The 57,671-nt window shown below is 48.9% G+C and carries 55 protein-coding genes (1 of these 55 only partly in view); 30 read left to right on the top strand and 25 right to left on the bottom strand.

From position 1 onward, the window contains the following. The 4 genes from B153_RS0102235 to B153_RS0102220 all read right to left on the bottom strand — a co-directional run. Window positions 1–250 carry the beginning of a SusC/RagA family TonB-linked outer membrane protein gene (locus B153_RS0102235; protein WP_020595032.1) on the bottom strand. It extends 3,026 nt beyond the left edge of the window, so only the first 250 of its 3,276 coding nucleotides appear in the window; its start codon is at window positions 248–250; the stop codon falls past the left edge of the window. A 512-nt stretch (window positions 251–762) separates the two neighbouring features. Then, window positions 763–1,533, bottom strand: coding sequence for a patatin-like phospholipase family protein (locus B153_RS0102230; RefSeq protein ID WP_020595031.1), 771 nt, complete (start codon window positions 1,531–1,533; stop codon window positions 763–765). Window positions 1,534–1,612: 79 nt separating this feature from the next. Beyond that, window positions 1,613–2,449, bottom strand: a complete 837-nt coding sequence (locus B153_RS0102225) for an MBL fold metallo-hydrolase (RefSeq protein WP_020595030.1) — start codon at window positions 2,447–2,449, stop codon at window positions 1,613–1,615. A gap of 111 nt (window positions 2,450–2,560) precedes the next feature. After that, entirely contained in the window at window positions 2,561–3,256 is a 696-nt protein-coding gene (locus B153_RS0102220) for an START domain-containing protein (RefSeq protein WP_020595029.1), read from the bottom strand. 274 nt (window positions 3,257–3,530) lie between these two features. On the opposite strand from B153_RS0102220, the gene B153_RS0102215 reads away from it, so the two are divergent. The 3 genes from B153_RS0102215 (at window position 3,531) to B153_RS0102205 (ending at window position 5,914) form a co-directional block, all read left to right on the top strand. Next, the gene (locus tag B153_RS0102215; protein ID WP_020595028.1) at window positions 3,531–4,292 is read left to right on the top strand and encodes a cytochrome b/b6 domain-containing protein; all 762 of its coding nucleotides are present in this window, start codon (window positions 3,531–3,533) and stop codon (window positions 4,290–4,292) included. After that, window positions 4,289–5,083 carry a molybdopterin-dependent oxidoreductase gene (locus B153_RS0102210; RefSeq protein WP_020595027.1) on the top strand — a complete coding sequence of 265 codons (795 nt, stop codon included), beginning with the start codon at window positions 4,289–4,291 and terminating at the stop codon, window positions 5,081–5,083. Before B153_RS0102215 ends, B153_RS0102210 begins: the two co-directional genes overlap by 4 nt. Before the next feature lie 99 nt (window positions 5,084–5,182). Continuing rightward, window positions 5,183–5,914 (top strand): DUF1223 domain-containing protein, encoded by a 732-nt coding sequence (locus tag B153_RS0102205; RefSeq protein WP_020595026.1) that lies wholly within the window; start codon window positions 5,183–5,185, stop codon window positions 5,912–5,914. A gap of 32 nt (window positions 5,915–5,946) precedes the next feature. On the opposite strand, the gene B153_RS0102200 is transcribed toward B153_RS0102205, so the two are convergent. Both B153_RS0102200 and B153_RS0102195 read right to left on the bottom strand, forming a co-directional pair. Continuing rightward, window positions 5,947–6,306: a hypothetical protein gene (locus B153_RS0102200; protein ID WP_020595025.1), complete on the bottom strand. Its 360-nt coding sequence runs from the start codon at window positions 6,304–6,306 to the stop codon at window positions 5,947–5,949. Window positions 6,307–6,419: 113 nt separating this feature from the next. Then, window positions 6,420–8,804, bottom strand: a complete 2,385-nt coding sequence (locus B153_RS0102195) for a family 78 glycoside hydrolase catalytic domain (RefSeq protein ID WP_020595024.1) — start codon at window positions 8,802–8,804, stop codon at window positions 6,420–6,422. Window positions 8,805–9,028: 224 nt separating this feature from the next. On the opposite strand from B153_RS0102195, the gene B153_RS0102190 reads away from it, so the two are divergent. The 5 genes from B153_RS0102190 to B153_RS0102170 all read left to right on the top strand — a co-directional run bounded on the left by B153_RS0102190 (window position 9,029) and on the right by B153_RS0102170 (window position 12,565). Further along, window positions 9,029–10,507 (top strand): xylulokinase, encoded by a 1,479-nt coding sequence (locus tag B153_RS0102190; RefSeq protein WP_020595023.1) that lies wholly within the window; start codon window positions 9,029–9,031, stop codon window positions 10,505–10,507. A 48-nt stretch (window positions 10,508–10,555) separates the two neighbouring features. Then, window positions 10,556–11,311, top strand: a complete 756-nt coding sequence (locus B153_RS0102185) for a hypothetical protein (protein ID WP_026261848.1) — start codon at window positions 10,556–10,558, stop codon at window positions 11,309–11,311. 18 nt (window positions 11,312–11,329) lie between these two features. Next, a complete protein-coding gene (locus tag B153_RS0102180; RefSeq protein ID WP_020595021.1) occupies window positions 11,330–11,794 on the top strand; it encodes a hypothetical protein in 465 nt (154 codons plus the stop codon). A gap of 100 nt (window positions 11,795–11,894) precedes the next feature. Next, window positions 11,895–12,101, top strand: a complete 207-nt coding sequence (locus B153_RS0102175) for a PLDc N-terminal domain-containing protein (RefSeq protein ID WP_020595020.1) — start codon at window positions 11,895–11,897, stop codon at window positions 12,099–12,101. Then, window positions 12,098–12,565 (top strand): nuclear transport factor 2 family protein, encoded by a 468-nt coding sequence (locus B153_RS0102170; RefSeq protein ID WP_026261847.1) that lies wholly within the window; start codon window positions 12,098–12,100, stop codon window positions 12,563–12,565. The genes B153_RS0102175 and B153_RS0102170 overlap by 4 nt, the downstream gene beginning before the upstream one ends. An 8-nt stretch (window positions 12,566–12,573) precedes the next feature. On the opposite strand, the gene B153_RS0102165 is transcribed toward B153_RS0102170, so the two are convergent. Then, window positions 12,574–13,389 carry an enoyl-CoA hydratase/isomerase family protein gene (locus B153_RS0102165; protein WP_020595018.1) on the bottom strand — a complete coding sequence of 272 codons (816 nt, stop codon included), beginning with the start codon at window positions 13,387–13,389 and terminating at the stop codon, window positions 12,574–12,576. 109 nt (window positions 13,390–13,498) lie between these two features. Here B153_RS0102165 and B153_RS0102160 point away from each other — a divergent pair, with 109 nt between their 5' ends. Beyond that, a complete protein-coding gene (locus B153_RS0102160; RefSeq protein WP_026261846.1) occupies window positions 13,499–14,614 on the top strand; it encodes a T9SS type A sorting domain-containing protein in 1,116 nt (371 codons plus the stop codon). A gap of 39 nt (window positions 14,615–14,653) precedes the next feature. On the opposite strand, the gene B153_RS0102155 is transcribed toward B153_RS0102160, so the two are convergent. Together B153_RS0102155 and accD are read right to left on the bottom strand one after the other, a co-directional pair. Next, window positions 14,654–15,631 carry a radical SAM protein gene (locus B153_RS0102155; protein ID WP_020595016.1) on the bottom strand — a complete coding sequence of 326 codons (978 nt, stop codon included), beginning with the start codon at window positions 15,629–15,631 and terminating at the stop codon, window positions 14,654–14,656. A 70-nt stretch (window positions 15,632–15,701) separates the two neighbouring features. Then, window positions 15,702–16,544 (bottom strand): acetyl-CoA carboxylase, carboxyltransferase subunit beta, encoded by an 843-nt coding sequence (accD, locus tag B153_RS0102150; protein ID WP_020595015.1) that lies wholly within the window; start codon window positions 16,542–16,544, stop codon window positions 15,702–15,704. A 193-nt stretch (window positions 16,545–16,737) separates the two neighbouring features. On the opposite strand from accD, the gene B153_RS0102145 reads away from it, so the two are divergent. Both B153_RS0102145 and B153_RS0102140 read left to right on the top strand, forming a co-directional pair. After that, window positions 16,738–17,193: a hypothetical protein gene (locus tag B153_RS0102145; RefSeq protein ID WP_020595014.1), complete on the top strand. Its 456-nt coding sequence runs from the start codon at window positions 16,738–16,740 to the stop codon at window positions 17,191–17,193. Window positions 17,194–17,273: 80 nt separating this feature from the next. Next, window positions 17,274–18,257, top strand: coding sequence for a glycoside hydrolase family 43 protein (locus B153_RS0102140; RefSeq protein ID WP_020595013.1), 984 nt, complete (start codon window positions 17,274–17,276; stop codon window positions 18,255–18,257). A 93-nt stretch (window positions 18,258–18,350) separates the two neighbouring features. Here the strand turns inward: B153_RS0102140 and B153_RS0102135 are convergent, their stop codons facing one another. Further along, window positions 18,351–20,081 (bottom strand): S41 family peptidase, encoded by a 1,731-nt coding sequence (locus tag B153_RS0102135; RefSeq protein WP_020595012.1) that lies wholly within the window; start codon window positions 20,079–20,081, stop codon window positions 18,351–18,353. A gap of 166 nt (window positions 20,082–20,247) precedes the next feature. Beyond that, window positions 20,248–21,327, bottom strand: a complete 1,080-nt coding sequence (locus B153_RS0102130; protein ID WP_020595011.1) for a DUF5694 domain-containing protein — start codon at window positions 21,325–21,327, stop codon at window positions 20,248–20,250. 230 nt (window positions 21,328–21,557) lie between these two features. On the opposite strand from B153_RS0102130, the gene B153_RS0102125 reads away from it, so the two are divergent. Together B153_RS0102125 and B153_RS0102120 are read left to right on the top strand one after the other, a co-directional pair. Continuing rightward, on the top strand, window positions 21,558–22,604 hold the full coding sequence (locus B153_RS0102125; protein WP_020595010.1) for a sensor histidine kinase: 1,047 nt from the start codon (window positions 21,558–21,560) through the stop codon (window positions 22,602–22,604). Between the two features lie 19 nt (window positions 22,605–22,623). Next, window positions 22,624–23,379, top strand: a complete 756-nt coding sequence (locus B153_RS0102120; RefSeq protein WP_020595009.1) for a LytR/AlgR family response regulator transcription factor — start codon at window positions 22,624–22,626, stop codon at window positions 23,377–23,379. On the opposite strand, the gene B153_RS0102115 is transcribed toward B153_RS0102120, so the two are convergent. The 5 genes from B153_RS0102115 to B153_RS0102095 form a co-directional block, all read right to left on the bottom strand. Continuing rightward, window positions 23,380–25,620 (bottom strand): peptidase domain-containing ABC transporter, encoded by a 2,241-nt coding sequence (locus B153_RS0102115; RefSeq protein WP_020595008.1) that lies wholly within the window; start codon window positions 25,618–25,620, stop codon window positions 23,380–23,382. Then, window positions 25,617–26,804 carry an HlyD family secretion protein gene (locus B153_RS0102110; protein ID WP_020595007.1) on the bottom strand — a complete coding sequence of 396 codons (1,188 nt, stop codon included), beginning with the start codon at window positions 26,802–26,804 and terminating at the stop codon, window positions 25,617–25,619. The genes B153_RS0102115 and B153_RS0102110 overlap by 4 nt, the downstream gene beginning before the upstream one ends. A gap of 185 nt (window positions 26,805–26,989) precedes the next feature. Beyond that, on the bottom strand, window positions 26,990–27,232 hold the full coding sequence (locus tag B153_RS0102105; protein WP_020595006.1) for a hypothetical protein: 243 nt from the start codon (window positions 27,230–27,232) through the stop codon (window positions 26,990–26,992). Between the two features lie 70 nt (window positions 27,233–27,302). After that, a complete protein-coding gene (locus tag B153_RS0102100) occupies window positions 27,303–27,545 on the bottom strand; it encodes a hypothetical protein (protein ID WP_020595005.1) in 243 nt (80 codons plus the stop codon). Window positions 27,546–27,627: 82 nt separating this feature from the next. Beyond that, window positions 27,628–27,870 (bottom strand): hypothetical protein, encoded by a 243-nt coding sequence (locus B153_RS0102095; protein ID WP_020595004.1) that lies wholly within the window; start codon window positions 27,868–27,870, stop codon window positions 27,628–27,630. Window positions 27,871–28,210: 340 nt separating this feature from the next. On the opposite strand from B153_RS0102095, the gene B153_RS0102090 reads away from it, so the two are divergent. Continuing rightward, on the top strand, window positions 28,211–28,486 hold the full coding sequence (locus B153_RS0102090) for a helix-turn-helix domain-containing protein (RefSeq protein WP_020595003.1): 276 nt from the start codon (window positions 28,211–28,213) through the stop codon (window positions 28,484–28,486). An 81-nt stretch (window positions 28,487–28,567) separates the two neighbouring features. After that, window positions 28,568–28,867: a Dabb family protein gene (locus tag B153_RS0102085; RefSeq protein WP_020595002.1), complete on the top strand. Its 300-nt coding sequence runs from the start codon at window positions 28,568–28,570 to the stop codon at window positions 28,865–28,867. 83 nt (window positions 28,868–28,950) lie between these two features. On the opposite strand, the gene B153_RS0102080 is transcribed toward B153_RS0102085, so the two are convergent. Continuing rightward, window positions 28,951–29,364, bottom strand: a complete 414-nt coding sequence (locus B153_RS0102080) for an Ohr family peroxiredoxin (protein ID WP_020595001.1) — start codon at window positions 29,362–29,364, stop codon at window positions 28,951–28,953. A gap of 338 nt (window positions 29,365–29,702) precedes the next feature. On the opposite strand from B153_RS0102080, the gene B153_RS0102075 reads away from it, so the two are divergent. From B153_RS0102075 to B153_RS0102055, 5 genes are all read left to right on the top strand, one after another. Continuing rightward, entirely contained in the window at window positions 29,703–31,475 is a 1,773-nt protein-coding gene (locus tag B153_RS0102075; protein WP_026261844.1) for a tetratricopeptide repeat protein, read from the top strand. Window positions 31,476–31,572: 97 nt separating this feature from the next. After that, the gene (lolB1, locus tag B153_RS0102070) at window positions 31,573–32,457 is read left to right on the top strand and encodes a lipoprotein insertase outer membrane protein LolB1 (protein WP_026261843.1); all 885 of its coding nucleotides are present in this window, start codon (window positions 31,573–31,575) and stop codon (window positions 32,455–32,457) included. Window positions 32,458–32,487: 30 nt separating this feature from the next. Further along, window positions 32,488–33,915 (top strand): murein hydrolase activator EnvC family protein, encoded by a 1,428-nt coding sequence (locus B153_RS0102065; protein WP_020594998.1) that lies wholly within the window; start codon window positions 32,488–32,490, stop codon window positions 33,913–33,915. A 94-nt stretch (window positions 33,916–34,009) separates the two neighbouring features. After that, a complete protein-coding gene (gene panB / locus B153_RS0102060; protein WP_020594997.1) occupies window positions 34,010–34,828 on the top strand; it encodes a 3-methyl-2-oxobutanoate hydroxymethyltransferase in 819 nt (272 codons plus the stop codon). Between the two features lie 112 nt (window positions 34,829–34,940). Beyond that, window positions 34,941–35,672: an RluA family pseudouridine synthase gene (locus B153_RS0102055; protein WP_020594996.1), complete on the top strand. Its 732-nt coding sequence runs from the start codon at window positions 34,941–34,943 to the stop codon at window positions 35,670–35,672. Between the two features lie 125 nt (window positions 35,673–35,797). Here the strand turns inward: B153_RS0102055 and B153_RS37530 are convergent, their stop codons facing one another. Both B153_RS37530 and B153_RS0102045 read right to left on the bottom strand, forming a co-directional pair. Further along, window positions 35,798–35,983 (bottom strand): hypothetical protein, encoded by a 186-nt coding sequence (locus B153_RS37530; RefSeq protein ID WP_026261842.1) that lies wholly within the window; start codon window positions 35,981–35,983, stop codon window positions 35,798–35,800. A 474-nt stretch (window positions 35,984–36,457) separates the two neighbouring features. Next, the gene (locus B153_RS0102045; protein WP_020594994.1) at window positions 36,458–37,675 is read right to left on the bottom strand and encodes a pyridoxal phosphate-dependent aminotransferase; all 1,218 of its coding nucleotides are present in this window, start codon (window positions 37,673–37,675) and stop codon (window positions 36,458–36,460) included. Between the two features lie 249 nt (window positions 37,676–37,924). Between B153_RS0102045 and B153_RS0102040 the strand changes: the two genes are divergently transcribed. Further along, window positions 37,925–38,233: a type II toxin-antitoxin system HigB family toxin gene (locus B153_RS0102040; RefSeq protein ID WP_020594993.1), complete on the top strand. Its 309-nt coding sequence runs from the start codon at window positions 37,925–37,927 to the stop codon at window positions 38,231–38,233. Next, complete coding sequence (locus B153_RS0102035; RefSeq protein ID WP_020594992.1) at window positions 38,233–38,589, top strand: helix-turn-helix domain-containing protein; 357 nt, start codon at window positions 38,233–38,235, stop codon at window positions 38,587–38,589. The genes B153_RS0102040 and B153_RS0102035 overlap by 1 nt, the downstream gene beginning before the upstream one ends. Window positions 38,590–38,597: 8 nt before the next feature. Here the strand turns inward: B153_RS0102035 and folK are convergent, their stop codons facing one another. Together folK and B153_RS0102025 are read right to left on the bottom strand one after the other, a co-directional pair. Beyond that, window positions 38,598–39,164: a 2-amino-4-hydroxy-6-hydroxymethyldihydropteridine diphosphokinase gene (gene folK / locus B153_RS0102030; protein WP_020594991.1), complete on the bottom strand. Its 567-nt coding sequence runs from the start codon at window positions 39,162–39,164 to the stop codon at window positions 38,598–38,600. After that, window positions 39,164–40,168, bottom strand: a complete 1,005-nt coding sequence (locus B153_RS0102025; RefSeq protein ID WP_020594990.1) for a formylglycine-generating enzyme family protein — start codon at window positions 40,166–40,168, stop codon at window positions 39,164–39,166. Before B153_RS0102025 ends, folK begins: the two co-directional genes overlap by 1 nt. Before the next feature lie 118 nt (window positions 40,169–40,286). On the opposite strand from B153_RS0102025, the gene B153_RS0102020 reads away from it, so the two are divergent. Next, window positions 40,287–42,182: an ABC-F family ATP-binding cassette domain-containing protein gene (locus B153_RS0102020; protein WP_026261841.1), complete on the top strand. Its 1,896-nt coding sequence runs from the start codon at window positions 40,287–40,289 to the stop codon at window positions 42,180–42,182. An 80-nt stretch (window positions 42,183–42,262) separates the two neighbouring features. After that, window positions 42,263–42,910, top strand: a complete 648-nt coding sequence (locus B153_RS0102015; protein ID WP_020594988.1) for a DedA family protein — start codon at window positions 42,263–42,265, stop codon at window positions 42,908–42,910. A 2-nt stretch (window positions 42,911–42,912) separates the two neighbouring features. Here the strand turns inward: B153_RS0102015 and B153_RS0102010 are convergent, their stop codons facing one another. Next, window positions 42,913–44,145, bottom strand: a complete 1,233-nt coding sequence (locus B153_RS0102010; protein WP_342664784.1) for an NAD-dependent succinate-semialdehyde dehydrogenase — start codon at window positions 44,143–44,145, stop codon at window positions 42,913–42,915. A gap of 232 nt (window positions 44,146–44,377) precedes the next feature. Continuing rightward, entirely contained in the window at window positions 44,378–44,863 is a 486-nt protein-coding gene (locus B153_RS0102005) for a MarR family winged helix-turn-helix transcriptional regulator (protein WP_020594986.1), read from the bottom strand. A 187-nt stretch (window positions 44,864–45,050) separates the two neighbouring features. Here B153_RS0102005 and B153_RS0102000 point away from each other — a divergent pair, with 187 nt between their 5' ends. From B153_RS0102000 to acpP, 4 genes are all read left to right on the top strand, one after another. Beyond that, the gene (locus B153_RS0102000) at window positions 45,051–46,163 is read left to right on the top strand and encodes an HlyD family secretion protein (RefSeq protein WP_020594985.1); all 1,113 of its coding nucleotides are present in this window, start codon (window positions 45,051–45,053) and stop codon (window positions 46,161–46,163) included. A 109-nt stretch (window positions 46,164–46,272) separates the two neighbouring features. Further along, entirely contained in the window at window positions 46,273–47,853 is a 1,581-nt protein-coding gene (locus B153_RS0101995; protein ID WP_020594984.1) for a DHA2 family efflux MFS transporter permease subunit, read from the top strand. Window positions 47,854–47,937: 84 nt separating this feature from the next. Beyond that, complete coding sequence (locus B153_RS0101990) at window positions 47,938–49,266, top strand: TolC family protein (protein WP_020594983.1); 1,329 nt, start codon at window positions 47,938–47,940, stop codon at window positions 49,264–49,266. A gap of 102 nt (window positions 49,267–49,368) precedes the next feature. Next, window positions 49,369–49,599 (top strand): acyl carrier protein, encoded by a 231-nt coding sequence (gene acpP, locus B153_RS0101985; RefSeq protein WP_020594982.1) that lies wholly within the window; start codon window positions 49,369–49,371, stop codon window positions 49,597–49,599. Window positions 49,600–49,719: 120 nt separating this feature from the next. Here the strand turns inward: acpP and ggt are convergent, their stop codons facing one another. After that, a complete protein-coding gene (gene ggt, locus B153_RS0101980) occupies window positions 49,720–51,525 on the bottom strand; it encodes a gamma-glutamyltransferase (RefSeq protein ID WP_020594981.1) in 1,806 nt (601 codons plus the stop codon). Between the two features lie 212 nt (window positions 51,526–51,737). Between ggt and B153_RS0101975 the strand changes: the two genes are divergently transcribed. Beyond that, window positions 51,738–52,979 carry an ABC transporter permease gene (locus tag B153_RS0101975; RefSeq protein ID WP_020594980.1) on the top strand — a complete coding sequence of 414 codons (1,242 nt, stop codon included), beginning with the start codon at window positions 51,738–51,740 and terminating at the stop codon, window positions 52,977–52,979. A gap of 30 nt (window positions 52,980–53,009) precedes the next feature. Here the strand turns inward: B153_RS0101975 and B153_RS0101970 are convergent, their stop codons facing one another. After that, the gene (locus B153_RS0101970) at window positions 53,010–54,674 is read right to left on the bottom strand and encodes an NFACT RNA binding domain-containing protein (protein WP_020594979.1); all 1,665 of its coding nucleotides are present in this window, start codon (window positions 54,672–54,674) and stop codon (window positions 53,010–53,012) included. Between the two features lie 289 nt (window positions 54,675–54,963). Between B153_RS0101970 and B153_RS0101965 the strand changes: the two genes are divergently transcribed. Beyond that, window positions 54,964–57,671, top strand: a 2,708-nt coding sequence (locus B153_RS0101965) for a SusC/RagA family TonB-linked outer membrane protein (protein ID WP_026261840.1), incomplete at its 3' end; no start/stop codon positions are given.

Below are 57,671 nucleotides of genomic sequence, written 5' to 3'. Positions count from 1 at the left end.
CCTGTGTTGTTGTACCGACGAAGCTAAATATCAGAGTAGCTCCTTTCACTGAGGGCACCATGAGGTCAAACACCCCTCCGCCATCCGTTGTCGTTCCTTTTGAAGTGCCTTTTACAAGAATAGATACTCCCGGTAAAGGTGACCCATCTTCGGCCGATGTCACCTTACCAATTACTCGTCGATCCTGTGCCCATACGGTGGAGCAAAGTAAGCACAGTAGAAATATGCTTACAGCTAAACGTTTTACCATTCTGTCAATTAGTGTTAAGTTAAGAAATAATACTCCGCTTAACAAATCTATAAATTAGAGAAAACCCTTCCAAATTGTCTACCTATTTACATATTAACCAATGGTTGTTGTATTAATTTTATTTAATACCGAATAATATTTTGATATAAGCCAGAAAGATGGCAAACTAGCAAATAGAACTTTTTCAATTCTGACTATTTGCCGGAATAATTTATGGACTAAGCAATTTTACGGAGTATTTGCTATCGTGAAATAATTCTATTTTAAGTAGTTTTTATATACGAATCACGCGGCTAGATTACTTATTCACAGCCAATTTTAATCCCTTTTTAATCTAAATTCAACTTTACAAATATTCACTAATTAAAATTTGGTAACAAAAAAATATACACCAATCCATTCATATGAATGAAGCAGGTTTCTTTTTTCCTAAAAATGAGAAAAAGCCAGCCGTCAATATTCTTCCTGTGTCTTTATACAGGCTTCCTATTAAGTACGTATGGAAGCGGTTCTTAATCGGCGATTCGGTTAAGACACCGTTCGATTTCAGCCGCCATCGACTTTGTGTACTGATACCCTATACGAAACAGTTCCCGCGACTTACTCAGGTCAGTAGTGCTGTACTGAGCCAGTTGAGGAGGCTCTATCAGAACATTGCAGCGGGCAAAGCGGTCTTTTGTTTTACTCTGAACGGCCAGTACCAGACTCCGTTCAATCACTCCCCGCATGGAGCGAATCGGTTTGCGAGGCCCTAATACATTGCAGTGGGAGCCGATCAAAAAATCCACTTTCGATTCAATGACATCGACTGGCAGGTTGTTCAGAACCCCCCCATCGACATACTGGCGTTTGTTGATCAGCATCGGTTCGAAAATTCCCGGCAAACAGCAGGAGGCCAGAACCGGCCGAATCAGTTCGCCCTGTTCGAACACAACCTGCTCACCTTCGTTCAGGTCAACGGCTAATACATGCAAAGGAATCTGTAAACCCTCAAATGAATCGTGAGGAATGTATTTTTTATATAAGTCGGCTACCGTATCGAGCCGAAGTAGGCCCATACGGTTCCAGGCCGGGCGTAGATGCCGCACAAATGACGACGACTCAATTATTTTGAGGCTCTCATCGGGCGAAAATCCTTGTGAGAACAAAGCCCCTGTGATAGCCCCAGCACTGGTACCGGCAATGTGATGGAAGGGAATATCCATTTCACGAAGCGCCTTCATGACACCCAGGTGAGCAATTCCCCGTGCTCCCCCTCCTGATAAGACTAACCCAATTTTCATGTTATTGTCGTTTTGCAAAACGAAACTCTGGTCTTCATAGTCATGTACACTTTATAACCATGCCGACTGGAAGGCCGCCTTACAATAACTCCGATAAACGGCCTTTGTCCTTAATCCGAACTCCTTTTTCGGTTAATTCGACCGTAGCGGCTTCGGTAACCGGATCGTGTTCAAACACCAGAATCCAGTTTTCGGCTGCTGCTTTTTTCAGTATCTGCGTCTTTTCTTCCATCGTCAGTAAGGGTCGAACATCATAACTCATTACATAAGGCAAGGGGATATGACCCGACGAAGGGATCAGGTCAGCCATATAGGCCACCGTTCGTCCGTTGATTTGGAAAACAGGCAGGGTCATTTTTTCAGTATGCCCATCCACATACAGTAATTGTATATCCGTATACGGAAATCGCTGCTCTGTCAGAAAAGTCAATTGACCACTCTCTTGCAAAGGCATAATATTTTCCGATAGAAACGACGCTTTTTCGCGGGGGTTGGGGTGTACAGCCCAGTTCCAGTGCGACGGATGTACCCAGTAGGTTGCCTTTTCGAATACAGGGTTCAGGTGCTCACCATCCCGCTTAACAGCGCCCCCTACGTGGTCGAAGTGCAGATGCGTAAGCAGTACGTCGGTGATGTCGGCTGGCGAATAGCCCGCTTTGGCAATTGATCCAAGCAGGGTGGCATCGCCATGTAAATCGTAATGCCCGAAGAACTTAGCATCCTGTTTGTTGCCAATACCCGTATCGACCAGCAGAAGTTGCTTACCTTGTTCGTACAGCAAACAACGCATGGCCCAGGTGCAGCGATTGAGTTCGTCGGCGGGGTTTAGCTTTTGCCAAAGGGGCTTGGGCACAACGCCAAACATAGCGCCCCCATCCAGTTTAAAAAGTCCAGTATCGAGCGTTTGAAGAGCCATAGCAAGTTTTTGGCAAATTAAGAGGAATCCGTTCACATTTGACGTTTTCAATGACCACAGTACCCGTTGGTACAGGCACGGGCGTGTCCAGATTATTGCTTGTAAAGAGTCCTAGTCAGTTGATGCCAGAAAATGAAACGAGCGTTTCTGATAGCGTGGCAATTGGATTTTCTCCCGCAGATTCAAAAACGACTGATAAGGCCCGATAGCTGCTGTCGCGTTAATTAACCAGGACGGCAGTGTTCCACCTGGATCAACCTGAAAAGTATAGTTGATGTGCATTTTATTATCGGCCAATGAACGTACATTCCAGGCAGCCTGCCAAAATGCTACCCGTACCAACCCATCTTTGGGAGGCACCATGTCAGGCACCGAACTTGTATGGATCTGCAACATTTTGGAAGCCGGATCATAGGCAAACCGAAGGTGAATCACTAAGTCCCGATTGGTCGCTGGCCAAGGCATTTCACTCTCCGAATAATAATAAAATTCCGTTTCGCTCACTCGTCGAAGTAACCTGGCCGATTTGTTTTTGTACACGACCTGGCTATACTGATCTACATCTGACAAAAAAGCAACCAGTTGCGACAGCGATGCGGTCAGTTCACAATCTACCCGAATTTCTTTCAACCGACTCCCATCCAGATGGCGGGAATATACTCGAATACCATTTTTGTCCTTCTCCAGACGCCAATCATCTCGCCCTTGTCCAACGGCATTCATACTTAGCACAAAAAATACTATGCTCCATACTACATGCACCTTAGATTTAGTCAATAGGCTACTCAGATTCTGAATAATTGTCATTGATTACGTTGGAGTTTTGGCTGAAAAATAAGAATATATTATGGCACCTAATTCCCAAAATTAGTTGTTTCGAGGCCATAATGATCATATTCCTGGCAAGGTTAAAAACGCATTTTACTCAACATGCAGTAATCTCTCTGCTGCCGTTTAGTTATCAAAACTTTTCAACAATATTAGGCGTATATTTTACACGTGTAAGCGATTTCTCCACGTCTGCATATGTCATAACCCGCTACAAGTAACTGTCTAACCCCATATACTACCGTTTTTCTTTATGCAACGAATTGTTCACAAACACCCACTGGCTATCCGCTGGTTTCACTGGATTAACTTCCCGGTGCTGTCGGTTATGATCTGGAGTGGTCTGCTCATCTATTGGGCTTATGATCCCTACAAAATTCAGATTGGCGACTATACGCTTGTTTCGTTCTTTCCGGATGGCTTTTACAAATTCCTGGGCGTATCCCGTCGATTGGCTGAAGGCATGGCCTGGCATTTTGTATTTATGTGGCTGTTTATTCTGAACGGCATTTTGTACGTAGGGTATACCTTTATTTCGGGCGAATGGCGGCATCTGGTCCCCAACAAAAACTCGTTTCGCGAAGCCATTCAGGTAACGCTGTACGATATTGGACTACGTAAAACTCAGCCGCCGTTTATCAAATACAATGGCGCACAGAAAATCGCTTATTTCGCGATCATGCTCATGGGCATTGGTTCGGTACTGACGGGCTACGCGATCTATAAGCCCACCCAGTTTTCGTGGTTAACCTCTCTATTAGGTGGTTATAAAGCGGCCCGACTCGAACACTTCCTGCTGACCCTGGGTTACGTCTTTTTCTTCGTTATTCACATCGGTCAGGTAATCCGGGCGGGCTGGAACAACTTCCAGTCGATGGTGACGGGTTTTGAACTTGTAAAGCCCAACGATCCTGACCGACCCGTTCAGAATAAGCCTGTCAGCAGCGAACCCGATGCCCCCACCGATACGCCACAGGAACCGATTGAGCCAACCCATACTCCTGCTTTATCATGAGCCAAGAACCACAACTTCCCGAAGATACACTTCCTGAATCGACCGCACGTCGGCGGATGCTCAAGGCGTTTGGCTGGTTTGCGCTGGCGTCGGCAGTCCCTGTGGGTGTTTATGAATGGATCAAAAACAGTCCGGGAGCACAAGGCGTAAAACGACCGTTGCGGAATATACTGAATGCCAACGAAACCATTGCCCGGACGTATTTTAGCAATACCCATCTGGTTCCGACTTATTCGGTTGCTGAAGCGGCTAAAAAAGCCCGTACAAACGGATATGACGGCATTAAAACCCCTGTTCCCGACGACTGGAAATTGCAAATCGAGACCCCGAATCGGGCACCGCTTCTGCTTACCATCGAGGATGTGAAAGCCCTTCCCAAACAGGAGATGGTCTACGAATTCAAATGTGTGGAAGGTTGGAGTCAGATTCAGCACTGGGGCGGTGTACGGCTGTCCGATTTTCTGGAAAAATACAAACTCGGCACCCATAGCGGCAATGCCCCCGACCCCGACAATACCGACGATCTGTTCAGGTATATTGGTCTGGAAACACCCGACAAGGGGTATTATGTCGGTATCGACATCGAAAGTGCCATGCACCCGCAAACTCTATTGGCTTATGAGCTTAATGGAGAACCCATTTCGGCAGGACATGGCGCTCCTCTCCGGCTGATTATTCCGGTCAAATATGGGGTTAAAAACCTGAAACGTATTGGCCGAATGTTCTTTGCGGATGAGCGTCCCCGCGATTTCTGGGCCGAACGCGGCTACGATTACTATGTAGGCTTGTAGACGGAATGGAACACGGATTAGTATGATCGGTATACGATTTCGTTCTGACGCCATCCTAATAGGTATTCATCATAAAAATCATAACAATCTGTGTTCTATATGATCCATCTACTGATTTTTTTCATTAGCCTAGTAGGGGGCTTTTCTACAGATACCCTCACCAAACCAGCTCCGCAGCCCATTGTCGTACTGGAATTATTTACTTCGCAGGGGTGTTCGAGCTGCCCACCCGCCGACAAACTACTGCAGGAGATAACCCAACAGGCTACCCAGTCGGGCCAGGCAGTTTATGGTCTGTCGTTTCATGTCGATTACTGGAACCGACTGGGCTGGAACGATCAGTTCAGTGCGAAAGCCTACACCGACCGCCAGCGCCAGTATGACCGACTCCTGAAATCGCAAACCTATACCCCTCAGTTGGTTATCAACGGGAGTCAGGATGTGATTGGTGGGCAACGGGGTCGTATTGAGCAGGCCATTCAGGCTATTCAGAAACAGCCTGCTTCTTCGTTTGTGAATGTAGAGGCCAGCCTGAAAAAACAGGCCGGTCAGGTCACGGTCAGCTATAACTTATCCAATACAGGCCCTTACCGGGTCAATGTTGCGTTAGTTCAGAAAGAAGCACGGACGGCGGTAAAAAATGGCGAAAATGGCGGCCGGACGTTAGTAAATACCAATGTGGTTCGCCAGTTCAAAACGCTGGACAATCCTGCTCAATCAGGCACAACAACCCTTACCATCCCCAGCGATTTACCAACCGATCAGGCGGCTGTACTGGTATACATCCAGCGAACTGATACGCAACAGATCGTAGGTGCTAAACGGCTGTAGTACCCGCAGACTGATCCAACAGAAATAGCTATTTATTTGTCCTGAATAATTTGCTTCACCCCCTCGCACATCGCTTTGACCCGATGGTAAGAAGCCTCTGAATTAGCGCCCTTATCCAGTTTTATCCGCACTTTACCTTCATACTCTTCCAGTTCAAATTCTGTATTGTCGTTTAGTTTGGTGGTTATGTCAATGTGGTCACCTTTGACGGATTTAGCAGGTGCCATTTTGACGTTAATAAAATCCTGAACACGCTGGGTTTTGGCCTTATCGTATTTGGCAACAAACTCATATTCGTCGTCTGAGTCAGTTACCGAAATAGACATATCTCCATTTCCCGAACAGGCGGATAAAGAACCAATAAAAAAGAGTCCATACAGTATATTGTTCATAGCGATCATTGTTTTACAAGGAACTATGCAATATACAGTACCGACTCTTCTTTAAAACGATCAACTACATCAACGGCTATTTTACAGGATGAATGATTTGAGAATCAATCACCTTACAAACTTACCGTTTGTTTTCCCGCTTTAAGGGGTATCGTTTTCCCTTTCCAGCGTAACGTGCCCGATAGGTTGGCGGGTAAGGTTACATTACCCGTCAACCCACCCGTAGGTGTTTTCTGAAATTGAACGGCAATTTCGCCCGATGGGTGCGGCATTTTACCGTCCACGGTTGCCAGATCGCCAAGGAACGGTTCGATTCGTACGGCCCGGAAACCAGGTTCGCCTGGTCGGATGCCGCAGGTCATGGACAGGAACTCGTACAGAGGAGAGGCACTCCAGGCATGACAATCGGAGCGGGTTGGTTCGGGGTTTTCGGCAAAGGTGGTCAGCCCCATCGCCAGCATGTCACGCCAGGGTTTTAGCTGTGCTATGAACTGATCGCCCATGCCCGTTTTTTTCAGGGCTTCGAACAGATAAAACTTGAAGTAAAACGTAGCCTGCGTCAGCGAGGTATCTGTCATGGTTTTCTGCAACAGTACCTTTTGCTGCTCGGCAGAAACGGCATTGGTCAGTACGGCCAGAATGTTGGCATGTTGGCTGAACGAGTTTTTGTCCGGCGTATCGGCAAACAGACTACGACTCGCATCCCAGCATTGCTCATAAACCGCTTTATTAAGTCGTCGGGCCAGTTCGCGGTAGTGTTCGGCCCGTTCGTTCTGGCCGTAATGCGCCAGCAAATCACCCGCCCGGGTGTAGGTGTAGGCCTGTTGCAGCGACAGAATACTCGATCCGCCTTTCCGCGCTCCATTCGGAACCCCGCCCGCAATTTCATCCTTCGCATTTTTCCACTTCGACCAGTCAACGAAATTCCACCATTCCAATGGCCCGTTCAATCCTGTTTTGGCAATCCGTTGTTCGTGCCAGTCCAGCACGCTCAACACACCCGGCAGCAACGATTTTATGAATGCATCATCCTGCCGATGCATCCAGTAATCATGAATCATGCAAACCCAGAACAGCGAAAACGTTGGGATTACCTGCAAATCGGCCGATGGATAGCGGCTTTGCGTCAGACCATCGCTGAACCGACTATGATCGTAATCCATGATCGCCTTACGCATGAGCCGATCATCGCCCGATACGTACAGCGAAATGAGGGACTGGATGCGTGTATCCCCCGTGTACTGCAACTGCTCATAATAGGGGCAATCGAAGTAGGTTTCACCTGCACACAGCCGGGCTGTTCGCCAGCCTACATTCCAGAGAGGTTTCAACGTCGTATCGCTGGCGGTAAACTGTGCTTTTTCGTCGAACGGATAACCTGTAAATTGACCGATTAGGCTTTCCAGAACAAGCGGCTCATCTTTCGTTTCGACCGTCAGTTGCAGGTAGCGGTAGGTTCGGAACCACAAGGGCCGAAAGGTTCGTTTATCGCTTCCATCGGCTACCAACTGATCGTCAAACCCGCGTAAGCTACGGCCTTCTACTTCATTCCGGTTTCCTTTCTGCCCCTTGGCATCAATCAAGGCTTCGGCATACGAGAGTGTAACCACGGCCCCTTTTCCTTTGCTGACCGTCAATTCAGGATAGGCATTGGTCAAATGGCCCTGATCGAGCAGAAACACGGCTTTTGTATTCTTCGAAACCGTAACAGGCGAGTTACCCTGCAAAAAAGCATTATCCATTTTACCATTTTCGACCCGTCGAACACTAGCCAGCCTGATGGGTTTCTCCTCCATCATCGGAATCGTGCGAGGCACCAGCCCCCAGTTGCCATCCGTACCCAGGCCACGCGGTTTTGCCGGAAAACCAAACGGCCTGGCAGCCACCCAGGCTTTATCGTCGAATGCGGTCAACTCCCAACCCCACGGATACTGCGCGGCATCGACCCGGTCGCCATCACCCATGACAATGTATGTACGGAGTTTCGGAATGTCGTTCTTGATGAGCGTATAAGCCAGGTTGTGAAACACCTTCCAACTGGCATCTGTATTGGCCATTTTTTCGGCATCGGTATCACCCTGAACAATAAAACCAAGCTGGTAACTCATCTGGGCAAAGGGGGCTCCCTCGCCCATATACCAGACCTGCGCAGCAAGCACGTTTCGCCCTGCCTGCAAATACGGAGCTAAATCCAGCGTTTCGTAGTTCCAGTTCAGTAAATCGCTACGAGCCGGACCGAGGGCTACAGCTTTTCCATTCACGAAAAAACGATAGCGGTTATCGGCCGATACGTGCACGACGAACCGGGCCGGTTTTTGGGCCAGATCGATCGCTTTGCGAAAATGATAAATGCCATATTGGCGAGCCGACGTGGCTGGATGAACAATCCATCGGGCTGGCCAGTATTGTGAGGTCCAGGGAGAGGGCATCGGCGGTGTTTGGGCAACCGCAACAGCCGAAACCAGAAAGAGCAGAACCAATACGAATCGGTAGTTCATAGAAAAGGCTTATAGAGTCGCAAAATAACGACATCCAAACCGTTTTCTATGCTTTGCTGTCATGCGCTCATTCAGGTCAGCACTTTTTGCCCTTCGTCACCAGGTTGACGAGTATCCTGAACAGCACGAGAAACAGAGCAAATTTTCTGTGGCTACTGCCCAAGTCAGTAAACTATGCCCTTCCCTTTGTACTTTCGTGCAGGAACTCCTAAAGCAATAACCGAATGTATTTCCTTGGATTCGACCTCGGCAGTTCGTCTGTCAAAGCCTGTTTGATTGAAGCCGAAAGCGGCAAAGCAATTGCCTCAGCCTTTTTTCCACAGCCCGAAATGGTGATTGAAGCCCCACAGCCGGGCTTTGCCGAACAGCAGCCCGATATCTGGTGGCAAAATGCCTGTTTGGCGAGCAAAGCCGTTATGCAACAGGCCGCCATTCAGCCCAGCGACGTAAAGGCCATTGGCATTTCGTACCAAATGCACGGACTAGTTGTTGTCGACAAAGAGTTTAACGTTTTGCGTCCTTCCATCATCTGGTGCGACAGCCGGGCCGTTCCCTACGGCAATGCGGCCTTTGATGCCCTGGGGCATGAACGGACTTTACGCCATCTGCTCAACTCACCGGGCAATTTTACAGCCGCCAAACTGGCCTGGGTCAAAGCCAACGAGCCCAATGTATACGCGCAGGTAGCCCATTTCATGCTACCCGGCGACTATCTGGCCGCCCGAATGACGGGCGACATCGTAACAACGGCATCGGGCCTTTCGGAAGGGGCCTTCTGGGATTTTCAGGCCAATGAACCCGCTCAGTTCCTGCTCGATTATTTCGGGTTTAGTTCGTCGCTGATTCCAACCATCAAACCAACCTTTGCGCCACAGGGTGAGCTATCGGCTTCGGCAGCTGCCGAGCTTGGCCTTGCCGCTGGTACACCGGTTACCTACCGCGCAGGCGATCAACCCAACAATGCCCTCTCGCTAAACGTGCTGGAACCCGGCCAGATTGCGGCTACGGCCGGCACATCGGGTGTGGTGTATGGGGTGAGCGATCAGGCGAAGTACGACCCGCAATCACGGGTCAATACGTTTCTGCACGTTAGTCATACGACCGAAGCACCACGCTATGGGGTATTGTTGTGCGTGAACGGCACAGGTATCCTGAATAGCTGGCTTCGAAACCAGGTGCTGGGCCGCTCGATCAGTTACGCGGATATGAACGTGCTGGCCCACGAAGCTCCGATTGGGGCTGATGGTCTGGTCTGCCTTCCGTTTGGTAACGGAGCCGAACGGATGTTGGAGAACGCCGATCTGGGTGCATCATTCCATGGGCTGCAACTGACTCGCCACGGCTTACCACATCTGATCCGGGCCGCTCAGGAAGGGATTGTCTTTGCGCTGTACTACGGCATTCAGATCATGGAAAGTGTTGGGGTTGGTCTGCAAACCATCCGGGCGGGTGAAGCTAATATGTTCCTGAGTCCGCTGTTCCGCGATACGCTGGCGAACCTAACCGGCGCAACCATTGAATTATACAACACCGATGGCGCTCAGGGTGCTGCGCGCGGGGCAGGGCTGGGCCTTGGCTATTACAAGAACGCGCAGGAAGCGTTCTCGGGTCTTCACGTTACAAAAACCATCGAACCCGACATGCGGGCACAGGAAGCCTATCGGGAAGCATATGAACGATGGCAGACAAATTTAAGCCAATAGCAAGGTATCTGAATAGCGAATTTTATACATTAAATCAAAGAAAACGCTATGAAAAAACTAATTTTAGGTCTATCCGTTTGGGCAACCATCGTGAGTTGCATGCCTAACGTTCAGGTGGTTACATTACGAGGCTCAAATGTCACTCCAGCACAGGAGGGATTGGTACTCGACAATGATACGCTTACGCTTCGCTACAATTTTGCCAGCGAACGGGGCTTGATGCAGCTAAGCTTACTCAATAAACTGAACAAGCCCCTGTATGTCGACTGGAAACGCTCATCGTTCATCATTGGGCAGGACAAAGTCGATTACTGGTCTGATGTGTCTGATGTCAATTTAACAGGCTCTGCACCACGCTATAATCGGTATGCATCTGCTGTTTATTTGGGTGGCACCATTACTAAACAGGACCCGATTGCCTTTATTCCGCCACAAACCCGGCTCGAAAAGAAGCAGTTTGTCGTTGTCCCACAAGGCAGCGTCCGTCTGACGGGGTCATCTACTACGGAACAGGAAAAAGCGAAATGGACTGACCGCAAAAAACCTGTCGATATTGTTACGTATGCCTACTCGGCCGACCAATCGCCGTTAACGTTCCGCAACTATCTGACGCTTTCGACTGATAAAGATTTCAAGACCGAATTCACCATCGATACCAAGTTTTGGGCCTCAGATGTGAAAGTACTCCCTCGCGATCAGATCCTTACCCAGCAAAGCACCAGCAACTATGATGGAAGAGGCTATTATATACCGGCAATCTTCAAACAGCCCGACGCTTTTTATGTTCAATTGCCTACTCCCTAAACCCATCTATTACCTTCGATGAACCCTGTTTTTGCCAAACTGAATTATAAAGCCCAGCCTGAAATAGCCGTTATCAACGCGCCCGATGATTTTTTGCCAACTATGGACGAGATGCGGGGGGCTACGACCATCGTTACCGAACCCAACCAGATTCAGGCAGGTACATTTGCGATTGCGTTTGTCAAAACGCAGCAGGAAGTCGATTCAATTAGCCAGCAACTAGCCGAAAAAATTCAGGGAGATGGTCTACTTTGGTTCGCTTACCCAAAAGGGTCGTCGAAAAAGTACAAATGTGATTTCAACCGCGACACGGGCTGGGCGACATTGGGTCAATTAGGCTTTGAGCCCGTCCGCATGATTGCCATTGACAACGACTGGAGCGCCCTGCGATTCCGGCGGGCCGAGTACATCAAAAAAATGACTCGAAACGAAAAAGGAGCGCTTTCCGAGCAGGGAAAAGCTAAAGTACGTGGCGAAGTTTAAAGCGTGCCTTTTCGCTTTGTGAGGTCAGATGCTTTCATTTGACCTCACCATACCATCCTTACAAAACAATAGTTTATCCGTAACTTAAAGGTGTTTAACCATGTACGCATTTCTAGGTCTTGGTGGTCAGGAGTTGGTGTTCATGCTTTTTATAGTGGGGCTTCCTGTTCTGGCGCTGATCGATGTAGTTCGCAGCGAATTTCGAGGCACCAATGACAAGCTGATCTGGGTTATTATTATCGTTTTCTTTAACATTATAGGCACTTTGCTTTATTTCTTCATCGGACGAAACCAGCGTATCTCATGAAACCACTTCTATGCCTTATTGGGCTTTGTTTAGCCATGTCTTCTTTTGCCCAGTCGCAGGATGAAGCCGCCGTTAAAACGACGATTAAGCTGATGTTCGACGGGATGCGCAAAGGCGATTCCACGCAGATCAAGAATACCTTTCTACCCGGCGCGTCGCTTCAGAGTATCGCCAAAAACAAAGAAGGAGAGGTTTCAGTACGAAATGAAGATATCGGTAAGTTTGCAGCCTCAGTAGTCAAATACCCTCCTTTCGCCCTGGATGAGCGCCTGTCGGGTATGGAGATAAAAATAGATGCTGAACTCGCCACCGCCTGGACACCCTACGTATTTTATCTGAACGACAAAAAAAGCCACTGCGGTGTCAATGCCTTTACGCTGGTAAAAGTTAACGGTAACTGGAAGATTCAAAGTATCATCGATACGCGTCGGCGAGACAACTGCCCGGATCTGCCTAAGTCATAAACGAAGTATTAAACACCCCATCTGGGTGCTCTTTTTTCCAGAAAGGCAGTCATGCCTTCTTTTGCATCGGGGGTCTGCTGAAGTTGCTGGAACTGATCGAATAAAAAAGCCTGCTGCTCGCTCGATGGCAGGCTTTTTAACTGCTGAAAAGCCCGAAGTCCAAACTGCATGGCCGTTGGTGAGTATTGCTTTATTTCAGCCGCCAGATCAGTAACCGCCTGACTCAGTTTTTCTGCGGGTGCCACCTTCGTAACCAGCCCAATCGCTTTTGCTTCATCTGCGGAGAGTGTTCGTGCCCGCAGGCACAGGTCAAGTGCCATTCGGGCAGGCATGATCTCAAGCAGAAGGGCCATCACCTGAAACGGGAAGAGCCCTCGTTTAACTTCGGGCAAACTAAAGGTTGCGGTTTCCGATGCCACTACATACGTACTTCCTCCTACCAGTAGAAACCCACCGGCATATACCGATCCCTGTACCTGGGCAATACATGGCTTATGCAAACCAGCCATCAATTCGCCCAGTCGGACCGGACCGGATGGAGTCGGTACGATCGCTTCTTCCCCATCACCCAGCGAAAGACTTTTCAGGTCCATACCTGCACAAAACGTATCCCCCTCGGCCGCTAGTACCACCATCCAGACACCAGGGTTATAATGGGCATAAGCCAGCGTATAAGCCAGTTCGGCCAGCATCGGCGGATGCAGGGCATTCTTTTTCTGCGGTCGGTTGAGCGTAATGGTCAGCACATGGTCATCGAGCGATGTAAGCAGATAACGCAACCCCTCAGCGGGTAAAGAAGCGGCTTGTTCGGCAGTGTACAACATAGCAGAAAGGTACGGAAATACCGTTTACAAAATCTTTCCCGAACGCATATATGGTTATATCGCCATTTTGAGTTATCAGGATAATAAAGCTTTCTTCCTATACTTTCCCATGAGAACCATTACATTCCTGTGCCTGATGCTGTCAGGCATTTCAGCCGTTCGGGCTACGCATTTAATTGGTGGCTATATCCAGGCAAAACCCGTTTCGGGCTCATCGCTGACTTACGAGGTAACGCTCGTTGTATACATGAACGAGGTTCAGGGAAGGCAGGCCGCCGATCAGGCTGATCGTTACCTCATCTGTTTTGGGGATGGCACCAGCAACACCGTGACTCGGCAAAGTCGGCTGTTCATAGCCAACAACTCCATGAGCATCAATACCTACCGAATTAATCATACGTATCCCGGTCCTAATACCTATACCTTAACGACCACCATTTCGAATCGGTCGATTGTGCAAAACATCACGAAAGCCGATTACCAGTTTTTTACCCTGAGTACCACCGTCAGCACGAACGTTGCCAACCAGACACCAACGCCGGGTTATCCACCAACGGGTTTTCGGGCAGGCGTCAACAAGAAGTTACTACTGGATCTGAAAGCGACGGATGCCGAAGGCGACAGCCTGATGTATGGTTTAGCTAAATCCTTAACCAGCACCGACGAAAAATCCTGCGACAAACGTCTGGTACCAACCTATCAGTTTCCCAACGATGTAACTCGTCAGGGGATTTTCAAGCTCAACAGTCAGACCGGCGAACTAACCTGGGATTCCCCAACTCAGGTAGGGCTTTACAGTGTAGTTATTACGATTGACGAATACCGGAACGGTCTGCTCATCAGCCAGACAACGGAAGAGCTGACCATAACCGTCGATGATCTGCCCGGCACGTCCACTCCCATTCCCCCCTACGAACCCGCCATTTTGGGCAACGGCAGTATTGTCACCAACACGGTCGTGTATTCCGACCCGGATATCCTATTTATCACCTTTCCAAACCCGGTAGAAGGCCGGATGCAGGTGGTTATTCAAACAAGCAATCCGACCACGGCTTCCCTACAACTGACCGATGTCAATGGCCGGAAACTCCATGAACTGCTCTTTTCGAAGGCGTCGCGGCAACATGAACAGGTTATTGGCCTGGACAGTCTGACTCCGGGTATCTATCTGCTCCGGGCCGATGTCAATGGCCGATCATTGCTCAGAAAGATTGTGAAACGGTAAGTATTACCAGCCCTCCGGTAGTAGCAGGCTGAATAAACCCTAGAACAGTTGCTTCCAGGTTCCTTTCATCCAGTTGTACTTCAACGTACTCGGCAAGGCCCGCCAGAAATATTTATTTACTTCCACGGCAAAGGAAGGCTGCATATAGCAATTGATGGCGCAGCCTTCACAACCCGGCAAACGCCCTTCGAGGGCAACCAGTTTCTGTACTTCGTCGGAGCGATACAGGCCGTACAGATTATTGTCGATGGGAAACTCTTTTAACCCTAAATGGTAACAGGGCAGGACCAGTTTGTTCTCGGGCGAAATGACCAGTGTGGTGCTACCCGCACGACAAACCGGGTCTTCGATCTGATTACCTCCATCCCGACGAAGTTGAATAAAGGCTTCGTTCAGATATACATTCGGTTGTTTGCCCCACCACGACATTTTCCGAAGAGCCTCTTCGGAAAAGCGCTCCCCCGTTTCGACCGTGTTGTACTCAAAAACCGGATTCAGAATAAGTACCAGATCATTGGGCTGGCAAATTTCTTCATGTAGCTGTCTGATCTGATGAACGTTATGCTCAAATACCGTAAACAGAATATCGGGGCGCTCACCCAGTTTGCGGGCTATGGCGATAGATTCCATCACCTTGTCGAAACACTTTACTCCCCGCGAGCGGTCGTGCTCTTCAGCAATGGGCGAATCAAGTGAAAAGTGCAGCATATCGACCAAACCACGAAGTTGCTCAGCCTGCTTAGGATACAGCAATGCATTGGTTGTAACGGTCGTAATAAAGCCAAGACGCTTGGCTTCCTGAAGCAATTCGGGTAGTTGCCGATGTAGTAAAGGCTCTCCACCTGTAAAATCAATGACCCGAACGCCTAACCGTTTTAAGTCCCGGAGATTTTGCCGGACGTTTTCGAGCGTAACATAAGGCGAAGGCCGCTCCCATATATCGCAGAAACTACAGGTCGCATTGCAGCGATACGTGATGTAGTAGTTGCAAAGAACCGGATGGGAGACAAGGCGCATGGGGTATGGGGTATGGGGAGAAGGGCATAGGACTCAAGCCAAACCCTCTGCCCATGCCCTTCCCCCTATGCTATACAAGCATCTTAAACAAACTCACGACCTTCTCTTTCAGATCTTTCCGATCTACGATAAAATCCAGAAAGCCGTGTTCGAGCACGAATTCAGCACTTTGAAAACCTTTGGGCAGGTCTTTACCAATGGTTTCGCGAATAACGCGGGGCCCCGCAAACCCGATCAGCGCATTGGGTTCCGCAATATTAAAATCGCCCAGCATAGCATACGAAGCCGTAACCCCACCCGTTGTCGGATCGGTCAGGAGCGAGATATACGGCAATTTGGCTTTGTCCAGCAAGGCAAGTTTAGCTGAGGTTTTAGCCATTTGCATGAGCGAAAAACCAGCTTCCATCATCCGGGCTCCCCCCGAACGTGAGATCATCAGGAATGGTGTCTTGGCAGCTATGGCGTGGTCGATAGCCCGGGCAATCTTTTCGCCGACAACTGAACCCATAGATCCCCCAATAAAATTAAAGTCCATGACGGCCACGGTCACCGTCAGGCCATTCATTGGGCCGTAGGCCGTACGAACCGCATCTTTGAGGCCTGTTTTCTCAATTGTCGATTTAATCCGGGCCGGATACGGCTTGGTATCGACAAATTTGAGCGGATCGCCCGAACGCATATTGGCGTCGAGTTCAGTGAACTCATTATCGTCAAATAGCAGCGAGAAATAAGCTTCTGAGCCAATTTTTTCATGATAATTGCAATGAATGCAGGTGTAGGCGTTGAGTTTATGCTCCCGCGTTTGCATTGCTTTTTTACAATTTGGGCACTGATACCACAACCCGTCGGGAGCTTCCCGTTTCATTTCGGTTGGAGTCTGAATACCCTTATCTTTTCGGACGAACCAGGACATTTTTCAGTTTGTGATTTTCTGGAAAGGGTCGTAAAGGTACGAAGAAAACGAGACCATTCTCTTAAAGTTACTACTATAGTCAACCATCCAGCTTTCGAATAGTTGCCGAATCAGCCGATTCAATGCAAAGCCAGATAGTCGTTTTTAGGGCAAATGGCTTTTTTATGCCCGATAAACGTGTTGTTTTGTGGTTATGAAACACATAGTCACGGTTTTACTGCTGGGAATTTCGTTTTCAGCTTTCAGTCAGGCTTCGGTAGCCTATTACCCATTCAATAATCTGGTTACGGTCAGTACAAATGCCGATCGGGCTTTCTGGCTCGATGCCCGCCTTCAGACAAATACCGTATTTGGATCGCTCAGTACTACGATTTGCCCGCTCATCAACGTTGCCCGAAAACCACAGGTCAATTATTACACTGGGCTAGGGGTGCGGTTCAATGTACTCAATAACCTCGACGACCGGGATATTCTGGAGGGGTATTCGCTACACGTAGGGGTACGGGTTCGGCCGTTGCCGATGTTGCCCAACCTGCGCGTTGCGTTTGAAATTGCCCCTTACTCTCGCAAAGATTTTAAAACCGGAAATCTTCAGTCATTTCTGGGCCTGGTCTACCAATTCAACAAAAAGCCCAAACCAACCCAATAGGCAACCTGCAGTTGAGCTAAAGCAGAAGCCATAGCTTCCGCTTATTTTTGTGTTTTGTACATAATCCATTGCTTCTCATTATGCCCTTTTTACGCTTAACCCTATCCTTTGCTCTTCTTTTCACGCTTTCTTTCGGCTGTCTGGCGCAGCAGCCCCAGAAGCCCACATCGGGCAATCCTGTTTTTCCCGGCTGGTATGCCGATCCCGAAGGAACTATTTTTGGCAAGACGTACTGGATTTACCCGACCTATTCGGCACCATACAACCAGCAGGTCTTTTTCGATGCCTTTTCCTCACCCGATCTGGTAAACTGGACGAAGCATAGTCGGATTCTGGATTCAACGGCCGTAAAATGGGCTAAACGGGCTATGTGGGCACCCGCTATTGTCGAAAAAGGTGGAAAATATTTTCTGTTCTTTGGCGCCAACGACGTACACGAAGGCGAAATTGGCGGCATTGGTGTAGCTGTAGCCAACAATCCGGCAGGACCGTTTCGGGATTATCTGGGTAAGCCTCTGGTTGGACAAATTCACAATGGTGCCCAACCCATCGACCAGTTTGTTTTTAAAGACAAAGACAACCAGTATTACCTGATCTATGGCGGTTGGAGCCACTGCAACATTGCCCGACTCAAGGATGATTTTACAGGCTTTCTGCCTTTTCCGGATGGCACTACTTTCCGGGAAATAACACCCAAAAACTACGTAGAGGGGCCAATCATGTTTGTCCGGAAGGGCGTTTATTACTTCATGTGGTCGGAAGGAGGCTGGACGGGCCCCGATTATTCGGTTGCCTATGCTACCTCGTCGTCGCCGTTTGGGCCGTTTGAGCGTGTTGGAAAAATCCTGCAGCAAGACCCCAAGGTGGCAAGAGGGGCCGGTCACCACTCGGTTATTCAGGTTCCCGGCACCGACGAATGGTACATCATCTACCACCGCCGACCGCTTACCGAAACCGACGGCAACCACCGCGAAACCTGCATTGACCGAATGTATTTCGATGAAAAAGGCGGTATTATGCCGGTGAAGATTACGGTTGAAGGCGTGAAGGCAAGGAAGTTATAAAAGAGGAGTAAAAGGAGTAAAGGGACGAATGGGAAAATTGTTTAGCCCTTTCGTCCCTCTCCTCCCCTTCCTCCCTCTCCTCCTTTTATTCCCTTATTTCTGATTATAGGTCATTGGACTGTGCTCCAGTTTATCGGCCCGGTCGAATAGTTTGAGTGCCTTCTGGTAGGTATCGTCCGATTGCCCGATCACCTTGAAGAACTCGTTATTCTGCCCAGCTTTGTTAGCCTTCTGATAAACCGAGCGAGCTATCAGCGCCTTGACCTGATTGCGGATATAGGCCTTCGACCGATTGAATTCTTTTTCATTGAACTTAATGCCTTCATTGGTCGCCAGTTTCACCAGTTGATTCATCTGCTCATCGGTAATATTAACGGTACGGTTAAACTCGTCGAACGGCATCTTCTCCAGCTTTTTCTGATTGTCGTTGGCGTATTCCATTGCGTACTCCCGGATGATGTTTTTGCCATACAACTGTACCAGATACATGGTTTGCCAAGTCGAATCGCGGGGAATGAAGTAATCGGGGGTAATGCCACCACCACCATACACCGTCCGGCCCCCATCGGTTTTAAACTTCAGCTTCGGATCATTCTTGATCGAGTCGGCAATGTAGTATTCTCCCCGTTTCGAACGGAGTTCGAGGTCTTTCTCATAATCGCCCTCCTGCCCCGGCACATACGGTTTCTGAATACTCCGACCGCTGGGCGTATAATAGCGCGAAATGGTTAGCCGCAGTTCCGAACCATCCGATAGGGTTACAGGCATCTGCACCAAGCCTTTCCCAAACGACCGACGACCCGCGATCAACGCCCGGTCGTGATCCTGCAAAGCCCCCGATACAATTTCAGAAGCCGACGCACTCCCTTCATCGATCAGCACAACCAGCGCTCCCTCTTCAAACTGCCCGGCAATGTGTGCGTAGGTTTTCCGGTCGTAGCGGTTGTCTTTCCCGTCGGTATACACCAGTAGTTTATTGCCCGAAATAAACTCATCGGCAATGTTGGTGGCCCGGTCCATATACCCCCCCGGATTGTTCCGTAGGTCGAGCATCAATTGGGTCATTCCTTTCGCTTTCAACGAGCCAAGTGCCGTTTTGAACTCGTCGTAAGTTGTTTCGGAGAAGCGGTTGATTTTGATGTACCCCGTTTTGCCATCAATCATGTATGCGGCATCGACCGAGTAGGTTGGAATCCGGTCGCGGGTAATCATAAAGTCTTTCGGCTGCTTATCCCCTTTCCGCAGAATGGTCAGTTTTACCTCCGAACCGCGTTTGCCACGCAAGGCTTTGAACACGGCACTGTTTTCAATCTTACTACCCGTGGCTAGTGGCTTGTCATCGACCTTGATGATCTTGTCGCCACTTAGTATCCCAGCAGCTTCGGAGGGTCCACCCGCCAGCGGAGTCACAACATACACCGTATCTTTATAGATATTGAACTCGACACCGATGCCATCAAACCCACCTTCCAGTTGCGACCGGGCGGCCACAGCATCCTGTGGGTTCATATACGCTGTATGCGGATCAAGCTTTTCGAGCATTTTGGTGATCGAATAATCGACCAGGTCGTCGGTATTGACCGTATCGACGTAGTTGTTTTCGATCAGTTGCAGAATCTCGCGGTACTTGGTATAGCCCCGGCCAATGTTATTCAAGCTTTTGGTGCCACCAAAAAAGGTAGCTCCCACGAGCATACCGCCAGCCAGCGTGATGCCCAACAGCATTGGTAAACGAACCGTTGCTTTATCATTCTGTATTTGATTGCCCCCCCCGAGAGGCTGACGTTCAGGCTGATCATCCGTAGTGTTTGCTCGATCCTCCATTTATTTGTTACTTAACACGTGTCGTTTACCTTCTAAACGTTTTGAAGATAGCGAATTGTTTGCCAGAAATCGTATCTGTTCTTAAAATTTCCTAAAAGCGATAATTCCTCTGATCTACACCCTTCCTGAAGGACATAAATCAGAGGAATCCCAACGCCTGATCGGCTTATGGACGATACTCGTTCAGGGTATATACGGTTACACCGGGCATCGCTTTTAATAGGTTCACCATCAGCTCTCTGTGTGAAGCGCCCACCCCCACAACGATACGCTTTGCGCCAATTTCCCGAGCCCGATCAACCATATTCTGGCACATTCCTTCATTCCGTAATGTCCAGTATTTCAGCATATCCCGAACGCTCGCTACAGGAAAATCTTTCAACCCAAACAGGTAGTGATTCCCGTAAAAATTACCAATGTCGGTGTATTTGTCCCAATCAGCCGTATTCAGAAACTCCGTCGACTTACCAGCCTGGTTCGCCTTATTTAGTAATCGCTGAAGGTCATTGTTTTCCTTGTTCAATCGCGAATAAGTTCGGTAGTCGGCAGAGCTGGTGTCGGCTTCAATTTGCTTTTCGAAGATTTTGTACAGCGAATCGGTTTTCTCCCAGGCAGCGCTCCAGAGGGTGTTGTATTTCTGACAGTCCATCGGCATAATTTTCTCCAGTTTCAGGGTCTGAGCAATGGGATGGAAGATGTTATAGTACTCATTCGTTCGGCGAAGTCCGACGTTCTTAAGTGAATCAACCGGACCGAGTATACGTGTAAACGTAGCCACCTCTTCGGAACCAAAGACCGGGCGCAGTTTATCAAGTAAATAGAACTGGTACGAAGCGTTCCCAAAATCATGCGTTAGGAAAAGCGCATGAGCCAGTTTCATCCGCTCCTGATGATAATTCGGGTGTTTATGAAGCAACTTATACTGACGGGCAATGAACGCCTGTGGATTTTTCGGCAGTGGATAACCAATTTTGGTCAGATAAGCCAGCCGCTTATCAATAGCTTCTTTATTCCAGTGCCGGTCCAGTGCATCGTAGTCTTTGGGCGAGAGGTTTTCGCCAAATACGGCATCGGGTTTAAACGCAAGCGCTTTATTGATCGGATACGAAAAGTCTTCAATCGGTTTGGGGCCGTAGTCGTGAGCCGCTGCAATAAACAGGATTTCGAGTGGTTGGCTGTTTTTATTCGATTGAGCAGAACCCAGAAACGAGGTGGTTAGCAGGAAGAAGAAAATAAGTAATTTCATGGTATTTGTAGATGCGTTCGTGAATTGATGACCCAAAAGTGTGGCCTTCCTCCTGCCCCAGCCAACTCTATTCGACCAACGCCATCAGTGAATCGGCTAACCGTTTCGTCAATCGACCAACGGCTATTTAACAACACAACTGGGTTGGTCGGTCAAAATCAGGCGTTGGTCGATTATACTTGCCGCTTTCGGCTCGGCTTCAGTATTTCGTACTCGTAATCGACTCTGTCATGACTCTTCGTATACCTGCTTTTTTTAACAATCGCACCCACATCCGAAATTTACTCTATCTTACGCTTTGGGCAACGATGGTGCTTTTGAATGCCGAAGACCCGAAAAAGCATGCGTTGATTTTTAATCCCCTGGAGATTTCATTCAGTCTGACCTTCTGGGTAGCCGCCTGGTTTGAACATGCCGTTGTGCTCACGCATTTCCTCAATCGACGGCAGATCGGATGGGCGTTTTTAGGTTCAGTGGGGGTTATTGCAGGCTTTATCGTCACCCGGTATCTACTGGAACAAGTCCTCTATTGGCATCTGTTTGGCTTCACCAACTATGATCCTAATGTTTCCAAACTTGCCTATGCCTGGGACAATCGGTTCTATGCCATTTATGCCGCTGGCCTGGGATTAGCCTTTAAGGTTATCGAAGACTGGTTTGTTCACCAACAGGAACGTAACGAACTCGTCAACGAGCGCAACACGGCCGAACTAGCCTTTCTGAAGTCGCAGGTGAACCCCCATTTTCTGTTTAATACGTTGAACAACATTTACTCCCTGGCCTACACCAAATCGGATGATGCGCCAGGGGCCATTCTGAAACTGTCGGAATTGATGCGCTATATGCTCTACGACAGCAACGAACCGAATGGCGGAACAGGACGAGTACCCTTATCGAAAGAAGTAAATTATCTAAAAAACTACGTAGAACTGGAGAAGCTTCGGGTAGCCAATGCGAATGTTTTATTTAGCGTAGAAGGAAATACCGATCTGTTTCGAATCGAACCCTTGCTACTCGTTTCGTTTGTTGAAAATGCCTTCAAGCACGGCGATCTCGCAGACCCCAACCAACCGTTGGTCCTTGATTTAAGCGTCCGAAATGGTCGATTGCGTTTCGACACGCTCAATAAAAAAGCAAACCGACAAACTGACGCTGCTGGTGGTATCGGGCTTACGAACGTACAACGTCGGCTGGCGTTGCTCTATCCTGATCAGCATACGCTCCATATTACAACTGATGGAGATAGTTACGCCTGTTCGCTGGAGTTAAGTTTATAACCACCTTCTCTAAACTGTTATGCGCTGCCTCATTGTTGACGACGAGCCTCTCGCACACGCTGTCTTAAGCGATTATATTCGAAAGGTGCCTTTCCTGGAACTGGTTGGCGCCACAACCAGCCCAATCGATGCCTTGACACAGGTGCAACGGGGCGAAGTAGACCTGGTTTTTCTGGATATTCAAATGCCCGAACTCACGGGAATGCAGTTTCTGAAATTGATTGAACGGGCCGTTACGAACCATACATGCCGGGTTATTCTGACCACAGCCTATTCAAGCTATGCACTGGAAGGCTACGAACACAATGTAGTTGACTACCTGCTCAAACCCGTTTCATTTGAGCGCTTCTATAAAGCTGTCCAAAAACTGTTTCCACCCATTCAACCAGTCGTTTCGATGGGCAGTTCGGCTATTGAAACCGAGCAACCTACTCCTACAGAAGCGGCACTCAAAGATTTCATTTTCGTCAAGACAGAATACCGCCTGCAACGCGTTAGCCTGAGTGACATTCTGTACTGTGAAGGGCTAAAGGATTACGTCTCGATTTATACGGCAACGGAACGTATTCTGGCGCTTCAAACGATGAAAAGTCTGGAAGAAAAGCTACCGTCCAATCAGTTTGCCCGAGTCCATAAATCTTATATTGTGGCACTCAATCGAATTGAATCCATCGAGCGAAACCGTATATACATTCAACATCCGGGTCATACCCAGCCTATTGTTCCTATTGGCGAAACGTATCGGGATGCTTTCTATCGACTCATTGAAGAGTAGCTACACCACCTCGGTTTGCTGCTGCCAGAACTGCGAATACACCTTGCCATTTTTCAGAAGATCAACGTGTTTTCCTTCTTCAATGACCTGCCCCTGCTCCAGTACAATGATCTTATCGGCCTTCCGAACGGTACTCAGTCGGTGGGCAATCACAATGATCGTTTTACCCGCTTTGCGCAGTTGCTGAACGGTCCGCTGAACATATTGCTCCGACACAGAATCCAGGGCCGACGTAGCCTCATCCAGAATCAGCACTTCGGGTTGCCGGTACAGGGCCCGTGCAATGGCCAGCCGCTGACGCTGCCCACCCGACAGGGTTGCTCCATTTTCGCCCAGGTAGGTTTTGAACCCGTTTGGCATCCGTTCGATGAAGTCGGTAATGCCCAACTGATCACAAATTACCAGCAACCGTTGCATATCGGGCGTTTCTTCGCCAATGGCAATATTCTCGATAACATTCCCCGCAAACAAATCGATCTTCTGCGGAACCACACTAACCACCTGACGCAAACTATCAGGATGCAAATGTTTGATGTCGTAATCGCCAATGAAGATCGTGCCGCTCTGTAACGGATAAAGTCCCTGAACCAACGACATCAGCGTCGATTTACCGGAACCGCTTTCGCCCACAACAGCGGTAATTTTACCTTTCGGAAACGTTAAGGTCAGGTCGTCGAAGATGGTAGCCCGTGAACCATAGCGAAACGTTACGTGCTGAAATCGAATGGATCCGACCATATCAGGCTGTAACTGCATTTTATTCTCGTTCGATTCACGGTCAAGGTCCATGATTTCAAACAAGCGGTCGGCGGCAATCAGGGCTTCCTGAATACTGCGGTTCGCGCCGATCAGGCTGGCGGCAGGCCCGGTAAAATAGCCAATCAAGGCATAAAACGAGAGAAGTTCACCAGGAGTCAGATCGTTTTGCAGTACATACCCCGCGCCAACCCACAGCAGAATAATTGTGAAGAGCCGCGTAACAAATTCGGATGCATTGCCTGCATAAATACCCGCACTACCCGTCTGAAAAATCGTCTGCAACAAAGCCACAAACCGATTTTCCGTTTTCTGACTGGCAAACTGTTCCAGCCCAAACCGCTTGATGGTCGGCATGGCATTCAGCGATTCGACCAATTGAGCTTCCAGATCGGCCGAATTCTCCATTAGTTTTCGCTGGTACCGCTGATTGAACCGATTCATTGCCCAGTAGATCGCGGCATAAAACGGCACGACCATCACCAGAATCAATGCGAGTTTCCAGTAATAGGTAAACATGAGCCCGAAGGAAAAAATCACGATCAGTACGTTCACCAGCAGACCAAGAGCAATGTCGTTGACAAACGTTCGGATTTTAACCGCGTCATTGATCCGGGAAATGATCTCCCCTACCCGCATGGTATCGAAAAACGATTGCGGCAAGGTCATCAGGTGTTTATAATAGCCCAGAATCAGCGCGGCATCGATCCGTTGGCCGGTCTTCAGGTTAAAAAAGCTCTTGGTAGCGCCGATAAAAATCTGCAAAATCAGCAACCCAATCATGACCACACTAAGCAGGTTCAGCAGGTTATGGTTGCCATTCACAATCACGTTATCGACAATCTTCTGGATGTAAATCGCCGACGATAGCCCCAATACCGTATAGATCAATGCGCCAAACAAAGCCTGATACATGACCGACCGATGCGGTTGTAACAGTTGCCAGAACCGCTGCAATACCGGAACTTTTTCATTCCCAATCTTAAACGTTTCGTCGGGAATCAGCAAGACCAGCAATCCTGTCCAGACCGCCTTAAACGCGTCGGGTGATAACTGGTGCATCAAACCATCGGCCGGGTCCATCACTGTTATCTGCTGGGGCGTCACCCGGTAAATGACCACATAATGTTGTAGCTGGCTGTTGGGTATGGTTATATGGGCAATAGTCGGGTGCGGAATTTTAGCCAAACTTTCGAAGGGGGCCTTGACGCCTTTAGCCTGAAAGCCCAGTTTCTGAGCCGCTTCAATCATTCCCAATACGGTTGTCCCTTTCTGATCGGTAGCCGCTAGTTGCCGGATTCGGGCAACGGGCAGTAATAGCCGATAATAGGCCGCTACTGATACCAGACAGGCTGCTCCGCAGTCTGTAATATCCCGCTGCTTGACACGAACACGGGAGCTGATTCCTTTTTCGGACACCCACTCCCGAATTCGGCTCAAACTGCCCAATATACTACTGCTCTGGCTTTTAGCTGGTTGGTTCATAGGGTTTTACCGCCCTCCTTCTGCGAGGCCGAAGCGGTAGCTGGCTGACCACTGGTAGCCGGATTTAGCCAGTCGTCGGCTTTGTCGTACAGCAACTGGAACAGCGAACGGCGGGCTACCTGAAAGCGGGTCTGGACCGTCATGCCTTTTTTCAAGCGCCCCTGATAGCCATTGGGCAGTTTCAGATACGGATGATCTAACAGACAGCGAACTTTAAAAACGGGCTGTCCATTTGAGGTAGTAAAATCGTTGGCAATGTCGATCACCCGCCCGGTGAGCAGCCCCCACTGGTTATAATCGAAGGCATCGACCTGCAATCGAACAGGCTGCCCAGGCCGTAGCAGACCAATGTCTTTAGAGGATACATACGCTTCGGCAATCAAGGTCGAATCGGGCGAGATAATGGCCAGTACATCGCCCGGTTGCACATAACTTCCGGCATAGCGCCCCGACAACTGGGAGGCCGTACCACCAACGGGTGCCTTCAGCATGTAGAGATCCTGCTCTTCGCGAAGTTGTTGTGCTTCCGACTCCAGATTGGACAGGTCGCGCCGGACCTGGGTCAGGTCCGTTTGCCAGTCGCTGCGCTGCTGCTGAACAAGCGTGTTGTAGCGAGCCATAGCCGCTTTGTGCGCATAAAGAGCATCTTCGTACTCAAGTCGGGCTATTACTTTCTGATTATAAAGGAGTTGGGCGGTTTCCAGTTCACGCTTCCGTTTTTCCTGCAAGTTCCAGCTTTCTTCGACAATAGCCCGAAACTGATTGTACTCCTGCCGATATAACGGAGCCGCCAGACTACTCACAGCTTTCCAGGATTTAGTAGTTAACTGATCTAGGTCGCGGATAAACAACTGTTTTTCCTGAACTTGCTTATCAATCAACTGTTTGCGTGTATCCAACGCATCGGATCGGAGCTGAAAAAGAGGTTGTCCTTTCTTGACTGGCTCCCAATCTTTCACCATCACTTTCTCAACAACGGCACCAGCCGTTGCTTTTACTTCGCTTCGTTCCGAAACAGGCCGAACCAACCCATTAGCCTGTACAGAAATATCAACGTATATAAATGGCAAGGCAAGTAACGTCAGAAAGACAACGCCCAATACGGTTGTGTAGATGATCTGGCTCCGAACACTGACACGAGGCAGGTAGGTGACCAGACCATATGAAAAGTCGGTTTCGTTCATGATTTCGTTGAGTCATTCCTAAAGAACATACGTATAACTAAAAAACAGGGATTTCGCCTTCGAGCGGGAAAAGCTTTCCTACTCTTCGGACAAAACCCCTGCTACGAATCAATGGGTAAATACCGGATAATGGAGAATACGTAACGTCGGATCGTCAGCCTTCTTCGTTATCCGGTACCTATGAATTATGAACTCTGTGAACTGAAGTTAAATAGCGCAGTTGTCACAGGGTTTACGCTGGTACTGTTGCCGCTGAATAGCCAGGCATCGCCATTGAACAGGCTGTTCCCACTGACATTAGCCAGGTCTGCAACAAGTATCGACCCTATATTGCCGATGCTGGTATTATCGCCACCACCGTGATTGTTGATCATTTCCTGATTCGTAAGCTCCTCGACACCGAGTTGAGCAAAATCGAACGTTTTCATACCGTTAAAAAATTAAGTGAAAAAAGGATTTCAATTAATAACTCCTGCAGTTGTCTGATTGACGAACCACTTATGAATTGTTGGTCGTCACGCTGACGCCAATACCCGTACTTGGGTTTACACTGGTACCGTTTCCACTAAAGAGGGCATAGTTGCCATTGAACAGGCTGTTACCACTCAAATCGACCAGGTCCGCAATCGTGATAGACCCGATATTTAACAGGCTTGTGTTGTCGCCACCGCCCTGGTTAGCAATCATTTCCTGATTGGTCAGCTCTTCGACACCGAATTGAGCCAGATCTAAGGTTTTCATACTGCTTCTAAAGTTAAGTTGAGACATTGCCGGTCGAATCGGATTATGAGCCGACCAGCTTTATTCAAATGAAGCCCGTCAATTATGATCTGCTTGTGCTGAAGTTGAAGAGCGCACTGGTGATTGGGCTAATGTCTGTTGTATTACCGCTAAACAGCGCATAGTTTCCATTAAACAGACTGTTGCCGCTTACATCGACCAAATCGCCAATGCCAATACCGCCAATATTACCGATGCTGGTGCTGTCGCCACCACCGTGATTGTTGATCATTTCCTGATTGGTTAGCTCCTCAACTCCGAGGGTAGCAAAATCGAACGTTTTCATAACGATGTATATTAATACTGCCTACTCTATAAGCTTTTCGGCGACCGCTAAGCATCTGACTGAGCTTCGATTTGAAAACCTCGGACTCAATTGCCGTTTGCCTGGGACAAAGTTGGGGGATGGATCGGCTCGGGCTGATAACTGATTTTTATAAAAAAATAGCTCTCAGTTATAGCTTCATAACCAGCATAGTACAAGGTTTTTCGGAAAATCTGCAAAAAAATAAATCTAAACCCCGACTCACATTCGTAAGTTTACCTACCGACTTACCATAGAATACTATACCTATGCGACGACGCTTTACGTATTTGTGTGCTTCAATTCATAAATCAGTAAGTATATGCCAGTACTATCAGAGAAGCTTCGTCGGTTACGTCAATTGTTCGGTTATTCGCAGGAATACATTGCGTTTAATATTGGGATGACCCAGCCGGCTTACTGTAAATGGGAAAGTGGCCAAACCCAACCTCCTATCAACAAACTGGAAGATCTGGCGAATTTATACCAGGTAAGTTTGGGCGATCTGCTGAATGATAGTGACCTCGATATTATTCGGAAGCTACTGGCCGATGAGCATTTTGCGGAGAAACTGATGGGGCGGGGCGGAGTGAGCTAGGACCTTTTTCTCACTTTTCTGGCTTACCGGAAAGTATTCTTACTTTTACGGGACATTTTCAAGTTCCTTTCAACCCAGCTTATGTTTGTTCATACTGTCTTCTTCTGGCTCCATCATCCTGAGAGCCAGGCCGACCACGACGCTCTTCGTGCAGGACTCGAATCCCTAAAAGCCGTTACCGACATTTCGGCTGCTTACATTGGCACTCCTGCCGAAACCCGTCGGCCCGTGATCGATCACACGTACGATTTTTCGCTAACCTTTGTTTTTGCCGACAAATCGGCTCACGATGTCTATCAAACGCATCCTATTCACCTGGCCTTCGTAGACCAGTGCGCCCATCTTTGGCAGCGCGTGCAGGTGTATGATATGGTTGAGTAACAGTAGTAGGAGCGAGGAGCGAGTATTAGGAGAAGATTGCGTCAGCAACTCCTAATACTCGCTCCTCGCTCCTACTACTATTTTTACACCATCACCTCAATCCCCATTTCCATATTGCCTTTTACGGCTTTCGAATAAGGGCATACAGCATGGGCCGTTTCGGCCAGTTGCTGGAGTTCGTCGTGGTCCATTCCCGGTGCTTTTACCACTATTTTCCCCGATAAGAACATCGAATTACCATCTTTATTAAGCGAAATACTCACTTCAACGGCATGTTCGGGCAGGATGATTTTTCGCCGGGAGGCTACCGTCATCAAAGCACTGTTGTAACATGAGCTGTACGCGGCAGCAAAGAGCATTTCCGGGTTCGCGGCTTTTCCTTCGCCATGCATCTCAACGGGCTTTCGAACATCCAGTTCCAAAACGCCATCAAGCGATTTTACATCCCCATCGCGGCCACCAACGTTACTTACTGTGGCAGTGTATACTGTTTCCATTCCTACAAATTATCTGTTTTAAACTCTGTCGCTTTACGCTATGTCAAGGGTAAACCCACTCCTGACCGAAAAGTTAGATGTTCAGCCATATATCCGCAATGCAACATTACCTGTAACGGAGCAGTCTCTGTGTAAAAAGGCAAACTATTTGCATAGAGAAAGCTGGGCAAAGCCCGACGTGCGTTTCAACATTACCCTATACCCTGCACCCTTTGCCCTATGCAAATCATTTCGTATTTTGAACTACCTTTGTCTAAGGAACTTACTCAGACTTAAGCTGCAATAGATCGAGGTAGAGCACGTTTTTGGTAAGTACGTTTGCTTATAAGCCGACCAGTATGAACACGTTATATAAATTTTTCTGGAGTCGACTATTTATTGGTAGCCTTAGTCTGCTTTTCTGGTTAAGTACCCAGCCTGCCTCTGCTCAGCGACGACGCGAAAAAGCAGGACCAGATACCACGTTGGCTAAAGCGGCTACCACAACCACCACCCGTATTGAGGCAGAAACGCAGTTTACGGAAGGCATTCGCTATTTGATGACCGATGAGCCAGCCAAGGCGATTGCTCAGTTCAACAAATTTCTCCAGAAAGAGCCTAGCAATGCAGCCGCACAGTATTCGGTTGCCAATGCTTTCCTGAAGACCGGCAAAATTGCCGAAGCCATTCCGCACGCAACCAAAGCCTATTCGCTGGATAATCAGAATAAATACTATGCCCTGTTGCTGGCCGAGTTGTATGTTAAACAGAAACGCTACAGTGAAGCCGAAGAGTTATATGAAAAGCTCCTCAAAAAGGGTCCCGAAAACGCTGAGTATGGCGTTGAGCTAGCGGCTATCTATCTGTTTAATGACAAGCCCGACAAGGCGCTGGAAGCGTATAATGCGGTTGAGCGCGAGTTAGGCCTCAACGAAGAAATTATCCGGCAGAAACAGCGCATTTATCTCAAACAGAATAAAATTGAAAAAGCCGTTGAGGAAGCCGAAAAATTAGTAGCCTCGGAACCTACCGAGCCTGATTACCTACTGGAAGGAGCCGAATTGCTGGTTGCCAATGATCGTACCGATCAGGCCATTAGCTGGATTGAACGAGCCCTTAAACTCAATGCCGATTTACCCCAGGCCCATGTGCTTCTGGCCGACATTTACCGCAAAAAAGGCGATATGGCGCGGGTCAGTCAGGAGTTGAACCTTGTCCTGTCCAATCCGAACCTGGAAGCGGGTCTGAAAGCCCGGGTCTTATCGAGCTATGTGGGCATGACCAGTGAAAGCCCAAATGGCCAGAAAGATGCGTTGTTGATGGCTCAAAACTTAGCCAAAAGCTCTCCTAACGACCCAAAAACACAGGTTATGCTGGGCGACCTACTGATGCAGCAGGGCAAAAAGGCCGACGCTCGCGACGCCTATGCCAAAGCCGCCCGGCTCGATGGGTCGGTATACGAAGTATGGGGTGCCTTACTCCAACTGGATGGCGAACTGAATCAGGTCGACAGCTTACTGGCTCACTCCGAGCAGGCCCTGGAAGTATTTCCGACGCAGGGCTTATTCTGGTATTCCAACGGTTCGGCCAACCTCTATAAGCGTAAGTATCAGCAAGCCGTCGACGCGCTTGAAGAAAGTAAAAAGCTACTGGCCACCAGCTCGAACTCTGAATTGAAACGCGGCATTGATGCACAATTGGGCGATGCCTACAATGGCCTGGGCGATCATGCTAAATCGGACGAAGCTTACGAATCCGTCCTGAAAGTTGATCCACTCAATGACCACGTACTGAATAACTACAGCTATTTCCTGTCGTTGCGGAAAGAGAATCTGCCACGAGCCTTGCAACTAGCTCAGAAACTTGTGGAACGGAATCCGACGAACGCTACCTATCTGGACACCTATGCCTGGGTTCTGTACGTATCAAAAGATTATGCCAAAGCCCGGCAATACCTGGAAAAAGCGCTGGCCGATCCGGCAAATGTCAGTGGAACCATTATTGAACACTATGGCGATGTGCTGTACCAACTTGGGCAGCCTGATAAAGCTGTTGAGCAGTGGAAACAGGCCAAGACCAAAGGTGGCGCTGGGCCTGATTTAGATAAGAAGATCGCTACTGGAAAGATGTAAAACGGTTTATGGTTTACAGACTTCGGTTTAGGATGAAGTAATGGATAAAGCCAACCCGAGCCGAAAAGCGGTAAATCATCAACCGAAATTCGCCCCAATGAATAAATTTTTGTGCTTTATAGCATCGTTGATTATAGTGCTGAGTTCGGAAGGTTGTCGGCGGCAGCATATGTCGCACGCCAGGAATCCGGTCAGTTCACCCACTTCAGCTTCGGCTCCTACATCTGACTCAACCCTGGCGGCCCGCCCTTCGTCAACTACCCTGACCGATTCAACAACAATGACCCGGCCAACTCGCCCGGGTATTGAAGAAGCCAGAGCCAATGTGGCCGAAATTGATTTCCGTTACCTGACGGCCCGGTCAAAGATTTCGTTCAAAAGCCAGCAACAGGACATCGACAATGCCAACGTAACCATTCGGGTTCGAAAAGATAGTCTGATCTGGGTATCGGTATCGAAACTGGGGATTGAAGCCGTTCGTGGAGAGATTACGAAAGACTCCATCACGATTATCGACAAAATTCATAAAGAATACTCCGTGTATGATTTTCCGACACTGAGCCGACAGTTTAATTTTAACATGAATTTTGGCTTGCTTCAGGCGCTGATTGTCGGGAACCTGCCCCTTCCCAAACGTCCGGCCCAGAAAATCAAAAACGAACGGGATTACCTACTGCTCCGTCAGAGCGAAGGCAAAGTACTGGTCGAAAACTATATTGGCGAAAATGACCGGAAGCTAAAAAAACTGATGCTCACGGAGCAACCCACCAAAAATACGCTTCGGCTGGATTATGAGGACTTTACATCCCTGAACAACTTTTTGTTTCCATATACCAGCCTGGTAACGCTCGATTACCAGTCAAAAGCCGACGGACAATTCTATCAGACATTACTTCGTATTAAGCATAACAAAGTTGAACTGGTTGATAAAAGTCCGGGATTTCCGTTTTCGATTCCAGCTTCGTATACTCGTCGCCCTTAACCCACTGCACATTTGTTGGTCTTAACAGCCATGTACCCCAAATTCCCCTCACCTTCCCGCGCTGTATACTGGTCAGTACTTAACCTGGTCCTGTTCAGTATGGGTTGGTTTGCTGCTTTAGCACAAGCCCCGCAAACGCAGCGGAATCGGCAGGTACTCGAACGCGAGAAAAAGCAGAACCTGGAAAAAATGAACCAGATTCGTACCATTCTGAAGCAAACCGCATCGGAAAAACAGGTTGGTCTGGGCCAGTTAAAAGCCATTGAACAGCAGATTCAGACCCAATCCCGGCAAATCGGCCTGTTGAATAAAGACCTTAAGCTCACCGAATCCGAAATTGCTGAACTTCGGCAGGCCAGTCAGTCCCTTACGAATGATCTGAACAAATTAAAAGCTGAATACGGCTCTATGATCTATGCAGCCGACAAACGACGTCAGCAGGTCAATCCACTTGGGTTTTTATTTGCGGCCAACAATTTCAACCAGTTAGTAGCCCGGTATCGGTACTTACGCCAGTATTCGGATGCCCGACAGAGTCAGGTTCGGCAGATGAACAACGTACAGACGATGTTGCAGGGCAAACAAAAAGCGACACAACACAAACGAGTAGAGCAACAAAACACGCTGGGTGCCAAAGTGAAAGAGGCTAAAAAGCTCGAAACACTGAAGGTCGAGAAAAATGTCGTCGTAAAAGAGCTAAGTAAAAAAGAAGCCGAGTTGCAGGCCGAACTTACCGAAAGCCGCCGGGCCATCAATCGGCTGGAAACTATGATTACCCGGCTGATTGCCCGGGAAGCCCGGGAACGAGCCGAACGGGAAGCGCGCGAACGGGCTGAACGCGAACGCCTGGCGCGTGTAGAGGCTGCCCGTAAAGCCGCCGAACGCAAACGAGCCGAAGAAGCGATAGCAGCCGCCGAAAAAGCAGGGGAAAAACCGGCTCCAGCCGACGTAGCAAAAGTAGAACGCCCTGCCGAACCCGAACCTGTTGCCAAAAAGCCCGACGAGCGACGCAACAATAACCTGAACGATGAAGAAACAGCACTGGCCTCGTCGTTCACGGCTTCACGAGCCCATTTACCCTGGCCAGTGACAAAAGGGTTTATTTCCGACCATTTTGGCCGGAAACCCCACCCTGTGTTAAAAGGAATTTATGTTGAAAACCAGGGCATTGATATTCAGACCAATGCAGGAGAGGATGTCCGGGCCGTTTATGATGGCGTAGTCCAGGATGTGACCAGCATACCCGGTATGAACAATGTGGTGGCCATTCAGCATGGCGATTACTTCACCATTTATGCTAAACTAAAAAGTGTATCCGTTCGGGCGGGGCAACGCGTAAAAGCGCGCGAAACGATCGGCACGGTAGCCACCGACAAGAGCGGTATCTCTGAAATGCAGTTTCAAATCTGGAAAGAGTTTTCCAAACTCAATCCTGAATCATGGTTGGTTCCAAGGTAAACGACATCAAGTTGTAGCGTGTATTCTTAGCTGCTCACAACCGAATCGTCGGTCTGGTCCATACCTTTACAGCCTTACAACTCTACGATTCAACATGTCTGTTCATAATCCCGACATCAAACGCGTTACGACGCATACCATTCAGGAGCTAAAGAATAAAGGGGAAAAAATATCGGCGCTGACCGCCTACGATTATTCGATGGCGAGGGTAGTTGATGCGGCTGGTGTCGAACTGATTCTGGTGGGCGATTCGGCCTCCAATGTCATGGCAGGTCATGAAACCACGTTGCCTATTACACTCGACCAGATGATTTATCATGCCAGCTCTGTGGTTCGGGCTGTTAAACGGGCATTGGTTGTAGTCGACCTGCCGTTTGGTTCCTATCAGGGCAACTCATCCGTCGCTTTGCAATCGGCTATTCGAATCATGAAAGAGTCGGGGGCTCATGCGGTTAAAATGGAAGGTGGCTTCGAAATTAAGGAATCAATCATTCGGATTCTGAGTGCTGGTGTTCCGGTTATGGGTCACCTCGGGTTAACTCCTCAGTCCATTTATAAATTTGGCACCTATGCCGTACGGGCTAAAGAGCAGGCTGAAGCTGAAAAATTAATGGCCGACGCCCACATGCTCGAAGAGTTGGGCTGCTTTGCAGTAGTACTCGAAAAAATACCCGCTACGCTCACCCAAACCGTATCGAAGAGTTTGTCAATACCTACCATCGGGATCGGTGCAGGCCCCGATGCTGATGGTCAGATCCTGGTCATTCATGATTTGCTGGGGATCAACAATGAGTTTAAACCCCGCTTTCTGCGTCGATACGCCAACCTGCACCAAATCATGACCGAGGCCATTGCGCATTATGTCGATGATGTAAAAGCAAACGACTTTCCGAACGAGAAAGAAGCGTATTGAGTTAACCAATAAGCATTGATTGTAACGCATAGTCAGGAGCTGGTCATGTATTGCCAGAAAAAACGAGTGTTGACTAGCCATGACCATCAATGACAATGAATGACCATTGCTTATGAAAAGAAAACCATATCAGGTAGTTTACGAAGATAATCACCTGTTAATCGTTAATAAAGAACCGGGCATACTGGTCCAGGGCGACCGTACCGGCGATATTACGCTGCTGGAAGTACTGAAAGACTACATTAAAGAAAAGTACAACAAACCCGGTGAGGTATTTCTGGGCCTTGTACATCGGCTTGACCGTCCGGTTAGTGGTCTGGTTGTGTTTGCCCGCACCTCAAAAGCCCTGGAGCGCATGAATGAAATCTTTCGCAAGCGACAGGTGCAGAAAACCTATTGGGCCGTAGTTCGTCAAAAGCCCCCCAAAAATGCGGATAAGCTCGTAAACTGGCTGGTCAAGGATGAGCAGAAAAACCAGGTAACAGTCTACGACTATGAGGTAGCGAACTCACAAAAAGCCGAACTATCGTATCGGGTATTGGGTAAAATAAACGAGCACTACCTGCTGGAGGTAAATCCAATTACTGGCCGCCCCCACCAGATTCGCTCACAATTGGCTCACATGGGCTGCCCCATTCGGGGGGATGTCAAATATGGGTATGATCGGGCCGTAGCTGATAAAAAAATCTATTTGCATGCCCGTCGCCTTTACTTCATTCATCCCGTCCGGAAAGAACCCCTCATCTGTAAGGCTGGGTTACCGAATGACCCATTCTGGGAGGAGTTTCTGGAATTGGATGATGAGAATTTTAAAGACAAGAATCTCGACTACATTTTTGAGTAACCTGTCAGACAGGGGTAGATCTCCAATTAAAAAGCCGCACCTTCTGGCCCCCAGAAAATGCGGCTTTTTAGTTGGAAGGCTAGTGCGAAACTGCCGCACTACCCCACAATCTATTTTTCAATACGTTAAGGCTCTGTCACCGTCGATGTTGTTGGCTGTTCCGTAGGAGCAACATCCAATATAATCTGTTCCATTACCCGCTCAATCATCTGCACAATCCCACGCAGCGCGCCAAAGATGATGCAAAGCGGTAATATAATGGGCAGAAAGAAAACCCATTGAAAAATCATGTATAATCGAAAATTTCTCATTGGTTTAAGGAATAATTTTTAACGATTAAAGTTACGGCTACGGACAAATCAACAACTTATTCACTAACGTTTAATCTGCCATTCTATTCTTATTCAAAAATAAACTTGCCTTAATACAAAAACAAGCACAATCTGAAAAAGTTTACTATAATGGAAAGTGATTTATGGTTTCTCCTAGTTAATTCGCTGTCGTTTACCTCACCTATCTTACCCCTTGTCAATTATAATGCCAATATTATATCTTCTTTCTAAATTAATTAGAAGATAAATACCATCCATATTCGTAGCTCTGTTATTCTTAAATTATTTTATTAACTATACCTGATCACAACATTATCCTATAATTTATATAAGCTCAGTGGATTATTCATACAAAAGCCCCATAAACAGTTACAGGAACCGGATGAGCAGTACTTAGTCAGTTTACTGCTCATCCGGTTCCTGTAGACTCGGCTGTATTTTAGCCTGTAGCGCTTACTTCAGCGTGGCAACGGCTTCTTTGATGCGTTGGATGGCTTCGACCAACGACTCGTCGGATGCCGCCGTCGAAATTCGCAGACAGTTAGGGGCACCAAAACCCGAACCCGCTACCGTTGCGACAAAGGCTTTGTTGAGCAGCCATAGGGCAAAGTCATCGGAGTTTTCAATCGTAGTTGTTCCATCCGATTTGCCATAATAGTAACTGATATCCGGGAATGCATAGAAAGCCCCCTCAGGCACGTTTGTGCGGAAATGAGGCACTTCTTTCAGCAATTTCACGACTAAATCACGACGACGGTGGTAGGCTTTGGTCATCTCCATCGATGGCTCCAGCGGGCCGGTCAACGCAGCAACCGTAGCTTTCTGGGCGATGGAGTTCGTTCCAGAGGTAACCTGTCCCTGCAATTTCTCTACGCCATCGGCGATCCACTTGGCTGCTCCGATATAACCGATCCGCCAGCCCGTCATGGCAAAGCCTTTAGCAACGCCATTTACGGTAATTACCCGTTCAGCAATTTCGGGGATCGACCCGATGCTAAAATGCCCTTCGGGCGTAAAGTTGATGTACTCGTATATTTCGTCGGCCAGTACATAAACATTTTCATGGCGGGCCACTACCTCACCAATGGCCCGTAACTCGGCTTCTGAATAAATGGAGCCGGTCGGGTTGTTGGGCGATGCATACATCACAATTTTGGTACGCTCGGTAATGGCCGCTTCAAACTGCTCAGGAGTCACTTTGAAGTTGTTTTCAAACGATCCATCAACAACTACCGCTTTGCCTTCGGCCAGTTTTACCATTTCGGAATAACTAACCCAGTAGGGCGAAAAAATAATGACCTCATCGCCCGGATTAATCAGCACCTGGATCACATTCGCCAGTGAGTGTTTTGCCCCGGTCGATACTACGATATTTTCTGGTTTCCAGTCAATGTTATTGTCGCGCTTGAATTTATCAGCAATGGCTTTGCGAAGATCAGGATAGCCCGCCACTGGCGAATAGCCGTGGAAACCGTCGTCAATGGCTTTCTTGGCAGCTTCGCAAATGTGTTGTGGGGTTTTAAAATCCGGTTCTCCTACGCTCAGGCTGATAACTTTGTGGCCCTGAGCAGCCAATTCACGAGCTTTCTTGGTCATCGCCAGCGTGGACGATTCCTCCAGCGCGTTGATGCGGTCGGCTAATAAACTCACGGTGTCAAGCGTGGCAGACATAATTCTTTGTAGTTTTAATAAAATGACAACAAACTGCCCACAAAGGTAGTACCTTTTCATTGGAGCGGCTCTATTATTTAAGAATTAAAAATAAATCTGCCATAGGCGACGGCATAGAGGTTTATGATTAAGCTTATTCGTGAGTGAAACGATATGTTCACTATAGGTAAACTTTTTACCAGATGATTGCGTTCAATCTATAAATATCCCAGAGGCAAAGAGGCTGCTAATGGACTCTATATTCATAGTATGTTCAATATCATAGCGCGACGCACGCTACTTGCCTATTGTCAAGAATATCCATCCGCATCAAACGCCTTAAAGCAATGGTATGCTGAATGGCTGGAACATAGCTTTACTAACTTCAATGAACTGAAAGCGGCTTATGGCTCAGCAAGTATAGTTGGTGATGACCGGGTTGTGTTTAACATTATGGGCAACAAGTATCGATTAGTTGTACGTTTGGTATTCGAGTACAAAACCATCCAGATCAAATGGTTTGGTACCCATGCTGAATACGATAAAATTGATGTAGCAACTGTACAATACCAGAAATAATGAAGCTGAAACCAATCAAAACGGAGAACGAATACGACGATATGCTGGATTGGGTTGATAAGCAATTCGACAAAAAAATACCTGCCAATAGTCCAGAAGGTGACCTACTGCAAATTGCTTTATTACTAATTAAAGCTTACGAAGACGAGCACTATACCATCCCGGCTCCCGATCCAATTGAATCTATCCGGCTTAAGATGGCAGAAAAAGGGTATCGGAATAGAGATTTCGTAGGGAAAGTAGGAAGCAAGAGTTATGTATCAGCCGTATTGAACCGCCGTAAACCGTTAACCCTCGAAATGGCAAAATTCTTTCATAAAGAATTAGGCATTCCAGCCAGTATACTACTCGGCTAACCCATATATCATCCCGTTACGAATACGCCAACCTCACTTGTATCTGTACACGCAGCTAGTAATTCGAGCGTTGTTTTATGCAAAATCGGGTGAACAAGGTTGGGGGTAATTTCGGCTAGTGGTACGAGCGTAAACCTACGCTGATGCAAATACGGATGGGGAATGGTAAGCCGTGGAGTTTTTAAAATGAGCTGATCATAGAATAAAATATCTATATCGATCAACCGGGCGCCCCAGCGTTCCAGCCGAACTCGGCCCAATTCATGTTCAATTGCCTGGGTTTGGTTCAGCAATTCTTCGGGCTGAAGTGCGGTGTCAATCGCTAAAACCTGATTCAGATAAGTTGGCTGGTCGGTTACACCCCAGGGAGCCGTTTCATACATCGCCGACTTTTGTACTACCGTTCCTACCCGCTCGGCAATGAGGTCGAGCGCCCGATGCAAGGTGTTTATCCGGTCGCCGAGGTTAGCGCCGAGAAGCAGATAGGCTGTAAACGAGTGAACGAGTGAACGAGCGAAAGAGCGCTCCTCCTCCACCCACTCTTTCGCTCGTTCACTCGTTCGCTCGTTCGCCATTAATAGTCCTTGATTACTTTAATATCGTAATACGCCTTAATCTCCTCCTCGCTGGGTGCCTTGGCAGGGCGCACTATCCGAAAGCCAACAAATGATGCTGAGGTGAGCCACCAGTCCGATTTAGGGCTTTGCGGATCAAGAATTTTCCAGGCTGGTGCCGAAGGAGTGCGGGCAGCCGAACGTAAGACTTCCGGTTCATCGTCCCATGACCCTCCGCGTACAGCGTTCGGATACAGCGTGGTCGTTGGGGCATAGGGTTCTTTAACTTTCCCAGCGGCAACCTGCTTATAGTAATCTTCGATGTATTGGTCTTTAGTCCACTCCATTACATTGCCATGCATATCGTATAACCCGAATGGATTAGGCTTTTTAGTCCCGACTTTCTTATACCCTCCCCCACTGTTGCCATTAAATACAGCGTACTCACCTAGCTTTTTCACATCCGCCCCAAACGAATACGGTGTTGTTGTATTGGCCCGGCAAGCGTACTCCCATTCGGCTTCGGTGGGTAATCGGTAAAATATGCCCGTTTTAGCATAGAGCCAGGCACAAAATTTTATAGCCGCGTATTGGGTCATGTTGATGGCCGGATAGCCGGCCCGCCCCATCCCAAACGACATGTCGACATAGGGTGGACTGGGTCGGGTAGTTGCATCGGTTTTAGCCAGATTCGCATCGGTCTGAGGATACTTGGTAGCCATCTCCTTTTCCATATTGGTAAAGGCAAACAGATCGTAAAGATCCCAGGTCACTTCGTATTTACCCATATAGAAGGGCTCAATGGCAACACTATGCTGGGGCGCTTCGTCAGGTTTATGCCCTTTCTCAGAAGCCGGGCTACCCATTACGTACTTGCCACCCGGTATAGCCACCATCGCATAGGTTTGGTCGCTACCCGGAATGACTTGAGTATATGATTTAAACTCAGTAGCGGTTTGGGCGTTTGTCAGACTACTTACCCCCAGGGTTAAGGCAAAAACGGACAGGAGATGTTTAGGAAACATTTTTGGTTATGTAGAAAGAAACCATCATTGAGCGGTAAAAGTACGAACGATTTTCTTTGTTGTACCTTTGCAGCGTCAAACCAGTCCGATTTCCAAAATTGAACTGGCTATTAAATCTATGAATTATCTCTCAGCCGAAAATTTAACCAAGTCGTACGGCGACCGTGTTCTTTTTAAAAATCTGACCTTCGGAATAAACCGGGGCGATAAAGTAGCTATTGTGGGCGCCAACGGGTCCGGCAAAACGACGTTGCTTTCCATTCTGGCCGGGGCCATCCCACCCGATGCCGGTATAGTTAGCCATCGAAAAGATAGTACAATCGGTTACCTCGACCAACAACCTGACCTGAACAACGCCCTTACTGTAATGGAAGTGGTGCTGGCTGGTGAAAGTGCCCAACTCGACGCTGTTCGTGCCTACGAACTTGCGCTCACCCACGACGACCATGCCGCACTGGAACGCGCTATGGCCGACATGGAGAAACACGAGGCCTGGGATTATGAAGCCCAAATCCGCCAAATTCTGGGTGAGCTGGGGATTCATGATGTCGAGCAGCCCGTCAGTTCACTATCCGGTGGGCAACGCAAACGTGTAGCGCTCGCCCGCGTACTGATCCAAAGTCCCGATTTGCTGATACTGGACGAACCGACCAACCACCTCGATCTCGAAGCCATTGAATACCTCGAAAACTTCCTGAATATCAACAACGGAACCCTCCTGATGGTATCGCACGATCGGTATTTTCTGGATCGGGTATGCAATCAGATTGCGGAGCTGGACAACGGGCAGCTATATACCTACAAAGGCAACTACGCGTATTTTCTCGAGAAAAAAGACGAACGCGAAGCGGCAGCGGCTTCCGAATTGACCAAAGACCGCAATACGTTTCGTCGTGAGCTGGAATGGATGCGTCGGCAGCCCAAAGCGAGGAGCACGAAAGCCCAGTACCGGATTGATGCCTTCGAAGAACTGAAAGAAAAAACAAGCGGACGGCGCAATGACGGTGAACTTGACCTGAACCTGCGCACTACCCGGCTCGGCAGCAAAATTCTGGAAGTCGAAAACCTGAGCAAGCGATTTGGGGATAAAATACTGCTCGATCATTTCAACTATACCTTTAAGCGATTCGACCGGGTGGGTTTAATTGGCAAGAACGGGATGGGCAAAACTACCTTGCTCAATCTGCTTACCAACCAACTTCGGCCCGATTCGGGCAAAATTACAACAGGTGGCACCGTCAAATTTGGCTACTACACCCAATCTGAACTGAATTTACCCGAAAACCAGCGGGTTATCGATGTCGTACAGGAAGTGGCGGAGGTCATGAAATTGGAAAATGGCGATACCGTCACGGCCTCCCAGTTGCTGAGCCGATTCTTATTTGACCGCCATAAACAATACGATTATGTATCGAAACTCAGTGGTGGCGAAAAACGGCGGTTGCAGTTGTTGCTGGTGCTGGTACAAAACCCCAATTTTCTGATACTCGATGAGCCAACCAACGACCTCGATATTACGACGCTGAACGTTCTGGAAGATTTCTTATTGAATTTTTCGGGTTGTGTCCTTATCGTTACCCACGACCGTTATTTCATGGATCGACTCGTGGAGCACGTCTTTGTGCTGGAAGGCGAAGGTAAAGTTCGCGACTTTCCGGGCAATTATACCGACTATCGCGAATGGCGGGATGCACAGCCCAAAAAATCAACTTTACAAAATGGTAAACCAGCTTCGGCCAATCCAAAGAACCAATCTCCTTCGCCTGTAGTTTCTTCCGCAACGGTTCCGGCCAGCACGACAAAGAAAAAACTGTCGTTCAAAGAAATTCGCGAATACGAAACGCTCGAAAAAGAAATTGATTCGCTGGAGCAACGGAAGACAGAAGTGATGGGTCTTCTGAACGCGGGTGGCCATCATGAACAGCTCATGACCTGGGCGCGTGAAATTGAACAACTCGATCAAACCATCGCCGAAAAATCGGATCGGTGGCTCGAACTGGCAGAATATATGTAAAGAGTGAAAGAGTGAGAGAGCGAAAAACTAACCCACTACTTTTTCGCTCTCTCACTCTTTCACTCTTTCGCTCTTTAGACATGGATCAGATTCTTGAGTTTTTTCGCTATTTGCTGAATTCCGAGGAAGTTATCCGAACGGGCGGCCTGGTATTGATTACCCTTATCATTTTCGTTGAGAATGGTATCTTTTTCGGCTTCTTCCTGCCCGGCGATTATCTGCTGTTTTTGTCGGGTGTATTTGCCGGAACCAAGCTCCTGAATGTACCTCTCTGGTTATTGCTCACCTGTATTTTCGGTGCGGCTGTGCTTGGTTCAGCCACGGGGTATCTGACAGGGTACTACTTTGGAGCCAGAATCAAGAATCGACCAGACTCGCTGTTTTTCAAGCAGAAATACATCGATAACACCCGCGATGCTTTTATGCGCTACGGCAACAGCGCGTTGATCATATCCCGATTTCTGCCAGTCGTTCGCACATTTGCTCCGCTGCTGGCCGGGCTTATTCATATGCCCGTTCAGTATTTTATGCTCTACAACATTATTGGTGGCGCCATTTGGGTACTGACCCTGGTAGGTGGTGGTTTTTATTTTGGCGAGCGCTTTCCCTGGATCGTCGATTATGTGCAGTACATTATCATTTTCTTCCTGGCCATCACCACGTTTACCGTAGTAAAAGGGTATCTGAACGCCCGCAATGAAAAAAAAACGGAAAAGATCACTGAATAGATTCAGTTCGTGTCGATCCAGACTGTTTTTATATTCACAAACTCTCTGATACCCGCTTCGGACAACTCCCGGCCAAAACCCGACGTTTTGATACCGCCGAACGGCACCCGTGCATCGGATCGCATCAGTCCATTTACGAACACCGAGCCAGCCTGAATTTGTCGGGCCAGTCGTTCGGCTTTTTCAGCATCGGCTGTCCAGAGTGCCGAACCCAATCCAAAGTCAGATTGATTGGCAAGTCGGATTGCCTCGCCTTCATCTTTGGCGTCAATCAGGACGGCCAACGGCCCAAACGTTTCTTCATCAAAAGCCGCCATACCTGGTTTTACCTGATCAAGCAGCATAGGCTGTACGTTACACCCCGAACGGTCTCCTCCTACCAGCAATTTAGCGCCTTTCCTGACGGATTCGTGGCATTGCCGTTCGATGTCGTCGGCCAGGTTCATTCGGGCCATAGGCCCCATCGTGGTAGTGTCGTCCATGGGGTCGCCTTGTTTGATCTGGCGGATATGCTCGATAACCCGTTCTGTAAATTGCTTTTTGACCGTTTTTTCGACGATAAACCGTTTTGCGGCAATACAGCTCTGCCCGGCATTCTGCATGCGGGATTTAACGGCCACTTCAGCCGCTTTTTCCAAATTGGCGTCGGCCAGTACAATCAACGCATCGGAGCCCCCCAATTCGAGAACAGACTTCTTAATCCGGCTACCCGCTATAGCCGCTACTGATGCGCCTGCATGCCCACTACCTGTGAGGGTAACCGCCTTCACCCGTTGATCTTTCAGAACACCCTCTACAGCCGCCGAGTCGATCAATAGTGTTTGAAAGAGTCCCTCTGGCAAACCACTTTTTCGAAACACATCTTCAATAGCCAGAGCACAGCCAAATACATTCGAGGCATGTTTGAGCAAGCCAGCATTACCAGCCAGCAGGCCGGGAATGGCGAAACGCATGACCTGCCAGAAAGGAAAATTCCACGGCATAACAGCCAATACAGGCCCCAGAGGTTGATAGACGATATAACTTTTCTGCGCGTCGCTTTCGACCGGCTCATCGGCCAGAAAAGTACTGGCGTGGTCGGCATAAAACGTGCAGGTGAGCGCGCATTTTTCTACTTCGGCAATTGCTTCCTTAAGCGTTTTGCCCATTTCGGCCGTCATCAATTCTGCGTACTGCTGCTTGTTGGCCAGCAATGTATCGCCTACTTTTTGCAGAAAGGGGACGCGTTCTGCCAACGACAAAGCCGACCAGTCGGCAAAGGCCCGGTCGGCTTGTTTTAGCTTCCGCTCCAGCCCGGCAGGGCTATCGGCCCGGTAGGGCTATCGGCCCGGTAGGTCTTGATTCGCTTCTGCGAATACGGATTTATGGATGTGAACATAAGCTGTATGCAGTATGATATAGAATATATGATGCAACTGCTTCAGGCTACCTACATCATATATTCTATATCATACTGCATACATACGCTTATTGTTCGCTTTTTTCCAGTTCAGTGACCAATCTGTACATGGTTTCGATCACTTGCTCCATGCGTTCGTGACCAACAATTGAATCAAATTTAGTCCGGGCTTCCTGCATACAGCCTTCCAACGCCACAAATAGCTCTTTTCCCCGGTCATTCAGAAAAATAATGCTGGACCGGGAATCATTAGGGTTCTTCTGGGTGAAAATATACCCTTCCTCTTCCAGCAAACCGACGATTTTACTCATCATCTGCTTTGTTACACAGGCCCGCTTGGCTAGTTCATTATTGGTTGTCCCCTGCTCTTCAATATTCGACAGAAACATGAGATAACTCATTTTAAAGTCAGAGTAACCAAGGGCATGCAGACGTGGTTCTATATAACTAGCCGTAAATCGTTTTAATCGCCAGAACAAACGCCCTACCGATCGCTCCCGAATCAGCCGAAATTGGTTAAAATCAAAGGAATTCTTATGCGTTTCCACTATCATGAAAGCAAAATAAGAAAAACTGAAACAATTCTTAACAAAATATTGTACAAATATAGTCAACCTGCTTGACTTTATAGTCAACCTAGTTTACTTTTGCCTCAATAGTCAAACAAGTTGACTAACTGAATGGTTCGGCATTCTTTACATACACAACTTCATTGCCTATTCTTTATTGAACGCAGCACACATGGCAACTCTAGCTCAGGAACAAACAACAACAGACGAAAAAAGCGGCCTCCGTACCTATTTACCCCGCATCATTATCGGTGTGGTACTTTTGGTAGGGGGCTACTTTGGGTACCAGGCCTATCGGCACGGTCAGCAATACGAAACCACAGATAACGCGCAAATTGAAGGAAACTCAGCCCCCGTTCTGGCTCGTGTAGCTGGGTACGTCACAGCCGTAAACGTCGATGATTATGCAACTGTCAAACAGGGTCAGCAACTGATAACGATCGACCCCCAGGAATATGATGTGGCACTGGCGCAGGCCGAAGCCGATTATCAGCAATCGCTGGCTGATCTCGAAAACGCCCGTGCTGACCTGCAAAATGCCCAGGCAAACGCTCGTAATGTAGCCCAAAACGCCCGCGTTGCCCAATCGAATGCCCAGGTCCAAGCCGCTCGTCGGGATAAAGCGCAACAGGATTTACAACGTGATCAGAACCTTTACAAAGAACAGTCGCTGACTCGGAAGCAGTTGGAAGACACTCAGAACAATGCCGAAGTGCAGCGCCGTCAGTACCAGGCAAACGTCGAGCAGATTACCCTCGCTCAAACCTCGCAATCCGTAGCTCAGGCCGGTATTGCTAAAGCGCAGGCCAATATTCAGAAGATACAGGCCGTGCTGAAAGTAAAGCAGGCGGCCATCGACAATGCCAAGCTGAAAGTAGGCTACGCCCATATTACAGCCCCGATTGCCGGAAAAATTGGTCGTAAGAATGTAGTAGTGGGCCAGTACGTACAACCCGGCCAGAATCTGTTTACCATCGTAGCCGATTCGACCTTCTGGGTGGTGGCCAATTTCAAAGAGACCCAACTGGAGAAAATGCAGGTCGGCCAGCAGGTCGATATTAAACTGGATGCGTATCCTGAACTGGATATAAAAGGTCGCGTCGCATCGCTGTCCGAAGCTACTGGTGCCCGCTTTGCCCTGCTTCCTGCCGATAACGCATCGGGTAATTTCGTTAAGATCACTCAGCGTGTGCCGGTGAAGATTGAAATCACCAACCCCGAAAAGTACAAAAACCAACTGCGTGCCGGCTTAAGCGTAGATGCTGAAGTTCGGGTAGCTAATTAATTCGTATTAGGAGTGAGGGGCGAGAAGCGAGGAGTGAGAATACTCCGTCCGGCGAGTTCGCGTCAGCATTCTCACTCCTCACTTCTCGCTCCTAATACTTAAAAAAATCATGGCACAACAAAGTGGCTTTGGTCGCTGGATCGTCGTTATCACGGCAGTATCGGCAGCGATCATGGAACTGATCGATACGTCGATTGTCAATGTCGGCCTCAACGACATTGCGGGCAATCTGGGCGCAACGATCGAAGATGTGGCCTGGGTTGTAACGTCATATGCCATTGCCAACGTCATTGTGATTCCGATGACGAGCTTTTTGCAACGGTATTTTGGGCGCAAAAACTACTACATCGGTTCTATTATTTTATTCACCCTGGCTTCTTACGGGTGTGGTTTCGCCAGTGATCTATGGACCCTGGTTTTCTTCCGATTCCTACAGGGGATTGGGGGTGGTGCTTTGCTTTCGACCTCACAGGGGCTTATGTACGACGCCTTCCCACCTTCCCAACGAGCCGTAGCCTCGGCCCTGTTTGGCATGGGTATCGTTCTGGGTCCGACGCTGGGACCAACGCTGGGAGGTTACATCATCGATAATTATCACTGGAGCTGGATGTTCTACATCAACGTTCCTATCGGCATCATTGCCGTACTCCTCAGCCTGACATTCATCGAGAAAAAAGAAGACGAGATCAACATCAACCGAAAAGCCATTCCAATCGACCAGATGGGTATTTTACTCCTGGCTGTCGGGATTGGCGCGTTGCAATATGTCCTCGAGCGGGGTGAAGCCGACGACTGGTTCGACGATAGTGCAATCCGCTGGTTAACGGCCATATCGGCCATTGCCATTCCAGCCTTTATCTGGTGGGAGTTGCGAGGCACGAAAGAACCGGTAGTGGATTTGCGGGTCATGAAAAACCGTAACCTGTTCATCGGTTCAATTCTGGTGGTGGTAGTCGGCTATGGTTTGTTCACGTCCGTTCTCCTTTACCCGTTATTTGCCCAGCGCATTGTCGGGTTAACGGCTACGCAGACAGGTAAACTGCTCATTCCAGGCGGTCTGGTTACGCTTCCGATGTTTGCCATTACGGGCCGGATGCTTGCCAAAGGGGTTTCGCCCAGGCTGATTGTCACGCTGGGTTATATAGCCTTTGCCTCCTTCTGTTTCCTGATGTCGACCTATAATATGAACGCGTCCAATGGCGATTTCATTACGGCCCTAATCATCCGGGGTATTGGTCTGGCCCTGGTCAACGTACCCCTCATTAATCAGTCGGTTTCGTCGCTCGAACCTCGCCAGATGCCAACGGGTATCGCTATTGTGAATATGATGCGGCAGATAGGCGGTGCTTTCGGGGTGGCCATTACCAATACCTACGTTACCCAGCGCACGGCCGTTCACCGGGGCGATCTGGTGTCGAATCTGCAACCCGGTGAGATGCTGACGACCGAACGGGTGAATACCATGACGCAGGCACTGATTGCCAAAGGTGTCAATGCCATGGATGCGGTTTCGGGGGCTTATAAAAACCTCGACCTGATCATTTCCAAACAGGCCCTGATGATTTCGTACCTCGACACCTTCCGGCTGGCGGGTTTGTTTTTTGTCATCTCTTTCCCACTCCTGTTTTTACTGCAAAAGAAAAAAATGGACGCTGCAGCCGCCAAAGCGGTAGCCGAGTCAGCCCACTAACTCCATTTCTGACAACAGGTTGACTGATGCACAATTGTGTTATGATGGTCAACCTGCTGCCTGAAACTCAACCCGTTTACGCTTATGAACTCCAAACTTCTTATACTGATCCCGTTGCTGGTAGTTGGCGTGGCGCAGGCGCAGAACCAGCCTGTTCCCGACGATTTACGCGCCCTAATCCAGCAGGCGAATACATATTACCCGGTTCTGAAACAGCAACAGCAGCAAATTCAGGCGGGTGATTTACGAACCGATATTGCCCGGTCGGCTTTGAAACCCAACGTATCCGGTAATGCCAGCTATCAATACCTGACCCCGGTGGCACAGGCTACGCTACCTGTCGACGGAGTCAACCGAACCATTCAGTTCCAGCCAAATCATAACGTCAATGCCTATGTTGGCGTTGGGCAAACCCTTTATGACTGGGGCCGAACCAAAGCATCGGTACAGCAGGCAACCGACAACGTGCAGGTGCTTCGTCGAAATCTGGAAATTACCCAGCAGTCGCTGGCCTATCAGGTAGCCGCAGCCTATTATGGGGTTGGCTTTCTGCAACGGAGTCTGAGCGTTCAGGATTCAGTCATTCGTACGGCGGGGGCCAATGTGCAATTGCTGGTTACCCGACTACAAAATGGGGATGCCCTCCAGTACGACGTACTGACCCAGCAGGTTCGAGTAAAAACGGCCCAAAACCGTAAAATTGAGATTCAGAACCAGTTGGAGCGCCAGCTTGCTTTACTAACCTACCTGACCGGGAATCCAAGTCCCGATGTGAGTCAGGCGGTCAATCAGTTCAATCTGGAAACGGCTGGCAGTAACATAACCACTCAGCCTTACACCTTGGCCAACGATGCCCAATCAGCTCTGGCGGGCAATAAAGACGTACAACTCGCGCAAGATCGGATTCGGCAAGCCGAAACGGATATTTTGGTCAATACGTTATCAGGGCGGCCAAACCTTAGCTTTTCGGGATCGGCAGGCTATCGAAATGGTTACCTACCTGAAATCAATACACCACGGTTCAATATTGCCGCTGGTGTGTCACTGGCAGTACCCATTTACTCAGGCAATCGGTATAAGCTACAAAACCAGGCGGCTCAATTGAACCTGAATGCCAGCCGATACGCGCTGGAGAGCGCCAATGCGCAGGTTCGCCAGAGTATTGCCCAAATCAATGCCGATATCCGCAGCAATCTAACCCGACTGGCCAATCTGGAAACCCAGGTGATACAGGCAAAAAAAGCGCTGGAGATTGCCAACGCCCGCTTACGAAATGGGGTCATTACCAACGTGGAGCTACAAAGTGCCGAAACGGGTGTGGAGGAAGCCGAATTAGGTCGCCTGAATTTTCAGTATCAGCTATTGCTCAATCAGTTGGAATTGAAACGGCTCTTGGGCGAGAACCTGCTTTAAGTTGATTGACCGAATTAAAATTTCATAAATCCACATACTAAACTGCCCCAAAAAAGGATTTTATAAGCGTATAGTAGGTTGAACTAAACAAAGAGCCATGTTATGAAAGAACGAGTGATAGACATCCTGAAGCAATTTGGCGTCTCCGAATCGTCGATTACGGAGCAGACCCATTTTTCACGTGATCTTGGTTTAGATAGTCTCGACAGCGTTGACCTGATTATGCAACTGGAGCAGGAATTCGGCATCCGCATTCCCGACGAAGACCATCACAAACTAGTTACGATGCATGACGTGTTAACGTATCTGGAGGCTGAGCAGGCCGTCGCTTAACTGTTACCTCCTCCATTCCATTTACCGCATCGGACTACCTTTTTCTTTTATCCATTATTAAAAAACGCCAACCGGAGCTTATTAAACTCTGGCTGGCGTTTTGCATTCGTTTACAGTCGCTCAGTACCCTCGTGCCGTGTTATCCGCTCTGGGGTCTGATGCCCCCTCATAAGTGCCATCGGGCCGGACGAGTACACAGTCCATACGACCGAGCGTGTTGGTGAGTTTCTCCAGCATATACCCCCGACCTTGCAGAGCCTGAATGGTTGCCTCCGAAAATGCCCCGTTTTCGAAAGTAGTTTTATCGGGCAGCCACTGGTGGTGAAATTTAAGCGCATTAACGGCCTGCTGCATGGTCATGCCATGCTCAATTACATTTAAAATCGTTTGATAAACCGATGTAATGATTGTAGAACCACCGGGCGTGCCAACAACCATGAAGAGCTTGCCATCTTTTTCCAGAATGGTTGGGGTCATGGACGAGAGCATCCGCTTACCGGGCGCAATCGCATTGGCCTGGTTACCGATCAGGCCAAACATATTTGGCACACCCGGCTTCACGCTGAAATCGTCCATCTCGTTGTTCATGAAGAAGCCTGCTCCCCCAATTACCACACGGCTACCGTACCCCCCATTGAGGGTAGTTGTAATACTAACGGCATTCCCTTCTTTATCAACAACAGAGAAATGTGTAGTTTCCAGACTTTCGTAGCCGGGAATCATGCCCCCTTTTACGTTACGGCTATCGGTCGCTTTTGCCCACGAAAAATCGGTCCATCGGTTGCGCAGATAATCGGGGCTGATCAGTTGACTAACAGGCACTTTCACAAAATCAGGGTCGCCCAAAAATTTAGCGCGGTCGGCATACACCCGTCGTTCGGCTTCGATCATCACCTGCACCGTACTATCCCGATTCCATCCCCATTTACGCAACGGGTAAGGTTCAGTAAACCGCATCATTTGCAGCAAAGCTACGCCCCCACTCGATGTGGGCGGCATCGTAATGACATTGTATTCTTTGTACTTCGCCTGAATGGGTTCGCGCCAGGTAGCGTGGTAGCTTTTGAGGTCTTCTTCCGTAATCAGGCCTTTGCCCTGCACCATCTCCTGAGCCAGCAGCCGGGCCGTTTCGCCTTCATAAAATCCGGCCCTCCCCTGCCCCTGAATCCGTTGTAACGTTTTCGCCAGATCGGCTTGAACCAGCAAATCGCCCTTATGCCAGCTTATGGTATCGGCCGGAGCAGCACTTTTCAGAAAATAGGTTTTACCCGGATTGATCTTCAGCAGATCGGTCTTGATGCGGTTCAGGCCAAGAGCGTCCCGCTCAGTCAGGGCAAATCCTTTGGCCGCCAGATCGACGGCGGGTTGCAATACCTGCGCCCAGCTCAGTTTACCAAATCGTTTATGCGCTTCAACCATACCATCGACCGATCCGGGCACCCCGCTGGCCAAATGCCCGCTAATGCTCAACCCCGGTATCACATTCCCCAAAGAGTCGAGATACATGTTCTGCGTAGCCCGGCCTGGTGCTTTTTCCCGATAATCGAGGGTATACGCTTTGCCTGCCTGATCACGATACACCATAAAGCCACCTCCACCAATATTCCCTGCGCCCGGATACACCACGGCCAGCGCAAACTGTACCGCCACTGCCGCATCGACGGCGTTACCCCCCGCTTTCAGAATGTTCAGACCTACCTGCGATGCTTCCGGATGCGCCGATGCCACCATACCATTACGACCCATAACGCCCACACGGTCGGAGAAGAATGGTTTTACGGATGGGTCCTCGTCTCGATACTGGTAAACCCCCTGGCTTTGACTAACTTTAGTACTTGCGGTGGTTGATGGAGCCTGGGTTTTACAAGCTGGCACCGCACCGGCTATGAGCAACCACAGAGAATATCGGATAATACGTTGGTTCATAGATGCGTTTCAGGTTAAATCGTAATCGGTTGGTAAACTACAAAAATAACCGACGACAGCAGATCACCAAATCGACCACTTATCCTTCATAACCCGGCCCTTATCCGAAATAAGTTGGTACAATCCGGCCCGAACGAGTACATTCACAAGATAGAAAAGCCTGTTTTCCCAACACGTTTTTCTCCCCTTTCACGCTTTTATGCTTTACCCGGGTGAGATTCCTTCGTCAGATATTTGAAAGCTTCCGGTTCTCCTGGCAGGCCCTGCGCTCAAACCTGCTTCGCACCACGCTCTCCCTCCTGGGCGTTACGGTCGGGATTTTCGCCATTATTGCCGTGTTTACCCTGGTCGATTCGCTCGAACGAAACATCAAGGATAGTCTATCGTTTATCGGCGACAAAGTGGTGTATGTGCAAAAATGGCCCTGGATCTTCGGTGGAGAGTTTCAGTGGTGGAAGTACTTCCAGCGACCCGTACCTACCTATTCTGAATACCGCTTCCTGAGCGATCGACTCGAAAGCGCAGAAGCGGTAGTGGCTATGGACTTTAAGGGGCGAGTAACGGTAAAGCATAACAACAACAGCATGGCGTCGCTTATTCAGGGAACCACGCTGGATTACAACAAAATTTCGGAAGTTCCTATTGAGCAAGGCCGCTATTTCACCCAACAGGAAATCGATGTAGCCCGCAACGTAGCCATCATTGGAGCCGATGTTGCCGAAAACCTCTTCCCGGCACAAGACCCCGTTGGCAAAACCTTCAAACTGAGTGGCCACAACTTCACCGTCATTGGTGTACAACGTAAAAAGGGAGAGAGCATCCTCAATGTAGGCGGCAACCCCGATATTAAATGCCTGATTCCCTATGGCGCTTTTGCTAAACTATTCCACTCGGTCCAGCCCGACATCGACATCGCCATAAAAGGGTACGACACCGACGAGGGTTTGGTCGAACTGGAAAGCGAAATCCGGGGCTTGCTCCGCACCCGGCGCGGTTTGCGCCCATTGCAGGAAGACAATTTTGCCATAAATCGCCCCGAAGCTGCAGCACAGGCCATCAGTGGCATTTTCTCCGTTCTGACCATAGCAGGCTGGGTGATCGGTGGGTTCTCGATTCTGATCGGGGGGTTTGGAATTGCGAATATTATGTTTGTCAGCGTAAAGGAACGAACGAACATAATCGGTATTCAGAAATCGCTGGGCGCCAAAAATTACTTTATCCTGTGCCAGTTTTTGTTCGAAGCGGTTCTACTTAGTTTAGTAGGGGGCATAGCCGGTATCTTTTTGGTATACCTATTATCCTTTATGGATTTAGGGAGCCTTGATCTTCAACTCACCCCCGGCAATATAACCCTCGGGCTAGGCGTATCGAGTGTTATAGGCATCTTGTCGGGTATAATTCCCGCTTTTTCAGCCTCCCGTATGGACCCCGTTATTGCGATCCGGGCTAAGTGATTCTTCGGAATGGCGTGTGAGATGCCTGCCTCACTCACCTCGGGGAACAACCAGGACGACATCCTCTTTTTCAACAATGACCTGCCCCTCGGCAAGGCCCTTCGGTTTTCGCACAAATTTTTTGGGGGTCACAGTTACCGGGCATAAACTGTCAGTTCGGCGTTTCGAATACCAGGCTGCCAGTTCAGCGGCTCGCTCAATCACATGCTTAGGAAAGGGTTTACCTGCCTGATATTTAATAATGACATGCGACCCCGCTACATCCCGAGCGTGCAACCAAAGATCATCTTTATAGCTATACCGCTGAGTTAGTAAATCATTATTCTTCGCATTTCGGCCGATCAGGATACGAAACGAGTCGACAACAACCTGTTTAAAGAGCGAATCCATCGCTTGTGGAGTACCTGCCTTTTCAGATCCATCTGTCAGTAGTTCGTTCTGTTTAATGTAACGACGTAACTCTTTCAGGGTTTGAAGGCTCGCTATAGCCTGTTTCTGCTGCCCGATCCGCTCCATATCGGCCTCCCGTGTTGCTATCAGATCGGTCAGGTGCTGTTCTTCTATCTTTTCGTTCTTTGCCTTCCGGTAGAAGTTCTCAGCGTTCTTTTGCGGACTTAAGTCTGGCTTCAGCTTCAGCGTAACCGACTGGTCGTGATAGAAATCGTATAAGGTTACTCGTTCAGGCGATCGGGCACCGGGAGCAGATGGAATATCGTGCAGATTGGCCATCAGAATATGCCCCATCTGTTCATGACTAATGCCATCTTCCCGCAAAATCATTCGTTGAAGTGTCGATTCCAGTTGAGCTTCGGCCCGTTTTTGGCGCTTATCGAGCAATCGGAGTAAATTTGCCTTTTCAGCTTCAAATGTACTCAGGCCGTTATATCGACTATAAAATCGGTTAGTAGCTTCAATGGGGTCTGTAAATTCCTGCTCCACATGGCCATACGGCAATAGGCTCAGCGCGGGTTTGTGCTCGAATCGGGTAAGGTAATACTGAGGCTGCTCCAATCGCTGAAGTACATCCTGAATGATAGCCCATTTTAACTGAGGAGTTTTCAGATCTGCCTGTTGCCATTGTTCCTCAATCCATCGGTTTACCAGTTTACCAAACGTCGGAAACAATGGACGATGATCGAAACCCACTCGTTCAAAAGCTTCATAAGACTGGTCGATCGGTCGATCAAAGGCGGTAAGCTTCAATTGTTCGTCCGTTACCAATTGACGGTTGAACAGATCAACTACCTGATCCTGATAAAAGGCGAGTAAATTCGGACGATTACCGAAAAATTTGAATACCAGGGTGAACCCCTCTTCCAGGACAATGGCCAGACATCGTTCGTTTAAAAAAGACCGAACTTCGACAATAGCCCGTTCACTCCCTTCGCTGCCAATCACTGTTTCGAACAGGTCAACACTATTGGTGCGGGCTCGCTGTACACGATCTGGAAACATGAGCCCCGAGAAATCGGGCCGAAGGGTGGCTTTTATATAGAACGGTTTATAGTAATTGACTTTGCCTTTCGCTTCCGCAAAAACCAGTACGACCTCATCCCGATCCTGGCTATAACATTCCATAAATCGTAAAGGGGTTTGGACCCCTTCGGCAGCCTTTAAATGGTTGGTAAAACTACCTAATAGTCGCAGTTGAAGAGCCTGAGTAAGTTGCCGCAGGAAGTAATAGTTTGTATGCATAGCGTCACAAAAGTAACGTTAGAAGTACTTAAGTTTTTTCCGAAGTGATTTTTCTAAAAAACTAAGTAAAATTTGCAATTAATATAACTAAACAAATATCAGATATAAATATTTTAAAATAATATATTGATTATCAGAAATTTAATAAAATATAACATATAATTTTATTAATAAAAAATTAATTCAAGCCTTTTTTGGTACAGTTTTTTATTACGATTTCTTTTTGAAATATAATTTAACTAACCTAATATTGATGCGTTTACTCATTTTTCAAACCAACCTAATCTTCATGAAAGCATCGTTCTACAGGTTTCTGCAGACCGCTTTTCTGGGTGCAGTCCTACTGCTTTGGAGCCTCCACGCTTCAGCCCAAGACCGTCGCGTGACGGGTAAAATTACGGGGGCCGATGGAGCCGTACCCGGCGCCAACATCGTCCTGAAAGGAACCCAAACTGGTACCTCTTCGGACGCCAGCGGCAGTTTCTCGATCAACGTCCGTGGCAACAACCCAGTGCTGGTGATTTCGGCCATCGGCTTCAAAACCCAGGAAGTCAACGTAGGCAATCAAAGCAACCTTGACGTCCGACTCGAAGACGAAGCCACCGCCCTGAGCGAAGTCGTCGTTACCGGGTACTCCACCGAAAACCGCCGGGATGTGACCGGGGCCGTATCAACCGTAAAGCCTGCTCAATTAAAAGTCGTTCCCTCGACCAACGTCGAACAGCAGTTGCAGGGACGCGTGGCCGGGGTTACCGTTATCACCAACGGGCAGCCGGGTACCTCCTCTCAGGTACGGGTTCGGGGCTTCGGTTCGTTCGGGGGTAACCAGCCGCTGTATGTGGTGGATGGTGTACCTACTCAGACGATTGCCTTCCTGGCACCCGATGATATTGAATCGACCACCGTCCTGAAAGATGCCGCTTCGGCTTCGATCTATGGAGCGCGGGCCGCTTCCGGGGTGATTGTTATCACCACTCGTAAAGGTCAGCGTCGGGCGCAAAAGCTGAGCGTAAGCTACGATGGTCTTTACGGCGCTACCGATCCGGGCAAAAGCCTGCCCATCCTGACTCCTCAGGAACAGGCTGACTGGACCTGGCAGGCTCGTAAGAACGACATCTATCAGGGTACCTACCCTACCAACGACTTCAAAGGCTTAGCCGGTGGTCAGTATGGAGAAGGCGCTACGCCGGTATTGCCCGATTATCTGCTGGTGGGCAGCCGCTCAGGCTTGTCGGCTTCGCAGGTGGACCTGACGGCAGAAGCCGCCAAGTACAACGTGAACCCCGCCAACGGCGCGATTTACAACGTGATCCCGTCCAACAAGGCGGGCACCAACTGGTACAAGGAGATCACCCGCGTTGCTCCCCTGATGCGGCACAATGTCGGTTTCTCGGGTGGTACCGAATCGAGCCGATTCTATGTTGCGCTGGGTATGCAGCAACAGGCCGGTATTGTGACTTACAACGACTATAGCCGGTACACACTGCGGGCCAACACCGAGTTCGACATCACCAAGAAGCTCCGCTTTGGCGAAAACTTCCAATTGGCTTATGTGAAAACAAAAGGCCTTCTGGGTGGTGTTGGTAGCATCCTGGGTAACTCGACTAACAACAACTCGTCGTCGTCGTCTGATGAAAACGAAGTTCTGTCAGCTTACCGGATGCCTCCGATCATTCCGGTGTACAACTCCTTCGGCGGCTATGCCGGTACAGCTGCTCCGGGCTTCAACAACCCACGTAACCCAGTTGCCGATCGTCAGGCACGGGCCAATGATGCTTCCTTCCAGATTTTCGGTTTCGGCAACGCCTACCTGGAGTATGACGTAATTCCTTCTCTGACCCTGCGCAGCAGCCTTGGGGGTACTTACTTCACGAACTACTTCAATAGCTACGGTCGGGTGCAGTACGAAAACTCGGAAAACAACACCACCTACACCTACAGCGAAGGCGCGGGTTATGGCTTAGCCTGGACCTTTACCAACACGGCTCACTTCAAGCAGAAGTTTGGTATCCATGACATCGACGCCCTGGCCGGTATCGAAGCTTTGAATACGGGTTTAGGCCGTAATATCAGTGGCTCGGGCCAGAACCCCTTCTCGACTGACCCCAACTACGTCACCATCAGCACCACCACCCCCGGTGCTACGCGTGGCGTAGGCAGTGGCTACAGCCTGGGGAACAAGTTCTACTCGCTGTTCGGGCAGGTGCGGTATACGTTCAACGATAAGTACATCATTACGGGCGTTGTTCGTCGGGATGGTTCCTCTCAGTTCGCGGCTGCTAACCGCTACGGGGTATTCCCCGCTGTGTCGGCTGCCTGGCGTCTGTCGTCCGAAGAGTTCATGAAGAACCTGCCCTGGGTGTCGGATCTGAAGATTCGCGGGGGCTACGGTACCATGGGTAACTCCAACTTCCTGAATGCAACCAACCAATTTAGCCTCTATGCAGGTGGCGCAGGTCAGGGCTATGACATCAACGGAACCAACAACTCGATTGCCGCTGGTTTCTATCGGAGCCAGATTGGAAACCCAGGTGCTAAATGGGAAACCAACGTGACCAGCAACATCGGTATCGACGGAGCCTTCTTCAACAACAAACTCGAAGTGGTGCTTGATTTCTGGCGCCGGGACACCAAAGACCTGCTCTACCAACTGGCCCTGCCCGGCGTCGTCGGGGTGCGCTCGGGAGCACCTTACAAGAACCTGGCCAGCATGCGTAACGAAGGGATCGACATCTTAGTCACCAACCGGGGTAACATCAACAGCGATCTGAGCTACGAAGTGACCGCCATTGCCGGTTTCCTCAACAACAAGATCGTAGCCATCGACCCCTTGGTGCCTTACTTCTACGGTGGGGGTACCCGTCTGAGTGGTAACGTAGTGCGTAACGAGCCTGGTCATGACCTGTCCTCGTTCTACGGCTACAAAGTGATCGGTCTGTTCAACAGCAAGGAAGAAGTGGCCGCAGCTCCCCAGCAGGATGGCGCGGGTCCGGGTCG

Source organism: Spirosoma panaciterrae DSM 21099 (assembly GCF_000374025.1).
Classification (GTDB): Bacteria; Bacteroidota; Bacteroidia; order Cytophagales; family Spirosomataceae; genus Spirosoma; species Spirosoma panaciterrae.
The sequence above is the reverse complement of the archived record's forward strand: the minus strand, read 5'-3'. Positions and strand labels throughout refer to the sequence as shown.

Bases quoted from the DNA above. Each gene is read 5' to 3' on its own strand.
- B153_RS0102080 (WP_020595001.1), bottom strand. From the start codon at position 29,364: ATGGAAACAGTATACACTGCCACAGTAAGTAACGTTGGTGGCCGCGAT.
- panB (WP_020594997.1), top strand. From the start codon at position 34,010: ATGTCTGTTCATAATCCCGACATCAAACGCGTTACGACGCATACCATT.
- B153_RS0102015 (WP_020594988.1), top strand. From the start codon at position 42,263: ATGGATCAGATTCTTGAGTTTTTTCGCTATTTGCTGAATTCCGAGGAA.
- B153_RS0102145 (WP_020595014.1), top strand. From the start codon at position 16,738: ATGAAACACATAGTCACGGTTTTACTGCTGGGAATTTCGTTTTCAGCT.
- B153_RS0102055 (WP_020594996.1), top strand. From the start codon at position 34,941: ATGAAAAGAAAACCATATCAGGTAGTTTACGAAGATAATCACCTGTTA.
- B153_RS0102195 (WP_020595024.1), bottom strand. From the start codon at position 8,804: ATGAACTACCGATTCGTATTGGTTCTGCTCTTTCTGGTTTCGGCTGTT.
- accD (WP_020595015.1), bottom strand. From the start codon at position 16,544: ATGTCCTGGTTCGTCCGAAAAGATAAGGGTATTCAGACTCCAACCGAA.
- B153_RS0102000 (WP_020594985.1), top strand. From the start codon at position 45,051: ATGGCAACTCTAGCTCAGGAACAAACAACAACAGACGAAAAAAGCGGC.
- B153_RS0102125 (WP_020595010.1), top strand. From the start codon at position 21,558: ATGACTCTTCGTATACCTGCTTTTTTTAACAATCGCACCCACATCCGA.
- B153_RS0102180 (WP_020595021.1), top strand. From the start codon at position 11,330: ATGAACCCTGTTTTTGCCAAACTGAATTATAAAGCCCAGCCTGAAATA.
- lolB1 (WP_026261843.1), top strand. From the start codon at position 31,573: ATGAATAAATTTTTGTGCTTTATAGCATCGTTGATTATAGTGCTGAGT.
- B153_RS0102085 (WP_020595002.1), top strand. From the start codon at position 28,568: ATGTTTGTTCATACTGTCTTCTTCTGGCTCCATCATCCTGAGAGCCAG.
- B153_RS0102190 (WP_020595023.1), top strand. From the start codon at position 9,029: ATGTATTTCCTTGGATTCGACCTCGGCAGTTCGTCTGTCAAAGCCTGT.
- B153_RS0102120 (WP_020595009.1), top strand. From the start codon at position 22,624: ATGCGCTGCCTCATTGTTGACGACGAGCCTCTCGCACACGCTGTCTTA.
- B153_RS37530 (WP_026261842.1), bottom strand. From the start codon at position 35,983: ATGAGAAATTTTCGATTATACATGATTTTTCAATGGGTTTTCTTTCTG.
- B153_RS0102090 (WP_020595003.1), top strand. From the start codon at position 28,211: ATGCCAGTACTATCAGAGAAGCTTCGTCGGTTACGTCAATTGTTCGGT.
- B153_RS0102230 (WP_020595031.1), bottom strand. From the start codon at position 1,533: ATGAAAATTGGGTTAGTCTTATCAGGAGGGGGAGCACGGGGAATTGCT.
- B153_RS0102165 (WP_020595018.1), bottom strand. From the start codon at position 13,389: ATGTTGTACACTGCCGAACAAGCCGCTTCTTTACCCGCTGAGGGGTTG.
- B153_RS0102200 (WP_020595025.1), bottom strand. From the start codon at position 6,306: ATGAACAATATACTGTATGGACTCTTTTTTATTGGTTCTTTATCCGCC.
- B153_RS0101995 (WP_020594984.1), top strand. From the start codon at position 46,273: ATGGCACAACAAAGTGGCTTTGGTCGCTGGATCGTCGTTATCACGGCA.
- B153_RS0102170 (WP_026261847.1), top strand. From the start codon at position 12,098: ATGAAACCACTTCTATGCCTTATTGGGCTTTGTTTAGCCATGTCTTCT.
- B153_RS0102205 (WP_020595026.1), top strand. From the start codon at position 5,183: ATGATCCATCTACTGATTTTTTTCATTAGCCTAGTAGGGGGCTTTTCT.
- B153_RS0102020 (WP_026261841.1), top strand. From the start codon at position 40,287: ATGAATTATCTCTCAGCCGAAAATTTAACCAAGTCGTACGGCGACCGT.
- B153_RS0102160 (WP_026261846.1), top strand. From the start codon at position 13,499: ATGAGAACCATTACATTCCTGTGCCTGATGCTGTCAGGCATTTCAGCC.
- B153_RS0102140 (WP_020595013.1), top strand. From the start codon at position 17,274: ATGCCCTTTTTACGCTTAACCCTATCCTTTGCTCTTCTTTTCACGCTT.
- B153_RS0102005 (WP_020594986.1), bottom strand. From the start codon at position 44,863: ATGATAGTGGAAACGCATAAGAATTCCTTTGATTTTAACCAATTTCGG.
- B153_RS0102040 (WP_020594993.1), top strand. From the start codon at position 37,925: ATGTTCAATATCATAGCGCGACGCACGCTACTTGCCTATTGTCAAGAA.
- ggt (WP_020594981.1), bottom strand. From the start codon at position 51,525: ATGAACCAACGTATTATCCGATATTCTCTGTGGTTGCTCATAGCCGGT.
- B153_RS0102130 (WP_020595011.1), bottom strand. From the start codon at position 21,327: ATGAAATTACTTATTTTCTTCTTCCTGCTAACCACCTCGTTTCTGGGT.
- acpP (WP_020594982.1), top strand. From the start codon at position 49,369: ATGAAAGAACGAGTGATAGACATCCTGAAGCAATTTGGCGTCTCCGAA.
- B153_RS0102045 (WP_020594994.1), bottom strand. From the start codon at position 37,675: ATGTCTGCCACGCTTGACACCGTGAGTTTATTAGCCGACCGCATCAAC.
- B153_RS0102115 (WP_020595008.1), bottom strand. From the start codon at position 25,620: ATGAACCAACCAGCTAAAAGCCAGAGCAGTAGTATATTGGGCAGTTTG.
- B153_RS0102185 (WP_026261848.1), top strand. From the start codon at position 10,556: ATGAAAAAACTAATTTTAGGTCTATCCGTTTGGGCAACCATCGTGAGT.
- B153_RS0102225 (WP_020595030.1), bottom strand. From the start codon at position 2,449: ATGGCTCTTCAAACGCTCGATACTGGACTTTTTAAACTGGATGGGGGC.
- B153_RS0102075 (WP_026261844.1), top strand. From the start codon at position 29,703: ATGAACACGTTATATAAATTTTTCTGGAGTCGACTATTTATTGGTAGC.
- B153_RS0102065 (WP_020594998.1), top strand. From the start codon at position 32,488: ATGTACCCCAAATTCCCCTCACCTTCCCGCGCTGTATACTGGTCAGTA.
- B153_RS0102035 (WP_020594992.1), top strand. From the start codon at position 38,233: ATGAAGCTGAAACCAATCAAAACGGAGAACGAATACGACGATATGCTG.
- B153_RS0101970 (WP_020594979.1), bottom strand. From the start codon at position 54,674: ATGCATACAAACTATTACTTCCTGCGGCAACTTACTCAGGCTCTTCAA.
- B153_RS0102215 (WP_020595028.1), top strand. From the start codon at position 3,531: ATGCAACGAATTGTTCACAAACACCCACTGGCTATCCGCTGGTTTCAC.
- B153_RS0102175 (WP_020595020.1), top strand. From the start codon at position 11,895: ATGTACGCATTTCTAGGTCTTGGTGGTCAGGAGTTGGTGTTCATGCTT.
- B153_RS0102220 (WP_020595029.1), bottom strand. From the start codon at position 3,256: ATGACAATTATTCAGAATCTGAGTAGCCTATTGACTAAATCTAAGGTG.
- B153_RS0102210 (WP_020595027.1), top strand. From the start codon at position 4,289: ATGAGCCAAGAACCACAACTTCCCGAAGATACACTTCCTGAATCGACC.
- B153_RS0102105 (WP_020595006.1), bottom strand. From the start codon at position 27,232: ATGAAAACGTTCGATTTTGCTCAACTCGGTGTCGAGGAGCTTACGAAT.
- B153_RS0102110 (WP_020595007.1), bottom strand. From the start codon at position 26,804: ATGAACGAAACCGACTTTTCATATGGTCTGGTCACCTACCTGCCTCGT.
- B153_RS0102135 (WP_020595012.1), bottom strand. From the start codon at position 20,081: ATGGAGGATCGAGCAAACACTACGGATGATCAGCCTGAACGTCAGCCT.
- folK (WP_020594991.1), bottom strand. From the start codon at position 39,164: ATGGCGAACGAGCGAACGAGTGAACGAGCGAAAGAGTGGGTGGAGGAG.
- B153_RS0101990 (WP_020594983.1), top strand. From the start codon at position 47,938: ATGAACTCCAAACTTCTTATACTGATCCCGTTGCTGGTAGTTGGCGTG.
- B153_RS0102155 (WP_020595016.1), bottom strand. From the start codon at position 15,631: ATGCGCCTTGTCTCCCATCCGGTTCTTTGCAACTACTACATCACGTAT.
- B153_RS0102095 (WP_020595004.1), bottom strand. From the start codon at position 27,870: ATGAAAACGTTCGATTTTGCTACCCTCGGAGTTGAGGAGCTAACCAAT.
- B153_RS0102100 (WP_020595005.1), bottom strand. From the start codon at position 27,545: ATGAAAACCTTAGATCTGGCTCAATTCGGTGTCGAAGAGCTGACCAAT.
- B153_RS0102025 (WP_020594990.1), bottom strand. From the start codon at position 40,168: ATGTTTCCTAAACATCTCCTGTCCGTTTTTGCCTTAACCCTGGGGGTA.